Origin of the sequence: Psychrobacter sp. DAB_AL62B (genome assembly GCF_028895345.1) — a bacterium.
GTDB lineage: Bacteria > Pseudomonadota > Gammaproteobacteria > Pseudomonadales > Moraxellaceae > Psychrobacter.
In genome coordinates this window covers 288,358-346,028 of sequence record NZ_SAXC01000002.1, presented here as the reverse complement: position 1 = coordinate 346,028, position 57,671 = coordinate 288,358, and the positions used below count along the sequence as shown (strand labels likewise).

Genomic DNA, 57,671 nt, shown 5'->3' with positions numbered 1-57,671 from the left:
TTTATAGTTAATCGAACCTGCTTAACTGACTATGGATTTAATGCGCAGAAGAAGCATCTTTGTCTTTATTTCGTATTTTACCAACGACAGTGACAATAGCCACTACTATAACACCAATAATGAGACCAACCAGTCCGTTCAATAACATAGTCGTCAGACTTTCAAATACGCCAGTCAAATGCGCTATATCTTCAACTTCATGGTGCAAAAAACCAATACCATGAACTAAGATGCCACCACCTACTAAGAACATGGCTAATGTGCCAGCGATAGATAAAAACTTCATTAATTTTGGCGCAGCAGCTAATAGCAACTCACCTATTTTTTGCTTCACATTGCCTGATTGCTTCATCAAATAAAGCCCTAAATCATCAATCTTGACGATAGCAGCGACCAAGCCATAAACGCCAACCGTAATGGCGACAGCAATAATAGCGAGAACCAAGCTTTGCTCTAACAACGTCGCACCAGCAGCTGCACCAAGTGCAATCACAATAATCTCAGCCGATAGTACAAAATCTGTGCGTACCGCCCCTTTTATCTTTTCCTTTTCAAAAGCGACCAAATCGATTGTCTCATCGGCATTGGCACGTAGGCGCGCGTTTTGCTCTTCGTCGTGCGGCAAAAGATGCGGCCAAAACTTATGAATCACTTTCTCTGCGCCTTCGTAGGCCAAATATAAGCCGCCACACATCAACAGTAGTGTTACTAACGGGGGATAAATAGCGCTAATCAATAGTGCTGATGGCACTAAGATAAGTTTATTGACGAATGAGCCTTTAGCCACTGCCCACACGACTGCCAACTCACGATCTGCTTTGACACCAGTCACTTGCTCAGCGTTAAGTGCTAAGTCATCACCTAAGACGCCAGCCGTTTTTTTGGCAGCAACCTTGGTCATTAGTGAGACATCATCTAATATCAAGCTGATGTCATCAAGTAGGGTTAATAAACTGGCACCTGCCATGGACGTTCCTTAAAATTAAATACATTTAATGAAATAGAAATTTGAAACAATAATTATTAAATCTGATAGCTGTCTAACAGCTATAGACCATAGTATTTCTTGTAGCCTACCTAGACATAAGGTCATATGACATAGCACAAATGTATCTTGTCTTTTATTATATTTTTTATTATGAAGGCTTTCTAATAATTTATTTAGCCAGACAATAAGCTGGCTTTTGGTCGTGATTTATAAAAATATGTTAATATAGAGCACTTTATACTGATTGATTCTGCAATTTTTATTGGCGGAAATCATTGAAAAACAATCTATTAACAACAATCTCATTAATGATCTTATATCGCAGCCCTTATTTAGCAGCGCTTATTTAGCAAAACCATTACCACTTATCCCAATATCTTTTGTCATGAACACACGATTAGGCACACCTGCCTATAGGAAACACCATATGTCCTTATTCCATTCTAAAGCTACGCTCACTAACAAAAAACTCTCTCGCAACCACCTATCTCGTGCCACGGCTGCGGCATTGCTGGTTATTATTGCTGCTGGCTGTTCTAATAATGCCGCAGATGCGACCAGTAACACTAATGTTGTCAATAGTGCGCAAGCCAAAACTAGTACCACTTCGATATCTAAAGATAGCAATGCCGATGTGGTCAAATCATTACAAACCAATTTAAAAGCTTCAGGTATTGAAGAAAATATCCTCTCAGCCGTACCAACCGATATGGACGATATTTATTGGGTTACTGCTGATGGCTTACCTTCTTTCTTTACCGATAAGTCTGGTAAACATATTATTCAAGGGCAAATTATTGCTGTTGGTGATGACGTGCCTGTGGATATCAGCGGTGCTTTGGTTGCCCGAACTGCACAACAAGCTCTAAAAGCGGTCGATAAAAAAGATATGGTTATCTATCCAGCAAAAGGCGTGACTAAGTCAGTGGTTTATTCCTTTACTGACGCTGATTGCCCTTATTGCACCAAACTCCATGAGGAAATGGACGAGATTAATGCCTTAGGCATTGAAGTACGCTATTTAGCGTGGCCGCGTAGTGAAGGCAGTATTCCAAAGATGGAAGCTATCTGGTGTAGTGAAGACCGTAAAGCCGCTATGGACCAGGCGAAAATGGGCGCGAACGTACAAGCAGCTAGCTGTAACAGTCCTGTGCAATCGCAAATGGCACTTGGTAGAAGCCTTGGTGTCAACGGTACGCCGGCTATTTTTACTGAATCTGGACAACAAGTGGGTGGTTATTTACCTGCTGCACAATTGGCACAAGCGATAGATGCTAGCTAATCGGCTATCCTATGATATTGCTGACTTTGGCGACATTGAGATTGGGTAGACGCCATCAGCGCTTGTCGGTATGATACGATAAAGCGCTAGGCAAAATTAGCCGCATATTTTTTATCTAAGTCCTTCTTTATGCAAGTTCTTCATATAAGTTTTTCATTATCTAATTAATTTGATAATCTAAATACTTTCATAGAAGCATTTTTTATCCAACTCTTTAATCTCTTGAGGATACTGTGAGCAAATCCATCAAACTAGCGATACTTGGTTTAGGCACCGTCGGAACGGGTGTGATCAATCTAATCAATGACAATTTAGATGAGCTAAAACGTCGTAGCGGACGCGACATTATGATTACCGAAGTCGGTACTCGTCGTCAGCGTGATGATATCGATCCTAATATTATTCAAAACAGTGACTTGATGGCAATCGCTGCCAGTGACAATGTCGATATTGTCATCGAAGTGATTGGCGGTACTACTCTCGCGAAAGACGTCTTTATGCACGCCATTAAAAACGGCAAGCATGTGGTTACGGCGAATAAAGCATTATTGGCTGAGCATGGTAATGAGATTTTCGCTTTTGCTGAGCAGCATAATGTCCATGTCGCTTATGAAGCAGCGGTAGCTGGCGGTATTCCGATTATTAAAGTCATGCGTGAAGGATTAGCTGCCAATAAAATCGACTGGTTGGCTGGCATCATTAATGGTACTGGCAACTTTATCATGACTGAAATGCGTGATAAGGGTCGTCCATTTGCAGATGTGCTACTTGAGGCACAAGAGCTCGGTTATGCAGAAGCAGACCCTACCTTTGACGTTGAAGGGATTGATGCAGCGCACAAACTGGCACTACTTGCGTCTATCGCTTTTGGTATTCCACTACAGTTTGATAAAGTCTATTGTGAAGGCATTACGGGTATTACATTACAAGACGTTAACTATGCTGAAGAGCTTGGCTACCGTATCAAGCATTTAGGTTTTGCCGTGCGCCGTGATGGTGCAGGTAATGATGAAGCCGCTGGTATTGAGCTGCGTGTACACCCAACACTTATCCCGCAAAACGCCTTACTTGCCAACGTAAATGGCGTAAAAAATGCCGTGTTGGTAAACTCTCACCCACTTGGGCAAACGCTCTATTGTGGCGACGGCGCAGGTGCAGGCGCGACGGCTTCTGCGGTGATGGCAGATGTCATGGACTTGGTTCGTGTCTTAGGTAGCAAAGATGACAATGATGTAGGCAATAACGGTCATCATGTCCCACACTTAGCCTTTATCCCTGAGCAATTATCGGACACGCCGATATTGCGTGCTGAACAGATGATAACCGGTTATTACTTACGCGTTCATGCTTATGATAATCCTGGGGTATTGGCCGATATCACGCGTATTTTAAGTGATGCTGGTATCAATATCGATGCCATTTTACAAAAACCTGCCCATAAACTTGGTCAAGTGCCCGTGATTATTTTGACGCTGCCTGTGGTTGAGAGCCAAATGAATCTGGCGATTGAAAAAATTGAGAAGCTAGATACGGTTACTGATAAAGTGGTACGCATTCGCTTAGACGAGCTGGCGTAAATCCGTCCTTTAAGTAAGTCAAATATTTGTAATTAAAATACATAAAAAAGGAAATAACGATGTCAAATGATGCAGTTGTAATTTTAAACGGCGCACGTACTCCAATGGGTGGCTTCCAAGGCGCACTTACAGAGGTAAGCGCAACAGACTTGGGCGCTACTGCTATCAAAGCTGCTGTTGAGCGCTCAGGCGTTAACATCGATAGCATTGATGAAGTCATCATGGGTTGTATCTTGACCGCGGGCTTAGGTCAAGGCCCTGCTCGTCAAGCGATGCGTAAAGCAGGTTTGTCTGATGCAACTGGTGCAGTTACGATCAACAAACTATGTGGCTCAGGTCTAAAAGCAGTCATGCAAGCCCATGACGGTATCAAAGCTGGCAGCTTTAATGTCGCTGTTGCCGGTGGCATGGAATCGATGACCAATGCCCCTTACATCATGCCAGGTTCACGTGGCGGTTATCGCATGGGACATAAAGAAGTCAAAGATCATATGTTCTTAGACGGTCTAGAAGATGCCGAAACCGGTAAGCTGATGGGTCAGTTCGCTCAAGAAATGGCGAATGAAAAAGGCTATAGCCGTGAGCAAATGGATGATTTTGCTATTGAATCGCTTAACCGTGCATTAACAGCTATTAAAGAGGGTCATTTCGAAGATGAGATTGAGCCCGTTACCTTTAAAACTCGTAAGGGCGAGCAAACGGTTGATACTGACGAGCAGCCTGCCCTTGCCAACGCTGAGCGCATTCCTACCCTGCGTCCAGCCTTTGCAAAAGATGGTACCATCACGGCGGCAAATGCCAGCTCAATCTCAGACGGTGCTGCCGCAGTGGTATTAATGAAAGAGTCACAAGCCAAAGCTGAAGGTCTTGATTACCAAGCGCGTATCGTTGCGAGCGTTTCTAACTCTCGTCATCCAAGCGAATTTACCATTGCTCCGATTGGTGCAATTGAAAAGGTTTTAGCAAGCGCTGGCTGGTCAGTAGCTGATGTCGATCTATGGGAAATCAATGAAGCCTTTGCCATGGTTACGATGGCGGCTATGGATGAGCTAAACATCGAACATGCTAAAGTAAACATTGAAGGTGGTGCTTGTGCGCTCGGTCACCCAGTAGGTTGTTCAGGTGCTCGTATTTTAATTACCCTTATCAACTCTCTAAAGCGTACTGGCGGCAAAAAAGGCGTTGCGACTTTATGTATCGGTGGTGGTGAAGCGGTCGCCGTTGCGATTGAACTTGCTTAATATTTAATCGTTTTAATTATCGAGCTGCTAGAGTCGATAATATTATTTGATATTTTTACTTATTTCCAAGACCTACTAACCGCATTGCTTATGGCTTTGCGGTTTTTTTGTACTTATAAATTACAAATATGCAGGAGCTATTTATCATAGTAAGAAAACGTTAACTTAAATTTATATATGGCTTGTGCCATTTACAGCCTATTACACGCAATTACCTCAAGTGCACACTTTGCTACCTTGCTCATATATCGCCCTGAAAATTCAGCTGTTACGATGATTACAAGTTGATGCAAAGACGGCTTAACGTACTTTGCTACCATCCTTAGTTTAGTAGACCCACTTATTAGCAAAACGATTATTCGTTTTCTAGTAATGTAAATTTAAAATAATTATTAATTTACTCATATAAAAGGAAGATAATAATGAGCCAACTAATTCGTTTAAAAGATATTCAAGCTACTCACCACGACCTTATCGGTGATGACTATTATGATCCAACAGGCAAAACAGCCTATGGTGTTAATGAAGAAAAAATTGGTAAGATTGATGGCGCATTGGTAGAAGATACCACTGGTCGCATCCGTTATTTAATCGTTGATGTGGGCGGTTGGTTCAGCTCAAAAGAAGTGCTAGTACCAGCAGGTTTGGCACGTATCGTTGGTGATGATGTCTTCTTTGATAGCTTAACCCAAGCGCAAGTAGAAGCAATGGAAGTGTACGACCACGATTATCAATATAGTTACAAAGATCAGTATGAAAAAGACCGTCAATCGTTTGTTGCTGATACGGTTCCAGTTGCAGAGCGTATGGAAATTGCCGACCATAACTATGACGCGCCAAATACGCTAGAGCTATTAGAAGAGCGTTTGACCGTCAATAAAGATCGTATCGTCGCAGGCTTGGTAAAAGTTGGTAAGCATGTCGTCACTGAAGAGCGTAATATCGATGTTGACCTAGAAGAAGAACATGCCAATATCGAACGTACCAATGTAGATCGCCCAACAGATCGCCGTATCGGTGATATCGATGGTAATCAGACCATTGAAGTTGAGCTAGAAGCAGAACGTGCACGCGTGAATAAAGAGACGTATGTCACTGAAGAAGTAAATGTCGGTAAAACGTCAGAGCATCGCACTGAAACTCTCGTAGAAACTATTCAGCGTGAAGAGCTAGATGTCGATGGTGATGGTAATGTAATTGACCGTGATGGTAATCTCTTTACTCGTGATGACATTACTGCCGAAGACGTACGCCGCGCTCGTGGTATGTAACACGCTACTCTTTCGCATAGCTGCAAGATCTGATTAGTAGTTGAGATATCTGTTTATCTTAAACGTACTGTTCAAAGCACTGTTATTTAAAGTGTTGTTATTTAAAGAACTACTATTTAAAGAACCACTATGCGATAGAAATTAGTAGCTGAGCCTCTCGCTCAGTAGATAAGACCAGAGCTCCGTCTCTGGTCTTTTTTTATATCTAACCGTTTTTTATCCATATTAACTTTTGCATATAATATCTTTCATATATAAGAATAAGGAATATGACCATGAACGCCAATAATGAAAACAATTATCCTGACAATAACTATCCTGACTTTACCGATAATACTGCTAGCGGTACCAAAGATGATTTAATATCATCCGACTTATCGTTACCTGAAGATAATCAGGAGCAGGCGATATTAGCCAATCAAAAAGGCAGTCTTTCAAACAATCTAATAGGTACTGATAACGGTAACGGTGGTTATCTAGAGTTATTAGAAGAGCGTCCAGTCATCAACAAAGAACGCTTAGATGTTGGTAAAGTAACTGTTACTAAGCACTTTCGTACCAAAACAATTCAAGTACCTATTGAGCTGGTCGAAGAATATGTGACCATACGGACGGACTATCACGATACCGAGAGTCAAGATTTATTGTCAGGTAACTATGATGATAAAGATATCTTGCGTCACGTTGAGCCATCGTTAGATAGTAAGGCGGTCGTTACCATCAATGGTAAACAGGTTGAGATTGGTGATGAACCAATTGAGATAATCCTATCACGTCAAGTAGCGACTATCACTAAAGACACCTATGTCATCCAAGAAGTAGCTATTGAGAAAACCACACATACTCATACTGATAGCATCGAAGTCGAACTGAAACATGAAGAGCTAGACGTCAAAGAAGAAGGGTTTTTAGCGCATGAGCGTAATGCCGCTCATAAGAGATAAATTATTTTTAAAGAACTTATCTATCAAATGCAAAAAAGCAACGCGAACGTTGCTTTTTTTATAAGGCATTATAATCAACATAACATAAAATCAACATCTCGATCATCACATGCTACGTTGAAAACAAATTATCCATAAAAACCATTCTTACACGGCATTTTATACTGTTTTCTTACACTCATAAGTACTTATATTGGCTGCATCCGTACCGGCAGTACGCATCACGCCCGTTTCACGTTCTTTATGAGCCACGCGCCACTGTACAAATCCTTCGCCACCATCGATAGCAGTTGCTGCTTCAAATACCTCAGGGTTGCTGGCATCATTGGTTTTCGTCAAGGTTACCGTTCCTTTGGCAGTACCAATAACCACTTGATTGTCAGTATCTTTGTAAGTCGCTTCAACCGTCAACTCAGGTGAACATAAATATGTTATCTGATTCACGCCTGTATTGACCGAAGCAATCGTATCATCTTCCACTTCGCTAGCGGGCGCATCTACAACGACATCACTTGGTTCGGCTGGCTCAGCGGACATGGGCACTGACTGCTCTTCACTGATACTATCTTCCAAACTTGGCTCTGTTTCTTGCTTTGGTTGGCAGGCACTAACCGTCATGGCGCCAGCCAACAAACTTGTTATAACCACAGAGGTACGCAATTGTTTTAATAATTCTAAATTCACAACACTCTCCCAAATAAATATGTTAAACACTATAGCGTGTCCATAAATGCACGCCTATGTTGAATTTGTAAGCAATCGCTACAATGCAGCTGATAATTTTATTTAGCCCATAAAAAATCCCTGTTCAAACAGGGACTTTTTATCATAGCTTACCAATGTTTGCTTATCAATATTTAGATTTTACCATGACATTGTTTGTACTTAAGTGCTGAGCCACATGGACAAGGCGCATTACGACTGATGTTCATCCCAGCATATGGATTTGGCTCATTAGCATTGTTGCCACTGCCCACCATAGCACCTGCGGCTGCCGAGCCGGCAAGATTACGGTTTTGTGCTGCCGCTCTATCATTAGCGCCATCTAAGCCGCCATCCATGTTATCGATATCATTGTGCTCAAACTGCATTTGCATATGTGCAGCATTTTCACGCTGCTGAACTTCTAATGCCTCTAGCTCTTCTTTGGTTGGAATGTGCACACGTGATAAATCTTGTACCGTCTCAGATTTAATCGCCCCAAGCATCATCTGGAAGAGCTCAAACGACTCACGCTTGTATTCTTGCTCAGGGTTTTTCTGCGCATAACCACGTAGATGAATGCCTTTACGCAGCTGATCCATCTGCGTTAAATGCTCTTTCCAATGTTTATCTAGGCTTTGGAGCATGAAGTGACGCTCAAGCTGAGCAGCATCTTTTTCACCCATTTGCTCACGGCGACTATGATAGCGATCTAAGGCAGTTTGGATAATTTTGGCACGTAGCCCTTCTTCATCCAAGCGGCGATCTTCATCTAGCCAATCATTAATAGGCATTGTAATCTTAAATTCGTTCTCAAGCTCATCCTCTAGACCATCGACGTTCCATTGGTCATCGATAGAGCCTGGCAGAATAAACTGGTTAATCATGGCGTTGTAGACTTCTTGATGCATGATTTCAATGGCTTCGAGCAAATCCATCTCTGCCAATAAATCATCGCGCTGACCATAAATAACTTTACGCTGTTCATTGGCCACATCATCATATTTCAGCAAGTTTTTACGCGCATCAAAATCGCGACTCTCAACTTTACCTTGGGCGTTTTCAATCGATTTAGAAACCATTTTATGTTCAATAGCTTCGTCTTCTTTTAGACCCATCGCTCGCATCATATTGACCACGCGGTCACCAGCAAAGATACGCATCAAATCATCTTCTAATGATAAGAAGAAGCGCGACATACCAGGATCGCCCTGACGACCCGCACGACCACGCAGCTGGTTATCAATACGGCGCGATTCATGACGTTCAGAGCCAACAATATGTAAGCCACCAGCCGCCACGACTTGGTCATGTTGCACTTGCCATTGGGCTTTTAAGCGCTGCATTTCTTCTGGGCTGACAGATTCTGGATCTTCAATAAACGACTGCCAGTTACCGCCAAGGATAATATCCGTACCACGACCTGCCATGTTGGTTGCGATAGTAACCGATTTTGGGCTACCCGCCTGTGCGATGATTTCTGCTTCACGCTCGTGCTGCTTAGCATTCAAGACATTATGCTTCACGCCTTCTTGATCGAGCAGATAAGACAACTCTTCACTAGCTTCAATCGTCGCCGTACCAACCAATACTGGCGCACCTTTTGCTTGAATTTCTTTAATCTCGCGGATGATACCCTTATATTTGCCTAACTTGGTTAAGAAAATTTGGTCATCCATGTCGATACGAGCAATAGGCTCATGCGTTGGAATAACGATGACATCTAAGTCATACGTTGATTTAAATTCTGCCGCTTCGGTATCAGCAGTACCAGTCATACCAGATAACTTGTCGTATAGACGGAAAAAATTCTGGAATGTCGTCGTCGCAAGCGTTTGGTTTTCTGCTTGAATCTCGACGTTTTCTTTGGCTTCTACCGCTTGATGCAGACCTTCTGACCAACGGCGACCGGGCATGGTACGACCGGTATTTTCATCAACGATAACCACTTCGCCATCATCGACGATATAGTGAACGTTTTTGACAAAAACATGGTGAGCACGAATGGCTGCTTGTACGTGTGCGAGAAGCGGTAAACGAATTGGGCTATATAAACTTTCGTTTTCACCCAGCTCACCGACTTCGATTAAGAAGCGTTCGATTTTCTCATAGCCTTTTTCACTAATTTCAATTTGGCGATTCTTCTCATCAATCCAGAAATCTTCTTCTTCATTATTTTTATTGGCTTCTTCGTCTTTTGAACGTATCAGCACTGGAATAATAGTGTTAATCAGTGCATACATGCGCGATGAATCTTCGGCTTGACCGGAGATAATCAGTGGCGTACGTGCTTCATCAATTAAGATAGAGTCAATTTCATCAATAATACAAAAGTTCAGTGGACGCTGCTTTTTTTCGGCTAGGCTAAAGACCATGTTATCGCGTAGGTAATCAAAGCCGTATTCGTTATTGGTACCGTAGGTAATATCTGCTTGATAGGCATCGACTTTTTCTTGTGGCGGTTGCTGCGAATAAATCACGCCAACCGTCATGCCCAAAAAGCCAAATAATGGACGATTTAACTCAGCATCACGCGCGGCCAAATAATCGTTGACCGTCACCAAATGTACGCCTTTGCCACTGATAGCATTGAGATACATCGCCAAGGTACCCATCAAGGTTTTACCCTCACCGGTCTTCATCTCAGCGATTTTGCCTTCGTGCAAGGTAATACCACCGATCAGCTGCACATCATAGTGACGCATACCGGTAACGCGTAATGATGCTTCACGGCAGACAGCAAAAGCTTCTGGTAATAATGCATCTAAGCTTTCACCATTTTGGTGCCGTGCCTTAAATTCTTCGGTTTTTTGTTGTAATTGCTCATCAGACAGGGCTTGTACTTGAGCCTCTTGTGCGTTGATCTTGCTGACCACTTTGCGCATGCGCTTGAGTTCACGGTCATTTTTGGTGCCAACGACACTGCCTATAATCTTTGATAACATAATTTTTTGACCTATGGAAATATTCGATAATTAGTGCGCATTAGCCAACGCTTAGCTTGCCGCTTTGTCATCATCCGGCTAAGTACTATCCAATTCAAGTTACTATCCAATTTAAGATAGTTTAATAAAGGATCGCCTAATGAAGTATCGCCCAATTAAGTGTGACGTCATTATATATGGTTATGACGCCGATGGATACAAGGGCAGTTAGTAGATATTTGCCGACGTAAAAACACAGTAGGACGTGTTAAAATAGGGCTTATAAGCTTAGATTATTTAAGCAAATTATTTGAGAAAGATAAAAGCGATATAAGAGACCCTGCATGCCAGTCAAACCTTTTGCTCAAACCAATAAGACCATAAAATCGACTTCAAAAAACACTTCAAAATCTGTGCCAGCGTCATCTGACTCATTGGTCATAGGCGATGCCGTTTATCATTTGGCAGACCATACGCCGATGATGGTGCAATATCTGACCATGAAAGCCAACTATCCACAAGCATTATTGCTATACCGTATGGGCGATTTTTATGAGCTGTTTTTTGATGATGCCAAGCGCGCTTCGCAGATATTGGATATCACTCTCACTCGTCGTGGTACAGATAAAGCTGGTAATACCATTGCCATGGCAGGCGTACCCTTTCATGCGGCCGACAGCTATATGGCAAGGCTGATTGCGGCTGGGCAAACGGTGGTTGTCTGCGAGCAAATTGACGAATCAGCCACTGGCACTGACAATGCAAATAACTCGTCTAATGCTCCGACGATGGGCGATAAGCAAAAAAAAGATAAAAGTAAATCAGCGGCTGGCAGTATTATGCGCCGTGAAGTGGTCAAGACATTAACTGCTGGAACGATTACTGATGATGCACTCATTGCGCCCAATCACACCCCGACTGTGGTCGCTATTGATATCTTGATTCCTAAAGCAAACAGTAAACAACCCTTACAAGCAGCTATCAGCCAAATGGATTTAGCCGCTGGGACTTTAACCACGCAAACGCTTAGTGCTAGCTACAATAACAGCCATGATGATATTGAAGCCTTACAAACGCAAATGCTGACGGTATTGGCACGCTTTGCCCCTAGTGAATGTATCATTAGCGAAGCGCTCGGTGACAGTCGTGGTGATATTGGTGAAGGCTGGTTGCTATGGCTACGTCAAAGTTTGGACTGCCCTATTATCGAAGTGGCTGCCAACGACTTTCACCGTGACCATGCCAGCACGACTTTGTGCCAACAGTTTGAGGTGCAACGTCTCGATGGCTTAGGGATTAGCAATGCGCCACTGGCTCAATCTAGCTGTGCGGCGCTTATTCATTACGCACGGCAAACTCAGCAACGTCATGTGCCACAAGTCAATCAGCTTATCGTCGAATATAGCGACGACTATTTAATTATCGATGCTAATAGCCAGCAAAACCTTGAGCTATTTACCCCTGTTAGTAGTAACGGCACTTCATTAATATCTGTCCTCAATCATTGTCAAACGCCAATGGGGCGACGCTTACTCGTGCAACAAATGAAGCGCCCACTGCGTCAGCATGAGCGTATTAATTTGCGCTTAGATGCGATAGCCAGTCTTTTGCAGACCGACAAGCACTCAACGCCGACTGAACAAAATTTAGAAAGCGGCTCATTAGTGCAAAACCTACGCGAAACGCTCAATGCCATCGGTGATATCGAACGCATCAGTAGCCGTATCGGATTGATGAGTGCTAAGCCTCGCGACTTGCGCAAACTTGTCGACGGTATTTCTAGTAGCGCTCAGCTCACGACTTTACTGACGGACTCAGGTATTAGCCATGAGCATACTGGCTTATTACCAATGCTGATGCAGCAATTGCCAGCCCAGCTACCTGCTATACAATCCGTAGCCGAGCTAATCGAGCGCGCTATTATTATAGAACCACCTGCCCATATTCGTGATGGCGGCATGCTAGCAGCTGGTTACGATGATGAATTTGATCGTTTGACGCATCTCCATGACAATATCCAAACGACATTAGATGAGATGCTAGAGCGTGCGCGTCAAGATAACCAATTGCCTAGCCTCAAAGTTGGCTTTAATAAGGTCAGCGGCTTTTATTTTGAGCTGCCTAAAATGCAGGCAAAAAATGCTCCTGCGCACTTTATCAGACGACAAACGCTTAAAAGTAGCGAGCGCTTTATCACTGATGAGCTAAAAACGGTTGAAACTGAATATCTAAGCGCACAAAGTTTAGCTCTAACTCGTGAAAAGCAGCTATATAATGAACTGTTAACTATTTTAAACAGCCATTTAGCCGAATTACAACAGCTAAGCACAGCGATTGCACAAATAGACGTACTTAGTAATTGGGCACAGCTCGCTATAACTTATCACTGGCAACGACCATCGATGAGTAACGAGTCGAAGAATAAAGACAGCTCAATGACTGGCATTCAAACCAGTATTGATATCAAAGCAGGTCGTCATGTCGTTGTCGAAGCTGCACTAAATCCAGTCAATGCTGGTAATATCGTTAATCAAAACAGCACTGCCAAACATAGCAGTCATTTTGTTGCCAATGATTGTGCATTAGGCAGTGATGCAAATCTTGAGCGATTATTAATGATTACCGGTCCTAATATGGGTGGTAAATCGACCTATATGCGCCAAACGGCATTGATTGTCCTGCTTGCACATTGCGGTAGCTTTGTCCCAGCAGCTAGTGCTTATATTGGCGATATTGACCGCATCTTTACTCGTATTGGCTCGGCCGATGACTTGGCGGGCGGCAAATCAACCTTTATGGTTGAGATGATTGAAACCGCTAATATTCTCAATCAAGCGACCAATAAATCGCTGGTGCTAATGGATGAAGTCGGACGCGGCACGGCAACCACTGATGGATTGGCAATCGCCCATGCTTGCGTCAATCGACTGGTCGAGATTGGCTGCCTGACATTATTTGCCACCCATTATTTTGAACTGACAAAATTGGCAGAAAGTACCAATAATATTCACAGCAGCATTCGCAATGTCCATGTTGCCGCCAGTGAAATCGATGGTCAACTGCTGCTACTGCATCAAATCCGTGAGGGCGCAGCAAGCTCTAGCTTTGGATTACATGTGGCGAAAATGGCAGGGATTCCTACCCAAGTGATTAATGATGCCAAGCGTTATTTAGTAGATAACTTAAAGATAGATAGTCTTAAAGAGGATAACGACAAAGTTATAATTGATAAAGTTGATGACAAAAATGACTTAGCTAAGTCATTAAAGGATAAAAGCTCACCCGCTCAACCTAGCTGGACAGAGAAAGTAAATTCAATGAATGTTAAAGAAAATCAAAGTATAATTAACATTCCACAGCAAAATCAATTGTTTAGCTTACAAGATGAACTAAGTGCAATTGATCCTGACAGTCTAACACCCAAGCAAGCGCACGATTTACTGTATCATCTGAAGAAAATCATTAGTCATTAAAGGGATTTGTCAAATAGGCGTAAAAGCGTTAAAATACGCCTTATTTCAAACCATTCTATTTAGCCTTAAGCCAATAACAGGTAGACAGTACTATGACCTTTGTCGTTACAGAGAACTGCATTCTTTGCAAATATACCGACTGTGTGGAAGTCTGTCCTGTGGACTGCTTTTATGAAGGACCGAACTTCCTCGTCATTGACCCTGATGAGTGCATTGACTGCGCGCTATGCGAGCCTGAATGTCCTGCCAATGCTATCTTCTCAGAAGATGAAGTACCCAAAGGCCAAGAGCAATTTACCCAGCTGAATGAAGAGCTGGCGCAAAAATGGCCAAACATCACCGAGATGAAAGGGCAATTGCCAGAAGCTGAAAAGTGGGATGGGGTGGAAGGTAAGATCCAGTATTTAGAGAAGTAGCTGGCTCTTTATAACTGCTCAATATATTGAGGTAATAAAAAAACCACCTAATGGCCATTAAATATAAAGGGCTGATAGGTGGTTTTTTTATTGAACAGCAATAAATCTACAGACTAGCGTCATAACTACATGAATTAGGTAAATAAAGAGCCTCTATATTACTCCTACAACTCCATGAGCCAGCACTGGTATGTAGCCATTTTATTTTTTTGCCTGCCAATCTTGGGTTCACTTGTGTCGATACAGTACCGGTGATACTGGTGGTTAATACCAGCGGATTAGTAATTTGCGCTACGCCCATGTTATTGGGTAAAACCACCCCTACTTGTGAGCTACCTACTATCAAATTAGACCCTGATGCGCGTGGATCACACTCATCAGTACCTAGTCCAATCACTGTTCTACCTATTTGTATACATTCTTCTACCGTTAGCCTTAATTGCCCTAACTCATTAATTACTCTCGTCGCTTGGGTTTTACCGATATAAATTTGATACTGAGGAATAGCAATCGCCGCTAATATACCTATAATAGCGACAACGATCATTAGCTCAATCAGTGTAAAGCCAGTTTGGGTCAGCAAGTGACGATTTTGAGTCGTTTTAATAGTAGTCATAACGTTTATATCAAGTTATCAATGTTAACCTAATAGTGCACACGGTATGCCATTAGTAAATTTACATTAAAAAAGCCATACGTCATGTTTGGCTTTTTTTGGTAAAATAATAGCAGCGTTAACGATAAAGCTTAGCGATTCAAATACTCATATATCTTCGTTTTGACATTATGATCTACGCCCGTATCTGGCGTGCCGTTACTCAATAACGCCACCACACTACCACGCTCATCTATCGCAACTAAGGTTGATAACCCTAATAAACTACCATCTCGATAATAAACAGTGGCAGATTGCGAATTTGGTTGATAAGGGAGCATCGCATAACCATAACATTCCTCTGTTATATCGCGACCATTACAGACTACGTCATTATCCAGTGACATAATATTGGGATCAAGCTTGGCTGCCATGACATGTACTTGTTTGGCTAAGTCTATCGCATTACCCGAAAGTCCTGCTGCTGATGCTAATCCATCATAATCAAAAGCAGTATAGATATCGGCATAACCCGTCAGTCCCGTCTCGACATAGTTATAGGTTACCTCATCGCTCATAGCGCTGTTTGAGACAAACTGAATACGACTATCAGCAAAGTTATATTGCTTTTTAATCACATCTTTATAGGATTTGTCCTCATTTAGTCGACTAATCACCTCACCTAGTAGGCAATAGCCTAAATTGGAATAGCTGGTCTTGCTATCAGGATCAAAACCTAACTGTATATCATTCAGACCATTTAAATTATTAGGACAAATGTCTTTGCCAATACCAAACATATCCTGACCAAATACACTATAGCGGTTAAAGCCTGCACGGTGTGATAATAACTGACGGATGGTAATTTCGCTGATACGCGCATCTTTTGGCGTATCAATCTCAGGTAAGAGGCTCGACAGCGTGGTATCTAGCGTCAGTTTATCCGCTTTGATTAGGTTTAAAATGGCATCTGCTGTCCATAATTTAGTAACACTAGCATAGCGAAAACGTGTCTGCTCGGTGACGCTATCCGATAGCAGCGGATAGTCGCCCACATAGCCATTTTCACAATGATGCAGTGTGCCATTTGGGTCAATATAAGCAATTTGATTGGCGGGCGCGTTATTATTTTTGGTTTGGTGTTTGAGGATGTCGGCAAGCCATGATGGGCTATCGTTACTACAGCTGATATTAGTAAGCGACAACTGAGCGCGAATAGGATAACTTCTAACCCATAACTTATTACGTGCTAACGAGTTACCATAATAGTAACCAATAATAATAGCAATAAGTACAATAACAATAACAATAACAATATCTGTCAATTTAATTTTTTGAAACATTAGGTTATGTCATCTTAATAATTAGATTCTTAAAGTAAAATAGGATTTTTAGATTCATTGATAAGCTATTAAAAAAACCACAAAAAAAGCCAAGTATACACTTGGCTTTTTTATAGCGAATTTTTAAAAATAATTATTTATATTAGAATGCTGTTAGAGTACCACCTGTAGTACAACCATTAGGAGCATATTTAGCTTCAACATTCGTATCACATGACCAGCTACCAGATGTACTACGTGACCAAACTAATAACTTAGGAGTTTCACCTTTTAAGTTAGCAGAGGCATTATTACCAAATTTACCTTGGATTTTTGCGCTACCATCTGTATTAATATTAACTTTTGGAGTTGCTGCCTTAGCACCTTCAGCTGTTTCTCCACCAACTGCAGCACCCAATAAATTGGAAGCTGTTAATCCTAAATCGGCAGCCGTACAGTTACCAGCAGCTGAACCAGTTTCTTTACCAGAGTTTACACAGTCTTCTACTGCTGTTTTAATAGCACCAGTTTCGCCCATTACACGGCTAACTTGTGATTTAGTAATATAGTTCTGATACTGAGGAATAGCGATCGCAGCTAGAATACCGATAATAGCAACAACGATCATTAGTTCGATTAAGGTAAAACCTTTTTGAGCAGTGTTCATAAGAACTCCTTTTGGGGTATATAAAGATAAGTGGCTATTATTGATACAGCCGCATTTTATCTTTAGGGATATAATATATTTCTCTTATTATAATTGATGCATATAGCGTGCCAAAATTATAAGTATAACTATGATTATTGTTTATTAATTGATAGATCACACGATTTATAGAGCAATAAGCATTTGACTCAATTTTCTACAATAGCTAATGTTACGCTTAACTTACCAAAAATTGTCAATGTACCTATTATCGTTAGTAAATAGTTAACTACGCTGACAATAATTGTCAGAATTTAGGGGGAGTTTCTAATCATTCCACTTATTATCAGTACCACAAACACTACCACGGCATTTATTATTTTGATAATTTAGGCTTAGTGTTCCATCAGTTACCATTTGGGTATTAGCTTTTGGGGTAGCAGTAATTACCCACTCGGAGGTGAGTGGATTGGGAGTAAAGGTAATCGCATATAACGCATTACCTTGTTTAGGAAAGTCCCCGCCCAGACCTGTAGTTAGGGCATTACTATACGTACCTTGTGCCAATTTGCGGCTTTCAATTTGGGAAGCAATATTGTGCATCTCACTCATCATATCGGTACGTTTGGATTTGATGACGTATTGTTGATAACTTGGATAAGCGATAGCAGCCAATATACCGATGATAGCGACGACTATCATCAGCTCCATCAATGTAAAACCATGATGATTGGCAGACTTATGCTTAACTAACTCACATTTATTAAAATTTACTATCATCACCAAGTTTCCTCATTCGCACCGCAATTGGCATCAGCAATCGCTATCGTATTGGTTTTATGTTGACAGCGTGTACCACTGCTGCTTAGCATGATAGTGCTAGCATTTTTGGTAATGCCTGCAGGATTGGGTACGGCAAGCATCTTCCATGACCTGCCAGTGATGGTATCAACGGTTGCGGCAATGGCAGGGGTCAGCGAGTTACCCGTATCAATGCCATCGACTAGGGTAATCTGATAACGGTAATTGGTAGCATCGCTACCATCGGGGACATAGATAATTTTGTTAGCGGCGTCTGCATAGCCATAAGTTACCGTGCCATCACTGGCGATAGACTGTTGTGGCTGAAACCCTTGATAGGTCAATGCCGAGGCACGCCAGCGCTCCATCTGCAATTGCAGCTGCATCATCTTGGCTTGGGTTTCATGCTCAGCATTCATAACAGCATAGCGCCGATAGCTTGGCACAGCGATAGCGGCTAAGATGCTAATAATAGAAATCACCACCATCAGCTCTATTAAAGTAAAACCACAGATACCGCTACGCACGGGCGCACTTATCGTCTGTCTCATATACGGCATCCTCTACCAACGTCTTATAATATACTGATGAGTAGCACTCTTAAACCTATGCTGATAACGATGCACGGTTACTGTTTTTGCTGATACCATGCTTTTGGCTGCAATGTATAGCGTTCATTGAAGAGATACTCAGCAGCGCTACCATCACCACCTACCAAGGTAGGTCGTTTACCCACATCTTCACCCGGATATAAATCTTTAATATTGCTGTCGTTTTTAACGCTACCCGTGCCGTCTGAACCATAACCTGCGCGTTTGGCAGCTTCTATACGGTCAGTAATGCTGGTCGTTCCAATCAGCACTTTTATATCGGTACTGTCTTTATTATATGCACCAAGAGTCAGCTCTTGGATACCTTGGCCAGCGGGGATATACCCACCAGTACCTGTTACTGAAGTATCTTCCATGCAGATACCATAAGGTAGACAGTACATCTGACGCTCTGAGCCACCTGAAATCTTAGCCGCACAACTAGCGACTGTGCCATACTGCTTGTCAGGATTATAGACAGTGGTATATAACAAGTTATTGACGACCACACTATCACCAACACCTTTATTATATCGAACATTATTATAGCCATCGAAACGGGTCAGCGGATAGTACCAGCCGTGCTTGGTACCTGCAATCATCTCTGCCTTTGCACCTTTCTTCTTAGATTCGTTAGCAACACTACCAAGCGCAGTAGCTAAATTGGTCAGTTTACTTTCAGTCAAATCTTTGACAGTGGCATCAAAGTCACTTTTAAATACGTCCTCACCCGTAATATCGGTATCGATAATACCGTAGACACGATTAGCATAACTGTTATCGTTACGCAATACTGATAATGGCGCACTACGGTTGCCTGAGATGACGTTGACCATCCCAAATAGTTTGCCGTTATTAGCAATCGTCTGATCACTTATACCTTCATTACGATAAAAGCTAACTATAGGGCGTTCGTAGAAACGATAGGCAAGCTTACTGTCACTAGTAGGTGCAACATTAAGTATGCGTGTGATCTGTTTGTTTGAAAATTTAGCTACTGCATTAAAACCAAATTTAGCTGGGCGCGCATTTTGAAAATCCGCTCGGAATACCTGACCGCCTAAGTCAGCAGCGTACAGGTGATCCATCAAACCATCATTATCGCGGTCTAATACGGTAATCTCGCCAACGACACTATGAATCATATTAGGCGTCTTTTTATATCCGCTAATACTAGGCTGCGCACTACTACTGGTAGACCATATTAAAAAGCCTGTTTTAGCATCAACCATATAGATCGCATTACCACGAGCAGGCTCTTCAGTAGTCGCCGCATAGTCATCATTTTCATATTTCATGTCATAGCCACCACCAAATACCAATACATCAATCGGCTCATCGTCTTTATTTAAACGAACCTTTGCGGCGGTGGGCTTACTCCAAATACGACCCAAGCGCTCGAAGTTTATATTGTTTGTGGTGTTGTTGCGCCCTTCTGGGTTAAAAGTAAACAATACCTTCGGATTAGACTTATCAGTTATATCAAGGCCGTAGAATGCCTCGCCACCCATACGCAGACCGCCATAAGCGAACATACCTTTGCCAGTTGAGGTATCAACGGTAACTTTTTTAACAGTAGATTCTAAATCATAATCATAGTCAGTCATCACCAGCCACGGTGCATCAACCCCAAAGTAGGGTTCACCAGCTTTATCTTTAATTGAATCATCAACCAAGGCTTCTGGTTGCTCTTTAAACATAATTTTAGGAATAATAGCGACTTCTTCTTTACCATCATCAGCATCAACTATATGCAAAGCGCCATCCATAGAGCCAAACAACACATAGTCATCACGAGTGTCGGTAATACGGCCATTGTCATCTAGAGTTGAGCTATACGATATGGCTGCAGGCTTTGAGTGTACAACCCCGCCTAAGACTTTGGTCGCCCTAATTGGCTTAGTCAATATTAATTGTTCAACGGGTGTTTCGTCACCATAATTGGTTAGTACGACCTCAAATCCTAAAAAGCTAAGCAGCCGACGCTTATTAAGCTGCGTATAAGTGTCAGTATCCACCAATAGATTAAACCCTTGCGGCTTACCACTGCTATTTACGCTTAGTTTACGCAAGGTCGGCGAATGATTACTAATTGAGCTATAATCCTCGACATATAAGCTACGTACACTACCAAGACCTGAATTTGGCGCACGCAACTGAGCATAAACGCCACCCGCTGCAATATTATTGTTGGCGGCACTTCCTTCTACTGTAAAGTTGACCGTTTGCCATAAATCTTGAGTGTTTTCATTCAGATTACCAGCAACATCTTTATATAGCGGCTGATTACTACCTTTTCCGAACAATGTGCCTTTATCAAGATCATACTTTTTTAGGTTGCCTTTCCAAATAGTCGCCCCTGAATTGATATCGGGGTCTAACATTGGTAAATAGGCATATGGTAGCTGATTAGCAGCACGATAAGGATCGTCGGGAATGGTAATGGTACCTGAAGGCGCGGTATTTATTATCTGTACAAGGCCCGAGGCAAAGTCAACAATACTGGCTGCAATATCTGATGATTCCTCAGTATAATAGAAGCCACCATCACCAAAGGTCTTGACCTCATTATCACCTTTACGCTCACCAAGCTTACATAAGTTACGAGTATCTTGGTTTGCAGTACCACTATTACAGTCAACCACTGCTTTTGATTCACCATTGATGATGATTTCACGCGTGCCGGTCAGCCCAGCGAAGTCTTTACCAAAGCCTACTGTCGCGGTTTTGATCGGTAGGCTTTTTGGGTTATTAACAGGATTGCGTAGCAGAGCCGCATAATCAGCCATACAGCCCCATGCACCTTCAGAATTGCCCCCTGATAAACCATTACAGCTATTCACTGATAAAGCTGGGGAATACGATAATGATTTATTCATCAAAGCTTTTGCTCTAGCATTAGTACTTCTATTAGGCTCACCATCAGTCAACAGATAAATACCATTACCGCTACACTCCTTATCACTTAAAGGAGAGTCATAGGTTTGATTACCTATGGCCGGTGTAGCTGATTTTTTTGCAGCATTTACAGAATATTCCATGCCACTATATTTTTTATAACTTGATGAGACCCAAGTTGTCGTTCCCATCATATAAGCACCGGATTCCGCTAGTGCATGGGCTGTTGGTGTCCAACTAACTGGTTGTAAACCTGGAATACTATTAATCAAATCTACGCGCTGCTCAGGAATCAACGCTCTAGTTGGTACTAAAACCCTACCTAAGTCAACGCTTCCACTAGGACTAAAGTTACCTAAGCCTACTTCATAATCGTCTGATAAGGAACCAGTAGCTTTTAAGTTGTCATTGTTGTCATAGATGTCATCTGCCAATAACTCAATAAGGGCTATTTGTAGACGCACCATCCTAGAGTAACGTATCTGACTGTTAGACTCACACCCTATAGGTGTAAAGATAATATTCGCTTGGACATTATCTTTATCTTGAATGAGGACTTCTTTGCCATCCTCATCTTTATAAACCGCACCAGTGGCTGTAAGCTTTTTCTTACGCTTGTAAACAACAGCTTTTATTTTATCAACTTGTTTCTCTCTCTCCGTACAACTAGCGCTCCAACTGTTTCCATAGTCATCTCTAATACTTCTTTTGTCCATACTGCCTGAGGTATCAAGCATCATAAAAACAGTTGCTGTACCGGGCTTGGCCGCTGTATAAATCTCTAGATCTCCAATAGGCTTTCTACCGGTAGTACTATTAGCCTGAACCAACGTACCAGTCAGACTCACTATCACTGCGGCAGCTAAAGCTTTAATAGGCCATGACTGTCGGTTAAACCTCTTGTTTTTTACATGTTTCATGACCTATTCCTTATACTTATTAATGCGGTTGTTTAACCATACTATAATATTGCTACAAACCTAAACTAACAATAATTTATCAACTCGATGGCAACGTACAAAGTAGAACACTACCTTTACCAAAATCAACACATTTGGTACGCAGTGATAAGTTTTCGACGTTGGCTTGCTCATATAGTACTGTGCTAGGAACACCCGCTTTTGACATACAACCACCAATAGTATCAGTACTTTTACTCGTCGCCGCGGTCACTCTACTGGTTTGCTCAAAGCAGTTTTTGTTACCTACTTTTGCATCTGCATAGGCGGGTAGGATAGAGGTATTATTAATATCAAAAGTATAAGCTTGACTTGAAATCGTACCGCTGTCTTGTCCAATCGTATAGCTACCAAAAGCTTCATTATCTGCATCAGGCGGTGTCAGAGTAATATTAACCTGAGTCATACTTGTATTACGGTTACTGGCGTAGTCGTCTTTACTCGACGTATTACAATAACCGTTACCATCACCTAATATATTACTGCCATCAGGTAATAATATCGTGGTTCTATTGATATCAAAAAACCGATCTCGCGGACGAAAACAAAAGACATACTCATGGTTGGTGCTGTTGGTATCTAATACAAAGTGCCCAAATGGACCTGAGCGTGACATCATAGCTTGATAGATGTCAGAGTCACTACTACCGTTGATACTTTGTTCTATACTTTGATTGGCATTGTCCGCTGACTGTAGTAGCAAGGCATTAATCTGATCGCTAGTGGCGAGCTTTAGATCAGTGGTACTTTGTTTAACCGCGATAACACCCGCTAATATAATCAAAACCAAAAACAGCAATACCACTATCAACACAGCACCTTGTTGAGTTGATGGGTAAGTGGCTGGGTATTTATACTGTGGATGATTTGACATATAGCCCTCTTTTTATAGTGACGCACTATCTATTGATTAATACTATGGCGTAACTGGTGACACAGCAGTCACTGACATGACACGAGCGTTACGTAATAAGACAGTTGACTCATAACTACGGCGATAGTATTTGCCAGTAGTGGTATCTGTTTTTAAATTCTGCGCTACCCCGAGCACGTTAAATTCAGTTTTATCTGCATCTGCTATCAGGGGTGTAGTACTACGCACGATAACACCTAGCTTAACCGTAGTAATTGCAGGCTTGTCTGTCAGCTCTAAGTAGGTCTTGGCGGGTAAGTAGCTCAGCTGACTAATATCAGTCAGAGTCCCTAACAGCACTTGAAACTGATCGATAGCGCCTATTATTACTTCACCATTCCCATTAAAAGGGGTGGTGACGTTACCCTCGTCGTCGATACGACCGGCATCACAAGCCAGTACTAAGTCTTGTAATCCCGTGCCAGCCGTAGCACCAGTATCCAAACGTACAAAATAACGCTCAACGACCCAATCACTACTACCAGCAGCGATACCTTTGCCTTTACAGTCATATAAAGTATTGGGCGTGATATTCTTATATTGAATAGTTAATTGGTCACTATTGATACCTGTTATATTTGAGGGACCTGCCCATCCTGTAGTGCCATTACTTTTGGTGAAATATTTGCTATCTGTGGTATTACTAGCGCCCAAATTAGTGGTGGTTAATACGATGCCACCATGATTGGTTGTATCATTAATACTACTCTCAAGGTTACCCAAATTGGCAATACGAATATGATCATCAAGAGATTGCAAGGCAAAGATAGTACTGTCCTGCACTTCGGATGCACTCTGCTGCACAGTAACTGTACGCACATTTATCATATAAACTTGTATCACTGCTGCTGATATCAGCAAACCTAATACCAGTGAGATCATCAGCTCAATGAGGGTAAAGCCAGATGAGTGAACGCGATTGCTAGGAGTATAATAGCGATTCATCAATAAGCCTCCGATATGATACAGTGATTGCCTGTTTTATAAATGCCATTCGTATTCGCACAAGCTTGTTTATCTGTATCATCTAACAGTGCTTTAGTATCATTCCATGCGGTGATAATACACATCTGCTGCTGGATCGACTGTACTGTTGTACCAGGACAAGTCGTAATCGCAAGATTAATTTCTTCATCAGCTACCATTTTTTTGATCATCAATGCGTCTCGAGCAGCAAGCTGATGCATACTGCACGACTGTTCTGGTACTTTTTTGCCCTTAACCGTTTTAAATCCTGTCGATAAGCAATTATCGCCTGTAGCAAGAACGCTTATTACCTTAGTATCTGTAACAACAGTACCATCATCTTTGATTTTTTTACTAGAAACAGTAACTGTATCAGTCGCTGAGCTACTGATAACTGCTTGTATAGTTGGTACAGCTGTGGCATCGCTTGATGAGGCAGCAGTGAAAGCTGTGCCGCTACCTGTGACGTAGGCTTCAGGATAAGCACGCATCACTTCTGCTAAATTACGTATAATCGTCAGCGATTTGGTACGCACTAAGCTCTCATCAGTTGCACTGATGGCTTTAACCTGTAGGGCACTAAAGCCTAATACTGCGACGGATAATAATAAGACGGCAACCAGCACTTCAACTAGACCTACTCCCTGTTGATGCATTTCGTTTTTCATTAACACGCCCCTCCTGACTTAATGCTGATATTGGCAAGCTTACTAATACTCACCTGTCGTGGTGTTGCAGCAGCATTCTCATCACAAATGGTGTAGGTAGTTGACTCAACACGCTTACTCGGTTCGAAGGTAATAGGATTTTTAGACTCGGAGTCGGTGATAGTACTTTTAGCGCTATAGCTATGGCTTGAAATATTTGCGATACTAATACTTCCTGTATTTGTACCATTATTATTATATGTAAAAGTAAGATTTTGACGACGAATAATACTCTCAACTTTAGCCTCTTTTAAAGCATTGGCCAATGTAGCCGTAGTTGACTTCACTCTTTGATTAGCAAGCTGGTTACTGATGTTAGGCGCAGCGATACTTACAATAATGGCAAGCACGGCAATCGTTACCATCAGCTCAATCAGGGTAAACCCTGAGCTGGTCATTCGTAATTGTTGTGGTAGATTGTTCGCAGATGCGTTCACATCAAATCCCTATTTATAACTGCCAGCGTTTCTAACTAGAGCTAGATTCACATTAGCAATGAACACCTAATATTTAAGCAAGCTGTCACTGAATATTGTTGATATATTCAACAATAAATATGCAATTTTTGTTCCATAAAGTGTATTAGCTATCCAGCTTAAACCCTTATCTTTGACCTGTTTACAGAAAAAGCTACTTAACGATTGCAACATGCATAGATGTAAGACGTCTAATTATTGGATAATATAACGTTAAGGTAACATATTAGCAACATAATAGTAATTGAGTGTAAACAACATTAGGAGCTATGACTGGCTACCATGCGCCAAAGCATAGGCAGAAAGGTGATATTTATTATGGGTTTGAGGGTTGGTCGTCATTGCTGTTTCAGAAGAGAGCGATAGTGAACGCCCCAATGCTTGCAAACTAGCGCCTGTGGTTGCAACATCATCGAATAATAGCAAGCGTTTAACAGGAGGTTGCTCGATTAAAGCAAAGGCATTGTTTAAATTACTTAAGCGCTCTGCACGTGTGAGTCCTTGCTGACTGACAGTGTCGTCAATACGCTCGACACCTTGCCACAAAGGAATCTGCCAATGCTTAGATAGTTGCGCGGTCAAAATACTAACAGGATCAAAGCCGCGTTTGATAAGCCGCTGGTTAGTGGTCGGCATAGCAACAATTATACTATTATCATAATGGCAGCCATGAGGGCGTGGTAATTGTCGTATTGCATACAGCAACAACGGCAACTTGGTCATGTCCTCATGATGCTTAAAGGCTCTGATAGCTTGGCGTATCGGATAGTCATAATAGGTCGCTGCTTGAATCGTTAGCGTCGTACCGGCAGCGATATCGACTTCAAATGGCTTGGGCAACCACGCAATACTGTTATGGCAGCTGGGACATAGCAGTCCGCTACCAAAACGGCTACTTAGTTGCTGTCGTATTTTAGCAAAGAGCGAAAGGTGATTTAATAAAGTGTGCGATGGGGTTTGAGCTAATAGCTTATTAGCATTTGATAGAGAGAGACTTTGTAAGTGCTGCAATTGTGGCGTACTGCGATAAACACGGCATAACTGGCAGCGTATGTCTACATACTCTGCCAGCCATAGTCCGGCTTGGTAAGGCGCTAAGCCTACGCGGCGCATAACTTACTGTCGATATGCGCGCTGATATTAGAAACCTTTCCAGTCATTAAGTACGATACCAAAACCAATCGAGGTATTTTCATGGTTATAATCGACGATGGATTCGCCATAGCCTTGAAACAGCTGCACAAAACCATTGACGTTTTCCGTTAATGGATAAGTGTAGTCGATTTGCGCGGCGCCTTTATTGGTGCCTGGATTGTAGCGCAAAGTACCGCTCAGGCTTTGCTGCTTAGGTAAATCATATAAGAACTTGATATCGCCATAGCCCATGTAATCTTCGATATCTGGATTGTCATCACTGTCACTACTTTCGTTATTGACTCGCGCCCATAGTCGCGGTATGACTGATAACTTGCCCCACTCTGCCCCTGCCATTAGATAAGCACGGTTCCATGAGCGTGATAATGGATCATCTTGACCATTTGAGTGGTGAATAGCACCTGCTCCCAGCATGCGGAGTCGTCCACCAAAAGGCAAATTTGCCGTCACAGGCTGTGTCAAAAATATTTCAGGCTGATAATCGGTGGCGCGAAATGGTCGTGAGTTATCTTCATTATAGACCTGCCAATGCGACTCTTGGGTATAACCAAACCACAAGTCAGCATTGGTATCAAACAAGTCTTCTGCAACCTTGGTCTTTAAAGACAACTGAAACTTTAGATCCGTATTACGAGTTTCATTAGAAGTAAAAGGCTTGGGGTCCTGCGATGGCGTACTTGGATTTAAATTGGGATCAAAGGTATAAAACAATGGCATGACATAGGTCGGTCGATAAGGTCTGACTGTCCACTTTCCACGTTCACTGTTTTTATCAAGATCATAGGCTAAGCTTAGCGGCGTATATTTTTCAATATCCGCTTGAGTCACGCCGACATTTTCTAATACCTCTGCTTCTCTTTGCGTCAGTCCAACGGTATCTAAATTTTCAGTCGCAGCTGGCTGATTCGCCCCTACACTATTCACAGTGCTATTTGAAGTACCCTTGCCAGTAATTGTGCTCGTTTCTTCTGCCAGTACTACTTGTGGATTACCCGAAATAGTACTTTGAAAAGTCTTTGCCAAATCTACTGGCTGTTTGCTTGTGACATAACTTGGCGTCTTGCCTTGTTCTGCAACCTTATCGAAGCAGGCCAAACGGGCGGTACTAGTCTGTACTTGCGCACACTCAAAAAATAACGTTGCTTGTTGGGCAACAAACTCTTTACTTACTACTTTACGAGTTTGAACAGCGGTATTCGCATTTATGGACGGCTCATCAGCACCCTGTGACAGCTCATACTCTTCATATTCAAACGCCGCTTCTGGTAATGGCAACTCATTATAAGTCTGAGCCTTATTAGCAGCCTGTGCCTGTACCGTTAAGCAAGTGAGCGCTATCCCAACAGCGATATTTAGATACTGCTTAGTGGTTTGAGGTATGTTATATTTTTGCGCACTGAGAAGGCTTAAAGACTGGCGCTGCGGAGTAATATTGGAAAACATAAGTATCCTTTATTCAACTGATCATTATTGTCAGTAGAATATATGAGATGATTGATATAACCATTAGCGTCGGCGCTAAACTGGCATAAAAAATCAATATAACTTGGAGATAAAGGGTTGCTATTACGCTGAATAAGGTGCGTTTAGCAATGTTGCTTTATTGTAATGAAAATGTACACAGTATACTAGCATTATCGCTGAACAGTACAAAGGTAAATGGCACGAAGGCAAATGGGCATAAGTAACACAAAACCAAGAGCTTAGCCAAAGACCTATAAAGTATATTAGAGGAATAAAAGAAGCCAATATACTGTCATCACAGTATATTGGCTTCTTTGTATTAAGGATCTTAAAAGGATAAAGCTAAGCGTTATTCGATTTCAATCACTTATTCAACGCCGTCAACGTCTCCTCAAACTTTGGACGATCAGTTTCACCAACCTGTTGACCCACTAATTGACCCTCTACATAATATAGCAGTGCTGGCGGGCCAAATAACTTATAGCGCGCTAAGATGGCTTTAGAGTCTTCAGTGGTTTCGGTAATATCAAGTCTGACCAACTGCCAATCTTGCATTTGTGCTGGACGGCTATGGAATAAGTTTTTATCCATAATACGGCACTCAATACACCATTCAGCGGTAACATCAACGATGACTTTAGGGTTGGCAGCAATAATAGTATCTAACTCTGCTAGTGTCGTAATGTTTTCATCTGTCGCGCCGTTATTGCCTGCTGGCTGACCATTTATCGATTGATTACCTATAGATTGAATAGACATCGGTGCAGCGCTTAATGATGCTAGTGGATGTAAGCTATCATCATTACCTAATGCCGCACCAATAATCAAACAAGCCGCCCAGATACCAGCTAGCAAACCAATGGCTTGGGTCAGCATGCGACCTTTACCCAACCAGCTCCATGCCCATGTCGCCACGACCATAAACCATAATGCCCATACCAGCAGCATCACCGGTGAAATAAAGACACGTTCAATAAGCAATAACGCGACTGCAAATAATAGTAAAGCAAAACCTTGCTTGACCCAGTTCATCCACTCGCCAGCTTTTGGCATAATTTTTCCTTGAGTTGCCCCAATTAAAATAAGCGGCGCGGACAAACCAAAACCCAGCATAAATAAAGCAGCAAAGCCGAGCAGCGGACTACCAATCGTCGACACCGCAAGCAATGCACCAAATAATGGCGCGGACACACAAGGTGATACCACTAGTGCTGATAAAAATCCAGCCACTAAGCTACCACCAGTACTACCTAGTTTACTATCACCGGCTTGGCTCAAGCCTTGCATTTTACTACTGATCGCTCGTGGCAAACGGATACTAAAGACGCCCAGCATATACAGCGCTAATAGCACAAATACTATGGCAAAGCTGATTAGAATAATTGGATTTTGCAACCAACCAATGATACCTAGCGACTCACCAAATACCGCAATTAACGCACCCAAGATACCGTAGGCAGTTGCGACACCTATCGCATAACTGGTGGTTAAAATAACGCCACGTTTAACCGTTGGATTTTGCTCACGGGCGACGATATTGGCAACAATCGGCAGCATCGGTAGTACGCATGGCGTCAGTGCTAAGCCCAAACCGGCTAAAAACAATAAGCCCAATGCCAACCAAGGGTGAGAGGCCAAACCAAATGGATCGCTTTCTACTAAATCATTAGCGGCAGCAGCATCACTGTTAGTAATAGTAGCATCACCGCCTATTGTCCCTCCATCTGCCCCAGAAATTGTATTACCAGCAGTAAGCTCTCCATCTAACGAGCCGTCTTCTAGCAAGGCATAATCAATCACGTCGTCATCTGTCAGCGCTTGTTCTGCTTCAAGATTATTCACATCCGCTGCATTTATCGTTTCTGATGTCGCCGAGTTATTCGCTGCTGCATTAGTACTATCTATAACATTACTATTGTTTGCAGTACTTTGAGCGGCAGAATCTTTGGCAGCAGTACTGGCGCTACTTATCGTAGCCTGTTGCGGTACCACGGCGATATTGACGGTGGTTTTAATCTTTTCAGGTGGGTAACACAGCCCGGCTTTAGCACACCCTTGCCAACCAATCACAACCGCCGCATTGTCTACACTTTTGCCATTACTACTGGTCAAGGTAGTGGTTGCAACCATATTCGACTGATCAAATACTGGTACTTTGCCAAAGGTTGGGTCATCTATTAAGACGGGCGATTGACTAAAAGTAAAGGGTGCTGCGCTCACACCAGCAGGTAAAGTGAGTTTAAGCTGATTTTTATAAACATAGTGCTCTGGGGTAATATCAAAATTAATTGATAAGCGCGTCCCAGATTTGGTAGCTTTACTGCTACTAGTGACTTGAAAGGCTTTATCTACTGGCAGAAATTTCGACTGCGTGGCGCTTTGATCTTTACTAAACAGATCGCCCAATCCTGCCGCCTGCGTGGTCATGGTCGTTGCTGTCAGTCCTACAAACAACGAACTACTCGCAATAGCAAAGGCCAATAGATAAGAATTTTTTAAAGGAGTATCTACGGCTAGCGATGGCGTTTTTATTGAAGAGATGGTTTTTGGTGTCTTAATGGACATGAAGGGCTACCTATTTATTGCTAATATTTGAATCAACCTACTCAAAACCTATTTGCGTGTCACCGCAATATTCAGTGTGGTTTTGATCTTCTCTGGTGGATAGCACAGTCCTGCTTTCGAACAGCCTTGCCATCCAACAATAACCGGCACATTCTTCGCCGCTTTGCCATTATTTGTCGTAAGCATGGTGGTTGCTACGATACTTTTTTGCGTAAATACAGGTACTTTACCAAAGGTTGGATCATCAATGGAGACAGGCGACTGATTAAAAGTAAAAGGGGCAGCACTTATACCTTTAGGGAAGCTTAAAGTGAGTTTATCTTTATAAACGTAATGACCGGGCGTAATAGCAAAAGCGATCGATAAACGCGTGCCTTTAGACGTCGCTTTAGTAGTGCTGCTCACTTGAAACGCTTTATCGACTGGCAAAAATTTTGATTGCTCGGCACTATTATTACTAAATAGCTCGCCTAGACCTGCAGCTTGGGCAGTCATAGACATCATTGATAATCCCGTCATCAATGAGGTACTTGCAATGGCAAATGCAAGCGCATAAGACTTTTTAGCAGCGCGTTTGTTTATGGTGACTGCTTTCGATGTTGGCATTTTGATGGACATATGATTACCTCTGATGGCTACTTTCAACAATGACTACTTTTAATAACGGATATTTTTGATCATACAAACTGTCGATAACGAATACTTAAAACTCAAACGTGCTGATAGTAATAAGAGCATTGAACATACAAAATTATCTGATAAGACGATAGTTTTATATATTTATGTATTCGTGTATTCATAAAAAATATCAACCAATAACGGGTTATTGGTTGATATTTAGCAGTTATTAGACTTGTTGTTATCTGCTTCTAAATTACTCATGCTTATAAACTCGTTGTTACGACGTTATTTATAATTCATAGCACTTATATTTAACGACAATAAACACTATTACAGCTGAGCGTAAATATCAGCATCCTGACCTTCGCCACCTTGCTGAGCATCAGCGCCCAGAGAAAATAAATCATAAGGGCGACCTTCGCTACCTGGAGCGACATATTGCATCTCATTTTCCCAACCATCGGTCGGAAAGCCGCCTTTAATATAGCCACCGTCAGGATAATTTTTGGCATCAGCAGGCGGTGTTGTGAGCGCATCTAAACCTTGCGCTGTCGTCGGATAACGCGAGTTATCCACTTTATACATATCAAGCGCATTAGACACCGTCGCGAGTGCTGTTTCAGTGGTTTTTACCCGAGCTTTATCGCTCTGTCCTACTACTTTTGGCACTACGAGACCGGCAAGAATTGCCAAAATCACAATCACAACCATAATTTCAATCAGAGTAAAGCCTGATTGGCTACGTTTTATAGATAGTGTCAGATGGTCACTGCTAGGGCTTGAAGACAGTTGGGTATCATTTGCAGCAATCGGTGCTGCCGTATTTACTTGGGTTTTATCAATCATAGTCGTCGCTTTTATTATCACAGTTATACATAAGTATGGGATTAATAATGAAGTAATGGCAACTATAGACTATGACTTTATTTTTATCTACCACTGCAATAATATTATCACCAATTATTATAAGCACTTATTATCAATACTTATGGCATCAATAGTTAGATAGCATTAATAATTAGATAGTATCAATACTTATATTAGCAATTTATAGCGATGACTTTTAAGTACGACTCACTATAACGTAACGGCACATTTGACGAAAGCAAAAGCATTATCCAGTCAACAATATACAACAGTAAGCAAAACTTAAGAAACCTAATCAAAGGTTAAGTCAGATCTATAGAATATTGATAGGATACAAAAAAAATAACGTATCAGAGCGTTAAAGAATCAGACACAGTAAATAAGAAGTGAAAATCTGAAAGGTTAAAGAAATCGAGGAAGGGATTAAGAAGCGCAGCACTGGCATCGAAAATCAAACAACATACTTCTCAGAAATCTAGCCCGCCAAATCATTCATATTAACAATCGGTAGCATTACTGCCATCACAATAATCATAACGACTACGCCCATCAAGACTAACATCAAGGGCTCAAGTAACGATAATAGCGTACTAATAAAGTTGGTGGCTTCCGCTTCCTGCATATTGGCGGCACGGCTGAGCATATTTTCAAGCTCACCTGAGTTTTCCCCACTTTTAATCATTTGTACCATCATCGGCGGAAAATATGGCGATTTTTCTAATTGACTGGATAAGCTTGAGCCTTCTGTGACTCGATCAGCAGCGGTAATAATGGTTTTTTGAATATGCAAATTGGTGGTGACCGCAGCGCCAATATGCAACGCCTCAATCAGCGGTACACCGGAGCGTACCAAGATAGCAAGCGTGCTGGCGAAACGCGCGGCATTGAGCCCTTTTGATAACCGTGCCAATATCGGCAATCTTAGTATAATACTGTCTATCGCTAATTTACCTGCTTGCGTCTGAGCAAAGCGATAGCATAACAATGCTGTGCCTGCCAATACCAGTAGCATCAGCCACCACCATTGGGTAATGGCATTAGACAGGGCAAGAACGACTTGCGTAATCAGCGGTAGTGCTTGCTCGGACTGCTCAAACACTTTGACAATTTTGGGCACTACAAAGCTCATCAGCCCCATAATTACCCCAACTGCCATGACCATCAGTACGATGGGATAGACCATGGCGCCTTGTATCTTCTTCTGTAAGGCAAAGCGATTTTCGGTGTAATCGGCAAGCTGATTGAGAATTAAATCCAAATGACCAGATTTTTCGCCCGCAGCAATAGTAGCGATATAAAGTGGCGGAAAGCTCGCCGCTTGCTGCAAAGCGCGCGCCAAGCTTAAACCTTCTAGGACATGCGAGCGCACGGCAAGCATCAAGGATTTGATATGGGTTTTTGGCGATTGTTTGGCGACGGCAGCCAAGGTTTCCTCTAACGGAATACCAGCAGCTAAAAGCACAGAAAGTTGACGCGTTAATAATGCCAGCTCATAAGCAGAAGGTTTTTTATAGCGGCTTTTGTGTTGGCTTTGCCTATCATTGACAGCGCTGACTTCAACTGGCGTCCATTGCTTATCACGCAACTGCTGGCGTACTTGCCGCGCAGAATCGCCTTCGAGCAAGCCTTTTTGCATACCGCCGCGATCGTCGAGCGCTTTATAATGATAAGCGGGCATAGCAGCAGATATCCTAAGACGGTCAATAATAATGGGTTATAAATAAGTACGTAAACAATAAATCATCTAAATAAAAATAGTTTAAAAAAGCGGCGTAGAGTCGTTACTATCCGGCATTAAGCCTTGCAATAATAAAACATCTAAATGCTGCTGTTGCAATTTTTTATCAAAGTCATTAACTTCAGCAATCAGCATTCTCTCGATACGCTTATCGCTGGCAAAAACACTCAATCGAGCGCAGATAACGGCCAATTGATAAATGCGTTTTTTACAATAGCTATCTAAACCTTGTAGCAGCCTGACCATATGCGGGGTCTCAAGGCTGGCGTAATCATAATCGCTGACCACTTGCTGGCCAAGCGCTGTAACACCATAACTGATGGATAAATGAGCGCAGAAATAACAGCTGAATAAGTAGCCAACCACATGACCAATATAGTAACCGCGATCATAAGTAAAACTACTCACGCCAAAGTGTCCGAGCACATAGCTGTTGAGACTGCCTTGATCATGGATGGGTTTGTCATGTTTTAGCTTACCGATGGTAGCAAAGCATAATGGATTGTGTCCATCTTGCGTCGAAAGCTGCCAACCCGCCGGCTGCTGGGCGGGCATATGGCGCACGATATCTTCGATGATATCATCGACCACATGCAGCTGTTGCCATAAGCGCTCAAGTAAATCCGTATCCATCAAACCGCGCTTATCAAGCTGCTGCGCGAGTAGATATTGCTGGTATTCGGCAAACTGTGTTTTGAGGGTTTGTACCAGATAGGTAGGACGTGTAGCAGTAGAGGCCATATATAATTGGCGCGTACGCTCGTGCTGAGTATGATAAAGCGCCACACGCTGGGCGGCAATATTAGTGTCGCTAGCAGCAATATTCAGACTTTGCTTTGCAGGTATTTGACTGGCTGTACTTACGTTAGATGACTCTACAGATAATGTTTCACAGTCTGCTGTTTCAGAAACAGCGGCGGCAGAACTAGGCAGAGTGAATAATGCTAACAATGTCGCTTTATCAAGCGTTGCAGTAATGCTATCTTTTTGCTTATTTTTGGACTTATGCTGGTTGTTTTTAGCCTTGCCTTTATTATCGTTTTTATTGATATTGGCTTTATTTGTGGCAGACGCAGAAGCGCCTTGTGAGTTATTTGATTTTACGGTTGGCTTTGCGGTCGGTTCAGTCATAAAACACCATCAGCTGCAAAAATAAAAATCACTTAAGTCATACTATATTACTGACATAAAATATAGCAGGCTTAAGACTGTCGCACCTAGGCGACTCAGCATTCTATAGTACCTTAACCTAGGTACATTGTCAGCCGTGCATTATCGAAATACTATTAGTGAAGATAACCCATTAAGCTGGCTCATTAAAGCATAAAATTCATTAAAAAATTAGGTGTAATGGACATTATTCATGCCGTCAGTTGAAAACGAAAGTATAAAAGTCTTTGCTATAAAAAGACTTGCTATAAAAGTCTGTATTTTAAAAAGTCTCTATTTTAAATATCAACTAAGCGAGTAGCTGTTGTTGATATTGCTGGCGGTACGCTTTTGGCGATACGCCGTAAACGCGCTTAAATGCTTGACTAAAGGTCGAGTCTGACGCATAACCAACCAGTTCACCAATACGGCTGATGCTGTTTTGCTGCAAGCGTAAATAACGCGCAGCCAGACGTAAACGGTAGTCAATTAAATACGTCAACGGCGGTATACCAACCACATCTTTGAAGCGCTGCGCAAAACTCGATCGCGACATGCCCGCTACCTCAGCAAGCTTATGAATCGTCCAGTTTTTGCTCGGTGTTTCATGCATCGCTACCAGCGCTTTGGTTAAAAAAGGATCTTTCATAGCTTTTAGCCAATTGTCCGTGGCTTCAGGCAAGCTCTCAATATAAACTCGCAAGCACTCAATCATCATAATACTTGCCCAATGATTGATGATAGCGGTTTTGCCCATACGCTCGTGCTTAGCTTCCAAAGTCAGTAGCCGAATCTCTACATCGATAACTTCAAACCGACCTTCAGACTCTTCACTAATTTCAGGTAATATTGATGGTAGTACTGACAATAAGGGACGAATCATCTCTTTATCGTACTTGCATTCAATCAATATCAAAGACGAGCTGGGGTCACCATCACCATGAAGATCAAGCGTGTTCTCTTTACAATTATTGAGCAACTCATCTAATGGCTCGGCGTCTTCACCATGATGATTCAGCGCATAGCTGGTATGCTTATGCGCACTAGGAATCATAATCAGATCACCAGCATGTGCTTCTCGTCGCCCATTACCCACGTCAATACAAAAGCTACCGGACATTACCAAATAAAATAAAATCGTATCTTGTCTAGTGAGGGAATAAGACCAATTACCGGCACCATTTAAACGATAGTATTTCGTTTCAAATAAATGCACATTTTGTAACAACACGCTCAATGCGTCCATCAATCACTTCCTCAATAACAGATACTCGATGACAGATGCTCAATAACAATGGATTCTGCAAAATCTTTCTTATTTCTTAGACGCAAAATCCGACAAAGTCTGCAGAAAATTTATCCCAACATCTTATATTCTTTTTAAAAGGTATCGACTACCAATAATTTTTCTAATATTGATAGTACAGCAAACACATACGTTGGGTAGGCTTTCATCATAAAAGACCCCTCATAAAAAAATGAGAAAAAATAAGAGGAAAGGCTAGCAGACTGTTAGTTAATTAAATAGCTAAGAAGTTTATAATTATTTAGGAGAATAATATAAAGTAGTCAGACACAAAAAAATGCCAAAAGTGGCAGGTGCTGTTATTTTAAATAGAGTTTTAATAGGAAAGTAGTGATTTGAATTTATTGAAGATAAAGCAAGATAAAATATGGGGCGACTGATGGGACTCGAACCCACGACAACCGAGATCACAACCCGGGGCTCTACCAACTGAGCTACAACCGCCATAACTATTGCCAAGAAAAGGCAAGATTTGCAGGCTAAATGGTGCGCCTGGCAGGATTCGAACCTGCGGCCACCTCCTTAGAAGGGAGATGCTCTATCCAACTGAGCTACAGGCGCTCTTAGAGGACTTTTATATAATTTGGTCAGTTTATAATATCAGAAACCAAACCATTATACATAAAAAAAAGCCTGTAAGGCTCTTAAAAAATAGATGGTCGGAGTGATAGGATTCGAACCTACGACCCTCTGGTCCCAAACCAGATGCGCTACCAAACTGCGCCACACTCCGAAATTTCTATTATCACGATAGTTTGGTTGCTTAACTGGTTATCGGTAATACCGCTAACTCGTTAATGTTCCTTGCTATCGAGGTGCACATATTAAGGGGTAAAGCCGATTGTGTCAACACCTATTTTTAATTAATTTAAAAAAACTGCTAAATTATTTAAAAAACACTTATTTCTGATGAAATCAGCTCTGACAAAAATGCTTACCACAATAATCATCAATGATGCTTAACCATCGATAGCGCTGATTATACTACATCCGATGCTGGAAGCAAGCCACTGTTTATCGTACCAGTGAGGACATTAAACGGTATGAGCCATAGTTGTGCATAGTTTGGATTCTGATTGGCGTTTTTATTATTATGGATATCGACATTATTAACAGTGTCATTATTATAGGCTTGTTGCTTTAGCACTACCGGCTGTCTCTTATTATCTTGTACCGGATAAACCAGCCAGCATTGCCCTGCTTGGTAAGCCTGCGCATAACTGGTCAATTGATAAGCATCGCTGGCACTGATAGCGCTTGGATTGGCTAAAGGCTTCCATTTAATATCGATGACATGGCTATAACTACCTGACATTCTAGGTGTGAGCGCTTCTTTTTTATTATCCTGACCTTGAAGCCTATCAGCGTGAGTAGCTGATTCCTCACTAGCCGCCTTATATATGAGTAAATCAGGACGAATAGACAGACATGTCTGCCCTTCTGCATCATTTAGCCATACACTTTGCGCTTGAAACAACGGTTTATAATCTGAACTCACTTGCTGAAATATTGCCGCTATGCGCTGACTTGCCCATTGCTCAAAGGCTTGATTCATATCAATCAATAGACATAAGCGCTGTTGGGCTAGATTTGTGTTAAGTGAGTTTTTTGGGTCAATACCGTTACCGGTAGCAGCGTTTGACTGCTGCAATAGCCAATAAGCAAAGTCGACTAACTGCTGGGCGGCTTGACATTGCTGCGCTCCAAGCGGTTGAATAGCAAGCTCGTTCTTTGCTCGACTATATACTGATTCTAGGCGCTGCCTCTCATGATGAGTCAGCGTAGGTACCTGCTGCCATGATTGTAAGTATTGAGGTGAGTTCGATTTAGATAATAAAGGCGCTAGCAGCTGCAATGCACTTTTAATCAAGCGGTTACCCAGCATATCTTTACTCAGCACACTGCGCTCACAGACAAACTTATGCGGCTGCATGCTGTTATGGCGCAGTTGTTCTTTGATGAGCAGTCGGCCATGTAGCGCTGCTTGATTGTGGGTTTGCGTTTGATAATGCTTGGTCGGTTGATAATGAGCCAAGCGCTGCAAAAACTGCGCGATCAACCAGTCCGACAATGGCAATGCGGCTATCGGTAGTGATGCCAGTTGACTGCTAAATTGACCTAGATTTTTACTGTGCGGCAGTTTGCTAGGTAGACTATTGGTCAAATCTGACAGCATGTCCTGCACCCATTGACGGGTTTGTCCTATATCGCTGTTTTGTGTTGACTTATGAAGCTTTGGCAGTATCTCAAGCGTCATGCCACTAGGCAGTAGAATAACACCGATATAGTGCCCAACCTTTAACTGCCACTGTCCTTGCTTGCGTTTAATACTAAATACCGAAAACTCTTGCGCCATTAACCAATGAAAGTCAGATACGGGCAAAAAATCATGAGTCGTTAACCGCTGGTGCTCAAACACAGTCATGATATTAGTATCAACCGCTCTAATACTGGCGCTATTAACCTTATCGGCTGTAGTAGTATTGCTATCAGATTGAACAATTCTACTTATCATTACTTAACAACCTTATTGATATAGACGCTGGTATACAAATGGCTTCGCAAACTCGCCAGCCTTAGCGATAAGGTTAGTATTAATCCTATAGCTACCGGTACTCATAGACTGATTGAGAAATGAGTGATGCCCTGAGAACATTTGGTTTTGGGCAGTTATATTATGCTGACTATCCATCTGAAGACTTGAATGATTATTTATTAGCGTTTGGCTATCGTGAATAAATTGCGCGTGCATCGGCTGCTGCTCGTCTTTGAAAATATACTGCAAGACAGCAACTTGCCCGCCAGCCGCTTGGGCTAATTGCGGAATTATTTGTTCAATCAGTACCGTCTGTAGTTGCTCAAAACTATGCACTGACAATAAAAATGCGTGACCCAATTGCGCCTCACCTCCTAGCGTTTGGATAATACGATTATTCAAACCAGTCAACAATTTGGCTAAATCTATGGACTCGGCTTCATTTGGCGCTTCTGATTCTTTGCTAAGACTGACAATCGGTAAAAGCTCAGGCTGCGGTGGACAGTCAACAAAACGAAAACGTCGACGTAGCGCCATATCTAATGGTGCTAAAGAATGGTCTTGGGTATTCATGGTGGCATAAATATCAACATTGGCAGGAACGCTAAATGCCCGCCCAGAGTACGCCAAATTAACCGTCATAGCATTCGGCGTTCCAGTACGCTTATCGGGCTCAATCAAGCTGAGCAACTCGCCAAAGACGCGTGAGACGTTGGCGCGATTGATCTCATCAATCAACATCGCATAGCGCTGTGCAGGATCGCGTGCCGCACGCTGACATAGTTTTAAAAATGCCCCATCTTGAATGGCATAGCTCATTTGCGATGGGCTGTTATCTGTCTGACTATTACTTACAACCTTACTATTTGATGAGCTGGAGACTGCCATCACAGGGCGAATACCTTCGACAAATTCTTCATAGCCATAAGCTTGGTGAAAGCTGACCATACTAAAGCGCTGCTGGCTAAAGCGTTGGTCTTGGCTGGCACTATTATCACGCTGCGCCTGCTGAAACTCTGCTAATTGCTGCGCTAAATCGACTAATAAATCAATGCCTTCAGGCAGCAAATACCATGCACCGCTATTGTCCTTATCAAAATAAGCTTGGCTGGCTCTATTTTTATACGTAACCGTTTGTGAGCTGGTTGGACTATGCATTTGCAGCACAGACCATGCCGTATTACTTAAGTTTTTCTGCCGTGCATTTTGCATCGCTTTGGCGACAAAAAATTCATGATTGACAATTTCAGGTACTTTTACTAAGTCTTGTTTTTGCGATTGAAAATCTAAAAATATTAAACAGACAACGTCACGCCAGCTTAACTCGTTCAATAGCTGCTTGAGCAAATCCTCATCATTAGCTCTAGGTAAATAATCCGTATATTCTTTAGCGATTTGTAATAATCGGTAGGTTTTACCCGTACCAGCGACACCCGTATAAATAATATTGGTCGGCTTACAATGAGACATATCAGGCATAGCATTATCCAGCATTAAAAATCAGGTAAAAAGTATAAAAAAGTGCTAAAAGCTCACCATGATAGCGTGTCTATCTAAATAGCATCTAGCGCCGTTATTACTATCGACTAATATGCCGTTACGTCACTGTTATTTTGTAAGCGTGGTAGTTCATGCTAATAATAGTAGCGACTGAGCAGTTAATGTACCATAACTAAAATAGCTGCTAGGATAAAGTGTATTTGGTGACTCATTTATGACATGAGTATTTTAGCCCTAGTATTACTAGCATTGTAAATCCCACTCAAATGAGGAATGTTGTATGTCAGGATTATTAAAAAAACTCCCTATCAAACTGAGCAATAAACTACCCGCTAAAGTATCTGACAACGCAAGATCAAGCGTCGAAAAACCAAACAGCACCCTAAAGCCCATCAGCAATCAATTCACCAAACTGTTATCTATCACCAAATACTTACCTGCTGGTGCGCGCTCGAGCATTTTATCAAAAGCGTTTGGTAAAGTGGTACCTTATGTGGGCACGACGGGCATCTATTATGAGACGGTTGAGCCAAACCAAGTGGTGGTCAGTTTAAACAATACCAAAGCGGTGCAAAACCATATCGGCTCCATCCATGCAGTTGCTATTACCTTGCTTGCTGAGACAGCGACGGGCTTTATCTTAGGCTTAAATTTACCCGCTGATCGTGTATTATTGATTAAATCTTATTCGGTGAATTTTTATCGTCCGATTAAAAAAGGGCAAATGGCCGCCGTAGCGAGCTTATCTGATGAACAGCGCTTAGATATTTTAAATACACCAAAAGGCGAGATGGTCATTCCGTGCGTCATTCATGACCGTGAGTCTGATAGTGATAGTGATCGCGACCCGATCGTGGTCGAGATGACATGGGCTTGGATACCCAAATCTGAATTAGAAGCGCGCCGTCAAGGCAAAGCCAGCGAAGGTTCGGTAGAGTCTGATAGTGATACTGAGTCTAATACCAAAGCAGAAGTAGAAACCGAGCAAGGCAATCAATCAGCTGCTAATGATGAGGTTGCTACAAGCAAATAACTGATTGATTGATTGATTCATTAATTGATTATTGATGAAAGATACGTAAAAACAGTGTGCTATCTATGATGAAGCATTTTTATAGCGCACTGCGTATAGTAGTTATTTATACACTCATAATAAGGAGACAACGATGTCCAAAATGATTTCCAAAATAGCGCCTACTTTTTTATCCAAGGCATTGCTCATCGGAGCCTGTACATTAGGATTTGCCGTTAGCGCGACTGCGGCGCCAGTGACCAATACCGCTACTATCACTAAGTCTAGCCCTGTGTTTTTAGGTGACGGCGGCAATTATCCCTTCTCAGAAGCAGTACGTGTCGGCGATACTTTATACATGTCTGGTCAGATTGGCTTTAAAGATGGCAAGCTGGTCAAAGGTGGTGTCAAAGCCGAAGCCAAACAAGCACTAGATAATATCAATAGCACCTTATTAAAATACGGCTATCAAAAGTCAGATATCGTCAAATGTATGGCGATGCTCACCGACATGGACGATTTTGATGATTTTAATAAAGTCTATAAAGCTGAATTGGCTAAACCCTACCCTGTACGCTCTGCCTTTGGCGTCGCAGAATTAGCGGCAGGCGCGAGCGTTGAGGTTGAATGTATCGCTGCAAAATAAAGGTTTCTCTAAAAATATTACTTTAAAACTCTTATTTAAGCGATTAAAGCGTCCTCAAGTAGGGCGCTTTCTTTGGTCACTCGTAGCACTTCTTCTAGCGTTGTACGCCCCGCTATTACCTTGCGTAGACCATCAGCACGAATTGATGGTGTCTTCTGGCGTGCGTACTCTTCTAGCTCATACTCGGCAGTATTACTATGAATCATACGGCGCAAGGTATCATCAACCGGCACCACTTCATATATCGCTGTCCGCCCTTTAAAGCCGGACTGATTACATTTGTCACAGCCAACTGGTTTGGGGAGGTTGATGGATTCAACACCACTCTTGAGCGTATTTAACTCCAAACCAATTTCAGTAAACAGTTTGGCTTGTTCGCTATCAGCAACCTGCCAGCTATGACAGTGGGTGCATAAAGTACGCACCAAACGCTGTGCAACCACCCCAATCAGTGATGATGATAATAAAAACGGCTCAACGCCCATATCTTGCAAGCGCGTGACCGCCCCAATAGCCGTATTGGTATGCAGGGTTGATAGTACCAAATGTCCCGTCAAAGATGCTTGCACAGCAATTTCTGCCGTCTCTAAATCGCGAATTTCACCCACCATCACCACGTCTGGATCTTGACGCAACATCGCGCGCAAGCTCTTGGCAAAGGTCATATCGACTTTATTATTGACTTGCGTTTGCCCAATACCATCGAGCTGAAACTCAATCGGATCTTCAGCGGTCAAGATATTACGGGTCTGATCATTTAAATCGGTCAATGCCGAATAGAGTGTGGTGGTCTTGCCTGAACCTGTCGGTCCTGTCACTAGGATAATTCCGTGAGGACGATGAATTAAGCGTTTTAGTTCGCTATAATCATTATCAGACAGCCCCAAGTAGGTCATATTCAGACGACCCGCTTGCTTATCGAGTAAGCGCATAACCACGCGCTCACCGAAGCTCGATGGCAATGTCGATACCCGCACATCAACTTCTCGTCCTGCCAGTCGCAAGCTAATACGACCATCTTGTGGCACACGCTTTTCGGCGATATCCAATTTAGCCATGACCTTGATACGCGATACTAATAATGGTGCCAATTGACGCTTTGGCGTGATGATTTCTTTTAGCTCACCATCGACCCGAAAGCGTACAACCAAACGCTTCTCAAAAGTTTCGATATGAATATCTGAAGCATTTAGACGGATTGCTTCGGACAATAACGCATTAATCAGACGAATAATGGGCGCATCGTCTTGTTGATCCATCAAATCTTCAGTTTCAGGGACGCTGTCCGCCAAGCTATCAAGGTCAGGATGGTCTTCTAGTCCAGCGGCGATATGCTGTGATTCGCCTGTATTGCCAGCATAAGCGGCATTCATGCGTTTTTCAAAATCATCCGAGCTGACGCTTTCATAAGTCGGCACGCCGCGTACGCCCTGCTGCTGTAAAAACCGCACCGCTTCATTAATCGCTGGCAATGGCGTGGCTTTGGTCAGCACCAACGTCGGTGGTAGCTCAGGATCAATGGCAAGGATGGCCAAAATTTGATGGCGTTTCGCAAAACTGTACGGCAGTTGCATCATAAAGACGACCTAGTGAATGACAAATTTAAAAAACAGCTTAGCAAAAGGTTAGCATTATAAAGGATAAAAAATGTCGATTGCTTAAATCGTTAAACTGAGTAAAGATTGTCAGTAAGCGTGCATGAGTTTGTTATAATAACATTTTGTTTTACGCAAGTAGCAAGGCTTTCATCTGATTTGTTATTTTACCGATGAAGCGCTGCTATTATAAGCTTCCACCCAAAACTACTTCCTGCGTTTAATCATTTATATCACTGCTACCAGTGATTGGTTGTCATCTTTGCTCGCCCGCTATTAGGATTATCGTTATGTCACAAGCTGCAACTTCTACTACCAATGCGCTGCCACTTTCGCAAGATACGTTTACTGTGGGCAGTCGTACCTTTTCTTCTCGATTGCTGGTTGGTACGGGTAAGTATAAAGATATGACTGAAACTGGCGCCGCCATCAGCGCTTCAGCAGCAGAGATAGTGACAGTCGCTATTCGTCGAACCAACATTGGTCAAAATAGTGATGAGCCAAATTTACTTGATGTGATTTCACCTGATAAATACACTATTTTACCTAATACGGCGGGCTGTTTTGATGCAGAAACGGCGATTCGTACTTGCAAGCTTGCTCGCGAGCTATTAGGTGGGCATAATCTAGTTAAGCTTGAAGTATTAGGTGATGAAAAAACCTTGTATCCAAATGTGATGGAAACCTTAAAAGCAGCAAAAGTATTGATTGACGATGGTTTTGAAGTCATGGTGTATACCTCCGACGACCCTATCGTCGCCCAAGAGCTTGAAAGCATGGGCTGCGTGGCAATTATGCCACTTGGTAGTTTGATTGGCTCTGGCCTTGGTCTACTCAATCGCCACACGCTAAGTCTGATTATTGAAAATGCTAAAGTACCGGTACTGGTTGATGCAGGTGTCGGTACGGCCTCTGATGCTGCAATTGCCATGGAGCTTGGCTGTGATGGCGTACTGATGAATTCAGCGATTGCCAATGCACAAAATCCTGTCATGATGGCACAGGCGATGAAGCACGCGGTTTGGGCAGGACGTCAGGCTTTCTTAGCCGGTCGTATGCCAATGCGCAAAATGGCAACTGCCAGCTCACCGCAAACAGGATACTTTTTTCAGTAGCTTTTCAGCTTATATAGTCGATTTATGGTAAAAAGAGTACAGTATTGCTGGTATGAATTTTTCAAAGCCTGTATTAGAAGCTTTTATTCGCAGCTTTGATTAGAAGCCTCTGTTTGGCGAAGAACACAGCAAGCGAGAAAAATTTATACCAACAGAATGTTGTGACAATTGTACGTGTCTTATTTTTAACTTACGATACATCTAAGAAAAAACCAATTATAAAATAATAAATTTAGCTAGCGAAACTTTAGTCCTTATTCGCTTTGATACACTGTTTTTATATTTTTTATTGCTTATTTAACCTATCGTCATAAAAGGATTTATTATGCGACTTCTCACAGCAGTCGACCAGTTGTTCTTACTTCTTGAGTCGCGTAAACAACCCATGCATGTCGGGGGTCTATTTCTATTTGAATTACCAGAAAATGCCGATAGCAATTTTGTTTGTCAGTTAATAAAACAGATGCAAGACTCTGATGTACCGCCCACTTTTCCCTTTAACCAAGTGCTTGAGCATCTGATATTTTGGAAAAAAGACAAACATTTTGATGTTGAGCATCACTTGCATCATATTGCTCTGCCCCAGCCGGCACGCGTACGTGAACTGCTGATGTATGTCTCAAGAGAGCATGGTCGTCTGCTAGACCGCGCTATGCCATTGTGGGAATGTCATGTCATTGAAGGCATTCAACCAGAAAGCGAAGGTAGCCCTGAACGCTTTGCCCTGTACTTTAAGATTCATCACTCTTTGGTTGATGGCATTGCAGCCATGCGCCTCGTCAAAAAGTCCTTATCACAATCGCCCACCGAGCCAGTTACGTTGCCAATTTGGTCTTTAATGGCACGCTATCGCAATCAAATCGATGCTATTTTACCCAAAGAGCGCTCTGCGTTACGAATCCTCAAAGAGCAAGTATCTACGATTAAACCTGTATTTACAGAACTGCTGGATAATCTAAAAAATTACGGCGACGATAGTTATGTCAGCACCTTTGCTGCGCCGATGAGCGTTCTCAACAAGCGCATCTCAGCATCACGGCGAATAGCAGCACAGTCTTATGATATACAGCGCTTCAATGATATTGCCGAGCGATTAAATATTAGTAAAAATGATGTGGTTCTCGCTGTATGCTCTGGCGCAATTCGTCGTTATTTACTCTCTATTGATGCTTTACCTAGTAAACCACTTATCGCCTTTGTACCGATGTCTTTACGTACGGATGATAGCGTAGCGGGCAATCAGCTGTCGTTTGTATTGACCAATTTAGGCACGCACCTAGATGATCCATTAAGTAGAATTGAGCTCATTCATCGCAGTATGAATAATGGCAAACGCCGCTTTCGGCGGATGAATCAAGCGCAAGTCATCAACTACAGTGTGGTCTCTTATGCTTGGGAGGGGATTAATTTGGCGACCGGTCTATTCCCTAAAAAGCAAGCTTTTAACCTTATTATCTCGAATGTCCCTGGCTCTGAAAAGCCGCTATACTGGAATGGGGCACGTCTACAATCCTTATATCCCGCTTCGATTGTCTTTAATGGACAAGCGATGAATATTACGCTGGCAAGCTATTTAGATAAGATTGAATTTGGTATTACCGCTTGTAGTAAAGCATTACCGCGGATACAAGACATGCTGATTTTGATAGAAGAAGAATTGCAGCTATTGGAAAGTGTCAGTAAAGAGCTTGAGTTTCAGGGTATAACCGTTGAAGATAAAAGGGTTAAAAAAGTAAAAAAGCTGGCTCCATAACGGAACCAGCTTTTTCTATTTAATATTAAAACGAATGACTGTATTAAAACGTCTGACTATAAGCGACTATACCGCGTCGCCCCACGCTGGTACAACCACTTGCATCAAAGGTTTTAATAATTTGATATTACAAGCAAAGATAGAGCCTGATGTCATCGAGTTATGCGCGCCTGTATGATCGACCACCACACCGCGTGCTTCGGTGACAATAAGCTCACCGGCAGCAATATCCCAAGGCTTGATTGACATCTCAAAGTAGCCATCAAAACGACCAGCAGCTACATAGCACAAATCAAGCGCTGCTGAACCTAAACGGCGAATTTGACCACCGGCTTCAGAAATCTTTTGTAAGCTTTCGAAATGCTCTTTTGCATAAGAAATCACTTCACCATTGCGCTTGCGCTCAAGAGGATGACCTGTGGTGAATAATCCACCATCAATGGTTTTGCGTTCACTGACGTTGATACGGCGCTGGTTTAAACGTGCGCCCTTGCCACGGCTGGCAGAGAACATCTCATCACGGACGGGATCATAGATGACACCGTGCTGAGTGACGCCTTTATGTTGTACCGCGATAGAAACACAAAACTGTGGTACGCCATGAACGAAGTTTTTGGTACCATCTAGCGGATCAATAATCCAGCACCAATCAGCGTCTTCACCGCGACCTTCTTGCATGCCAAATTCTTCACCCAAAAACGAATGATTCGGATAGCTGGCTTTTAACGTCTCAATCGTCAGCTCTTCGCTAAAACGATCAATACGTGTGACCAGTCCATCAAGTCCTTTTGACTCAATATCCAGCTCGATTTTGTGACGATTTTGATGCGCGTATAAAATTTCTTTACCGACTTTTTCGGCAGCACGCGCTGCGATGACGACCATGGGTTCCATAAATAACCTGCTTGTTTGATGAATGAATATTGCTTGATAAATACTAATTGATAGAGAACACTTATAAAATTAACGAAAAATAAAGCCAGCTTGCAAAACCTGCACTCAAATTATGCCATTACCGCTCGAAACTATTATAGTTTATAACCATCACAGCTTAGAACCACAGTCGCTTAACAAACCATAATTAATGGTTGCTATCAGTCGCACCGCCCAAGTTGTCAAATAATTTACACCTACGGCAAGCAGGCGATATTTTGGTACAAAAGTACATGCTTTATTTTTTACTACGCTATTTTATCAATTTTTTACGAGCTATTGTTACTATTGTTACTTAAGTCACTTATTATTTTTATAATTCAGCGGTCGGTTACGTAAGATACTTCTTTAAAATGAAAACTTAAACCCAGTATTTAGCACAACAGCTTATGCAGCTGCTGGACTACGCCCTCTACATCTAAACCGCAATCAGCCATTTGTTCCGCTTGAGAGCCATGCGCAACAAAGCGATCAGGGATACCTATATTACAGATGGTTGGACGATTGACTTTAAAAGCAGCAGATTCGTTTAGTAAATACTCATTTACTGCACTGCCAGCGCCACCCATAATCATATGTTCTTCTAAAGTAACTATATGAGTGATACCTTGTGCTAATAGACTTTCTAATAGCTTAGTAGCTAAAGGCTTCACCCAACGCATATTGACCACATGCACCTGACAGCTTGATGCTGATGAAGGATAAGAAGTGATAACTTCTGCTGCTTGTTCAGCCGTTGCAACCATGGTGCCAAACGCTAATAACGCCAATTTATTGGGCGCATCATCTTGACCCAATACCGACTCTACAACCGCTTCACCAATATTATAAACTTGTGCTGGCTGAGTAATAGTCGCTCCAGTGCCTACACCGCGTGGGTAGCGTACTGCCGTACAGCCTTGATATTCATAACAAGTGTTTAGCAAATGATAGCATTCGTTTTCATCTTTTGGTGCTGCAATCAGCATATTAGGAACGCAACGTAAGAAGGCAAAATCGAATACACCAGCGTGAGTTGCGCCATCTTCACCGACCAAACCAGCACGATCAATCGCAAACATCACATCAAGGTTTTGCAGAGCAATATCGTGAATAAGCTGATCATAACCGCGCTGCAAAAAAGTCGAATAAATCGCGACAATTGGCTTGACGCCTTGGGTAGCCATGCCGCCAGCCAGCGTCACTGCGTGTTGCTCAGCAATGGCAACATCAAAAAAACGTTTTGGGAATTGACGAGCAAACTCAATCATCCCCGACCCTTCTTCCATGGCTGGGGTAATTGCGAGTAGCTGATCGTCATCTGCCGCTTTATCACATAAGAACTGTCCAAACACTTGCGAGTATTTTAAAAGGGCTTTACTTGGGTTTACACTGACTTCCACAGCTTTAGCATCATCCTCAATAGGCAATCTGCTGATGGCATGATAGCCTACTGGATCAAGTTCAGCTGGTCCAAAGCCCTTGCCTTTAGTGGTATAAATGTGCACTAAAACCGGACCCTTTAATTGCTTTGCAATCGATAATACGCGCAGCAGCTCAGGAATATTATGACCATCAAAAGGACCAAAATAAGCAAAGCCAATGGCTTTAAATAGATTGTCCTCTAGTTGCGGTACATCGCGCAGCTCTTTATGACGCTTACGTCGATCAAAGGCTTGCATATCAGGGCGCTGACATAATATCGGCTCGCCGGTATCAGAGATATCAACCTGATATCCTGACTCCCATAACACCGCTAAATGACGTGAGAACCCACCAATAGAGCACGATATCGACATATCATTGTCGTTTAAAATCACCATCAAATCAGCATCTTGTTGCACGGCATCATTCATGGCTTCAAAGGCCATGCCGCCTGTCATCGCCCCATCGCCAATAATACAAGCAACCGTTTGCGAAAGGCCTTGATAGCGTAACGCTAGGCTCATGCCTAGACCTGCTGAGATGGAAGTCGATGAATGCCCAACCCCAAATGTATCGTAGACAGATTCGGCACGTTCAGGAAAAGCCGTCAAACCATCTTTTGAACGAATAGTACCTAACTGCTCACGGCGACCCGTCAGTATTTTATGGGCATACGCTTGATGACCAACATCCCAAACAATCTGATCTTGCGGCGTATCCAATAAATAATGCAGCGCCACGGTCAACTCAATCACGCCTAAGTTGGCACCGAAATGACCGCCACTTTGACCCGCTGAATACAACAAAAAAAGCCGTAGCTCATCAGCCAATGTTATTAGCTGATCGGTGCTAAAAGCTTTAAGATCAGCGGGTAAATCTACAGTATCAAGCAGTGGCGTATGTGGGCGCTCACGTGGAATCACTGCATAAGTCTGTTGCAGGTTTGATAGCGGTACAGCAGAAGCAATGGCTGACGCAGATAATGACTGAGACTGTGGGGAATAAGGTGACTGCTGCATAAAACGTACGATACCTACCAATCTGCTGACAAAATGCTACCTTAGAATATAGCTATATTTATAACAATAACATGACTATATTCTAAGTGGCGTTAATAATAGCGACGCCATCATTGATCTCATTGATGTCATCGGCTATACAATTATTGATACCGCTTTTATCGCTGCGGATAACGAAAAACACGCTGTTTAATATAAGACAATAGTGCTAACGCTGTCGTGCTTAGCGCGGTTCTAAACACTATTATGCCTTATTTTTTTCAGTCATATCGGACGTTAGTGACGACATAGTAATGTAAGGGCGAAGACTTGTCACTGTATCCGTCAAAATAGTATGGCATAATAGCATTTATTTTTAATTGTCGCTTTAATCATCGTGCGTCGTCTGTGAACTTTGTGTGTTTTTATCATAAACACCATCAGCATGCTATTTTTATAAAAAATCCATACTAAAATACCGCCACGATGATCGGCTTATGCAGGACATTAATGTCATATCAATTTATCACTAGCGCCAAGCTGCCTACTCGTCACGGCGAGTTTGATATTCATATCTTTGAAAACGATGCTGGTCAAGAGCACGTGATGCTCACCGTTGGTCTCTCTGTGGTCAATGACACGAATATTATCGACACTTCACACCCACATGATGCAGTATTAAATCAAAAAAATGCGACATTATCAGAGCGACCTGTTCCACTGATACGTATTCATTCTGAGTGCTTGACCGGTGATGCTTTTAGCTCCTTGAAGTGTGATTGCGGTCCACAGCTGAATACTGCTATGCAGGCGATACAAGAGATGGGCTGCGGCGCTATCTTATATTTGCGCCAAGAAGGTCGAGGTATTGGTCTGACCAATAAAATTCGCGCTTATGCCCTGCAAGATCAGGGACACGATACGTTAGATGCCAATCTCATGTTAGGTTTACCGGCCGATGCGCGCATTTATGATATGTGCGGACCCATGCTTGCCCATGTCGGCGTTGATGCTGTACGCCTTATCACCAATAATCCTGATAAAGTTGCTTACTTAACGGAGCATGGAATTGATGTCGTTGAACGGGTGCCGTTAGTCGTTGGGGTTAACGATATGAATGCTGAATATCTAGCGACCAAGCGCGATCGAATGGGACATCTGTTTGATAAAGAATTCAATACCGCCTTACACCTTAATAAATAGTAAATAATTAGATATTTTATGAATACTCCAAATATGAACAATGATACAGAGCTTTCAATAATAGCCTCAGCAGTGACGCCGAGCAATAACGATATCATGCGCGTGCGTGAGTTTTTGGTGGATTTGCAAGCACGTATCTGTCAAGCGTTAGAGGCACAAGAGCGTGACGGCAGCACTGATAACAATCAACCAGCAACCTTTGTTCCTGACGATTGGGAGCGCCCTGAAGGCGGTGGTGGTCGCTCGTGTGTGTTAGCAGATGGCGAAGTTATTGAAAAAGCTGGTGTTATGTTTAGCCATATTCATGTCCATAACTTGCCTGCTTCAGCAACCGCGCGCCATCCTGATATTGCTGGTCGTAAAGCTCAAGCGATGGGTGTATCGCTGGTCGTTCACCCCAGAAACCCCAATGTCCCTACTAGCCATGCTAATGTGCGTTTGTTTATTGCCGAAGCAGAAGGCGAAGAGCCGATTTGGTGGTTTGGTGGCGGTTTTGATTTGACTCCGTTTTATCCAGTCCTTGCTGACTGCGTACATTGGCATCAAGTCTGTCACGATCTCTGCGCCCCATTTGGTGATAGCGTTTATCCTGATTTTAAGCAATGGTGTGATGAATATTTCCATCTACGTCACCGCGATGAGCAGCGCGGTATCGGCGGCTTGTTTTATGATGATGTCAACGTTGAGAGTCGTGGCTGGGATTTTGAGACTTGTTTTAAATTCATGCAAGCCGTCGGTAATGGCTACCTTGAGGGTATCTTACCCATCTTTCAGGCAAATAAAGAAACACCATATACCGAAGCACAGCGTGAATTTCAGCTATATCGTCGCGGACGCTATGTCGAATATAATCTCGTTTATGACCGCGGTACGCTGTTTGGTTTACAAAGCAACGGGCGTATCGAATCTATCTTAGTCAGTATGCCACCGCTTGCAAGCTGGCATTATCGCTTTGAGCCTGTCAAAGGATCGTCTGAGTTTGAATTGACTGATTTCTATCTAAAACCGCGCGATTGGTTGACTTTATAGTCGAAATTGGCATAATAACCAACAGACGGTGTACAAGTGCTTGCATAATAAACACTTATCAACTGCTTATTTATATCGGTTAAAAAAGCTTATAGATAGTCATTGCTTGTCATATTAGTTACTTATCACAGTAGTTATAAAGGTCAGCTATCCATGCTGACCTTTACTATTTAAGTAAGCTGTTATTCAAAACAAGTACTGGTCATTATTTAAAGCTAATTTATAAGACAATTTAATCTATTTTACAAAAAATCACGCTATCGCCCTATGCTACTTAAGCCTCTTGCTGTTTAATATAGGATAGTAAGTATTTCCAGCATCGTGAAAAACTGTATTTTAGGATATTAATAAAGAATATATTAATAAAGCAGATATTAAAAATATCATATAAAAAAATTTAATAGCAGCAAGCCAATTTAGGTGACGAGCATGTATATGCTACGCCACCTTTTTATTATCTACGTATAAAGGATCAATACACATGACTCAAGTAATTAATCATAAACTATTAAAATCAATCTTCGGTATCACACTGATGGCAGCAACTTTAGGTCTAACAGCGTGTAGTACACCAGTTGACCCTGACGTCAAAGCCCGTCAAGACATCATGAAAAACTTTGGCGATTCAATGAAAGTGATGGGTGGTATGGCAAAAGAGCCTGATACCTTTGATGCAGAAGTATTTAAAGAGCAAGCAACATTTTTAGCAGAAGAGTCTAAAAAACCTTGGAACCATTTTAATAATCCGGAAGCAGTGGGTGGTGCTAAAGATGCAGTATGGTCAAATGCTGATGGTTTTAAAGCAGAAGCAGAGAATTTTCAAAAAGTAACTGCTGAGCTGGCTACTGCTGCACAGTCAGCGACCAGCATTGATGAGGTGATGCCAGCTTTTAAACCTGTTGGTGACAGCTGTAAATCATGCCATACAGACTTTCAAGTCAAGAAAGACGACTAAGTAATGCGTCTGTAGCAGTACAAAAAAGCCACCTGAGCAAAAGATCAGGTGGCTTTTTTAATCGCTTAATTTACGAGTCATTTGATTTATGAATCATTTAACCCATCAAATCTGCTTGTACGATTTCAATCCAGTAGCCATCGACGTCTTTGATGAAAGCGATATGCTTCATGCTGCCTTCATCCGGACGTTTTTTGAATTCAACATTATTTTTATCAAACCAAGCTATCGCATCATCAAGGTTAGGCACACTAAAGCAGATATGACCAAAGCCTTGTGGCTCTTGGTTGCCATCATGATAGCTAAAGTCCGCTTGTGTCTCAGTGCCATAGTTATGGGTTAATTCCAAAATTCCACGCTGTCTGAACGCAAAAATCTCTAAATCATCACCTGATGGCAAATTTTCACGCTCGCTTTCGGTAAGCTTGGCTAAAAAGTACAAATCAAAACCCATCGCAGGGAATTTTTTTACCGCCAGCAATGTCATTCCTAAGACACCAGTATAAAACTCCAATGACTTAGCAGGGTCTTTAACGCGCAGCATCGTATGGTTAAACGTATAGCCTGACGTCTGTGCCGAGATAGGCTGAACGCCCTCGGCTTTTACGCTGCTCTCAGGCTGGGCTAGCGATAATTGGTCATTATTAAAAGTAGCAGAATTAGTCATAGTTACTCCAATGTTTAAATTATTTTAATCATTAACAGTCGATACGGTCTAGCTTTTGACGTGCATCAATCGTGATAAACATCTAAGCATAGATATTTATTATAAACGTCTATTACGCATCTAAAAACCTTACCTTTCCCGTTTCTAAGTTGTATTCAGCACCAACGACAAGCAACTGACCACTGCTAGTTAAGTCTTCTAAGGCACGCGAACCATGTTTCAGTTGGCTGACCGACATGCGCACATTGGCACGTATTGAGCGATCAACCAGCTCATCAGCATCCACATCTTGACCGTTGGCAGTCGCAAGCTCATGCAGGTTATAAACGCTTGGACGGATACGATCAACGATTGATTGTAAGTTGGGAGAATAATTTTGCTCAGGATTAATAAGCGCCTCTACGCAAGCGGTGACAGCGCCGCAATGCGAATGCCCAAGTACCACGACCAGCTTAGTACCGAACTTTTCGGCGGCAAACTCAACCGAACCAATTTGCGAGGGCGCAACCACATTGCCCGCCACACGGATAACAAACAAATCACCCAATCCTTGATCAAACACAATCTCAACGGGGACTCGTGCGTCTGAACAACCCAAAATAATGGCAATAGGGTCTTGATCACTGATGAGTTCTGGGCGCTTTTGCATGCAGGGATCAGTGCTTGTCAAACTATCAATGTAACGCACATTGCCTTGTTTGAGAAGCGCCAGTGCTTCTTGACCTGTTTTTGGGCGTGTATCGTTAGGCATAAGACATCCTTGATGATTAAAATAGTTAAAATTATAAATTGCTCTAGCGTTATCTTTTTCAAAATAGTGTAGCTAAGGTTTTGCTATCGCAAATAGCATTGTATTTATCATACACAAAATGATTGTATAGGAATAAGGCAAAAAACATGGTAAAAAAATTTATTTCAATATCACTATATTAAGACAGACCTATTTAGACTTGCAAAAACCAGCAGCAGACAACTTATAAAGACATAAGTAAAACGTAAAAATAAAGGCATCAAAGCCTATCAGAGTGCCTTTTACTGTGATGACGACATAACCCAACTAACCGATAACGAACTTGCATTAATTTATATCAAGGGTTTGTTATAATACACAGCAACCAGACTATATCGATACCCATCGCTTACTCACACCCACATCAAACCACCTTAACTACAGCGTCCTAGATAAATAGCAGTACTGACCTATTGGATGCTTAGGAAAAAACTTTATGACCGAATCAAGTTTATATACGCAGACCATTCCTGCGTCACCCAACGCTGACAAGGTTTTGCTGCAACTGACTGGTCTAAAAAAAACCTATGATCAAACGGAAGTCCTAAAAGATATCAATCTCGACATTAAGCATGGTGAGTTTATAACGCTGCTTGGTCCATCAGGCTGCGGAAAAACAACCTTGTTGCGATTGATTGCCGGTTTTGAGCAGCCAAATGCAGGGGCGATTTATTTAGATGGCTTACAGATGGCAGGCTTGCCAGCGGATAAGCGTCCGGTCAATACTGTGTTTCAACAATATGCACTATTTCCACATATGACAGTCGCGCAAAATGTGGCTTACGGTCTTAAGCTTAAAAAAGTCCCTAAAGATGAGATTCAAACGCGGGTGCGCGAAATGCTGGCCATGGTACAACTTGAGCACCTTGCCAATCGCAGACCGCAGGATTTGTCTGGTGGTCAGCAGCAGCGCGTTGCGATTGCGCGGGCAGTCATTAATCGTCCTAAATTATTATTGCTCGATGAGCCGTTATCGGCGCTCGATCATAAGCTGCGCCTGCAAATGCAGTCGGAGCTTAAACGCTTGCAACGTGAGCTGGGTATTACCTTTGTCTTTGTCACTCACGATCAAGAAGAAGCATTGTCGATGTCTGACCGTATCGCGGTAATGAAAGACGGAAAATTTCAGCAAATTGGCACCCCTATTGAGATATATGAAACTCCTGCCAATTTATTTACGGCCAAATTTATCGGTGAGACCAATTTATTTAAGGCCGAAGTTAAGGGCGTCTACCCTGAGCAGCCAGACCGTGATGGCCAAGTGACCAATGGCCGTATCGAAGTCGAAGTTTGCGAGGCGCAAATGCAAGAGGGTCCGACCACTTTGCGGAATTTGCGCCGTCCTAACTTTGCCAATGATGTCCAAGTCGGCGATATGGTGAATTTATTGCTACGACCTGAGGATTTACGGATTTATGATCCGAACGATAAAGAACATGGCGGATTACTGGGCCGCGTTATCGAAAGTAACTATAAAGGCAGTACCTTAGATTCGATTATTGAACTGGCCAATGGTCATATTATTAAAGCCTCTGAATTCTTCGATGAGGACGATCCAAGTTTTGACTATAAGCTCAATGAGGGCGTAAAAGTGTCCTGGGTTGATGGCTGGGAATGGGTTTTGCCAGAAGACGATACGCTTGATAACGAGGTAAATCATCAATCTGGCAATTTAGCTGCCAGAAAGGATATCAGCTAATGGCAGGTACTGGCATAAGCAATAAAAGTCCTTTTCGTACGGCAACGCTGTGGCTTATTTGGGGCTGGCTACTCATTTTTGCGCTCTTGCCCAATATACTGGTGATTGCGGTCAGCTTTTTAACGCGTGACAGTACGGCTTTTATTAGCCTGCCTGTCAGCATTGATAGCTATGTGCGCATGATTGATCCCCTCTATTTTGATGTCTTTGTACATTCATTATGGATGGCAGGAATTACCACGATCATTTGCTTATTATTGGGCTACCCCTTTGCCTGGCTTGTCTCTCGAGTCAGCAGGCGTTGGCAGCCCTTATTGATGCTACTGCTCATATTGCCATTTTGGACCAACTCTTTGGTGCGAACTTACGCGCTGAAGTTATTATTTGCTAATAATGGCTTGATCAATAAATCGTTACTCGCGATAGGTGTTATTGATACCCCTATTGATATTTTATATACACAAGCGGCGGTAGTTGCAGGTCTAACCTATTTACTCTTTCCGTTTATGGTACTGCCACTGTATGCAGTCTTTAGCGACTTACGCGATGATATGCTGCTCGCCTCACAGGATTTGGGTGCTTCAAAAAGACAAACCTTTTGGCATGTGGTACTGCCATTAACCACTCCTGGGGTTATATCAGGGGTGCTTTTGGTACTACTACCAGCGATGGGTATGTTTTACGTGGCAGATATTTTAGGCGGTTCACGCAACTTATTGGTTGGTAATATTATCAAAAACCAGTTTTTAGATGCGCGTGATTGGCCGTTTGGTGCTGCAGCTAGCGTGTTATTGACACTGGCGATGGCAGTATTACTACTCGCCTACCGCGCTAGTAGCCGCCGCATTGGCAAGACTGATTTTAATGAGGTGGCCTAATGTCTCATAACTCACTGAGTCGCTCACCGAATAATGCATCGACTAAAAAGAAACGCTCTATCAAACCACCCAGCATCGGCAGTATCGCCGCCAAAGGCTATCTTGGTTTGATTTATGCCATGTTATATCTACCCATCCTTGTTTTGGTGGTGATGTCCTTTAATAAATCAAAAGTTGGTTATAACTGGGGCGGCTTTAGTTTAAAGTGGTATGAATCCTTATTTAACAACCAAGCAATGCTTGATGCCTTTTGGCATTCTATTGTCTTAGGTTTGGTTGCAGCCACGGTATCAACGATCATCGGCACACTGACAGCGCTTGCTTTACATCGCTATAATTTTCGCGGTAAAGGTCTGTTAAATGGCTTATTATTTGTGCTGATGATGTCGCCTGAGATTGTCT

At 42.4% G+C, this 57,671-nt stretch carries 45 protein-coding genes and 3 tRNA genes (1 of these 48 running past the window's edge); 17 read left to right on the top strand and 31 right to left on the bottom strand.

Annotated features, from left to right (window positions below; all coding sequences use genetic code 11):
* Positions 1–37: 37 nt before the first annotated feature.
* The gene (locus EPB74_RS04435) at positions 38–967 is read right to left on the bottom strand and encodes a DUF808 domain-containing protein (RefSeq protein ID WP_274902992.1); all 930 of its coding nucleotides are present in this window, start codon (positions 965–967) and stop codon (positions 38–40) included.
* 448 nt (positions 968–1,415) lie between these two features.
* Between EPB74_RS04435 and EPB74_RS04430 the strand changes: the two genes are divergently transcribed.
* From EPB74_RS04430 to EPB74_RS04410, 5 genes are all read left to right on the top strand, one after another.
* On the top strand, positions 1,416–2,270 hold the full coding sequence (locus EPB74_RS04430) for a DsbC family protein (RefSeq protein WP_089554875.1): 855 nt from the start codon (positions 1,416–1,418) through the stop codon (positions 2,268–2,270).
* 233 nt (positions 2,271–2,503) lie between these two features.
* Entirely contained in the window at positions 2,504–3,847 is a 1,344-nt protein-coding gene (locus EPB74_RS04425; RefSeq protein ID WP_274902990.1) for a homoserine dehydrogenase, read from the top strand.
* A 59-nt stretch (positions 3,848–3,906) separates the two neighbouring features.
* A complete protein-coding gene (locus tag EPB74_RS04420) occupies positions 3,907–5,088 on the top strand; it encodes a thiolase family protein (protein WP_079690781.1) in 1,182 nt (393 codons plus the stop codon).
* A gap of 422 nt (positions 5,089–5,510) precedes the next feature.
* Positions 5,511–6,359: a DUF2382 domain-containing protein gene (locus EPB74_RS04415; RefSeq protein ID WP_079690780.1), complete on the top strand. Its 849-nt coding sequence runs from the start codon at positions 5,511–5,513 to the stop codon at positions 6,357–6,359.
* A gap of 275 nt (positions 6,360–6,634) precedes the next feature.
* Complete coding sequence (locus EPB74_RS04410; protein ID WP_274902988.1) at positions 6,635–7,303, top strand: YsnF/AvaK domain-containing protein; 669 nt, start codon at positions 6,635–6,637, stop codon at positions 7,301–7,303.
* Between the two features lie 159 nt (positions 7,304–7,462).
* On the opposite strand, the gene EPB74_RS04405 is transcribed toward EPB74_RS04410, so the two are convergent.
* Entirely contained in the window at positions 7,463–7,987 is a 525-nt protein-coding gene (locus tag EPB74_RS04405; RefSeq protein ID WP_274902986.1) for a hypothetical protein, read from the bottom strand.
* A gap of 173 nt (positions 7,988–8,160) precedes the next feature.
* Entirely contained in the window at positions 8,161–10,950 is a 2,790-nt protein-coding gene (secA, locus tag EPB74_RS04400) for a preprotein translocase subunit SecA (protein WP_274902985.1), read from the bottom strand.
* Between the two features lie 323 nt (positions 10,951–11,273).
* On the opposite strand from secA, the gene mutS reads away from it, so the two are divergent.
* Positions 11,274–14,402 carry a DNA mismatch repair protein MutS gene (mutS, locus tag EPB74_RS04395; protein WP_274902984.1) on the top strand — a complete coding sequence of 1,043 codons (3,129 nt, stop codon included), beginning with the start codon at positions 11,274–11,276 and terminating at the stop codon, positions 14,400–14,402.
* 92 nt (positions 14,403–14,494) lie between these two features.
* Positions 14,495–14,818 (top strand): ferredoxin FdxA, encoded by a 324-nt coding sequence (gene fdxA, locus EPB74_RS04390; protein ID WP_079690776.1) that lies wholly within the window; start codon positions 14,495–14,497, stop codon positions 14,816–14,818.
* Between the two features lie 106 nt (positions 14,819–14,924).
* Here the strand turns inward: fdxA and EPB74_RS04385 are convergent, their stop codons facing one another.
* From EPB74_RS04385 to EPB74_RS04275, 23 genes are all read right to left on the bottom strand, one after another.
* Positions 14,925–15,434 (bottom strand): pilin, encoded by a 510-nt coding sequence (locus EPB74_RS04385; RefSeq protein ID WP_274902982.1) that lies wholly within the window; start codon positions 15,432–15,434, stop codon positions 14,925–14,927.
* A 131-nt stretch (positions 15,435–15,565) separates the two neighbouring features.
* Complete coding sequence (locus tag EPB74_RS04380) at positions 15,566–16,756, bottom strand: serine hydrolase domain-containing protein (RefSeq protein ID WP_274902981.1); 1,191 nt, start codon at positions 16,754–16,756, stop codon at positions 15,566–15,568.
* 142 nt (positions 16,757–16,898) lie between these two features.
* On the bottom strand, positions 16,899–17,402 hold the full coding sequence (locus EPB74_RS04375) for a pilin (protein ID WP_274902980.1): 504 nt from the start codon (positions 17,400–17,402) through the stop codon (positions 16,899–16,901).
* Between the two features lie 306 nt (positions 17,403–17,708).
* Positions 17,709–18,161 (bottom strand): type IV pilin protein, encoded by a 453-nt coding sequence (locus EPB74_RS04370; protein ID WP_274902979.1) that lies wholly within the window; start codon positions 18,159–18,161, stop codon positions 17,709–17,711.
* On the bottom strand, positions 18,161–18,733 hold the full coding sequence (locus EPB74_RS04365) for a type IV pilin protein (RefSeq protein WP_274902978.1): 573 nt from the start codon (positions 18,731–18,733) through the stop codon (positions 18,161–18,163). Before EPB74_RS04365 ends, EPB74_RS04370 begins: the two co-directional genes overlap by 1 nt.
* Before the next feature lie 77 nt (positions 18,734–18,810).
* Positions 18,811–22,590 (bottom strand): PilC/PilY family type IV pilus protein, encoded by a 3,780-nt coding sequence (locus tag EPB74_RS04360; RefSeq protein ID WP_274902977.1) that lies wholly within the window; start codon positions 22,588–22,590, stop codon positions 18,811–18,813.
* 79 nt (positions 22,591–22,669) lie between these two features.
* Complete coding sequence (locus tag EPB74_RS04355; protein WP_274902976.1) at positions 22,670–23,503, bottom strand: pilus assembly protein PilX; 834 nt, start codon at positions 23,501–23,503, stop codon at positions 22,670–22,672.
* Positions 23,504–23,545: 42 nt separating this feature from the next.
* Complete coding sequence (locus EPB74_RS04350) at positions 23,546–24,487, bottom strand: PilW family protein (RefSeq protein ID WP_274902975.1); 942 nt, start codon at positions 24,485–24,487, stop codon at positions 23,546–23,548.
* Positions 24,487–25,176 carry a type IV pilus modification protein PilV gene (gene pilV / locus EPB74_RS04345; protein ID WP_274902974.1) on the bottom strand — a complete coding sequence of 230 codons (690 nt, stop codon included), beginning with the start codon at positions 25,174–25,176 and terminating at the stop codon, positions 24,487–24,489. Before pilV ends, EPB74_RS04350 begins: the two co-directional genes overlap by 1 nt.
* Entirely contained in the window at positions 25,176–25,652 is a 477-nt protein-coding gene (locus EPB74_RS04340) for a pilus assembly FimT family protein (protein WP_274902973.1), read from the bottom strand. The genes pilV and EPB74_RS04340 overlap by 1 nt, the downstream gene beginning before the upstream one ends.
* 306 nt (positions 25,653–25,958) lie before the next feature.
* Entirely contained in the window at positions 25,959–26,804 is an 846-nt protein-coding gene (locus EPB74_RS04335) for a ComF family protein (protein WP_274902971.1), read from the bottom strand.
* Between the two features lie 27 nt (positions 26,805–26,831).
* A complete protein-coding gene (locus EPB74_RS04330) occupies positions 26,832–28,289 on the bottom strand; it encodes a phospholipase A (protein WP_274902970.1) in 1,458 nt (485 codons plus the stop codon).
* Positions 28,290–28,673: 384 nt separating this feature from the next.
* Positions 28,674–30,875, bottom strand: coding sequence for a cytochrome c biogenesis protein CcdA (locus EPB74_RS04325; RefSeq protein WP_274902969.1), 2,202 nt, complete (start codon positions 30,873–30,875; stop codon positions 28,674–28,676).
* Between the two features lie 48 nt (positions 30,876–30,923).
* Positions 30,924–31,493, bottom strand: a complete 570-nt coding sequence (locus EPB74_RS04320) for a protein-disulfide reductase DsbD N-terminal domain-containing protein (protein WP_274902968.1) — start codon at positions 31,491–31,493, stop codon at positions 30,924–30,926.
* A 333-nt stretch (positions 31,494–31,826) separates the two neighbouring features.
* Positions 31,827–32,342: a type II secretion system major pseudopilin GspG gene (gene gspG / locus EPB74_RS04315; protein ID WP_446740016.1), complete on the bottom strand. Its 516-nt coding sequence runs from the start codon at positions 32,340–32,342 to the stop codon at positions 31,827–31,829.
* Positions 32,343–32,838: 496 nt separating this feature from the next.
* Entirely contained in the window at positions 32,839–34,041 is a 1,203-nt protein-coding gene (gspF, locus tag EPB74_RS04310; protein WP_079690762.1) for a type II secretion system inner membrane protein GspF, read from the bottom strand.
* A gap of 81 nt (positions 34,042–34,122) precedes the next feature.
* On the bottom strand, positions 34,123–35,232 hold the full coding sequence (locus EPB74_RS04305) for a hypothetical protein (RefSeq protein ID WP_274902967.1): 1,110 nt from the start codon (positions 35,230–35,232) through the stop codon (positions 34,123–34,125).
* Between the two features lie 328 nt (positions 35,233–35,560).
* On the bottom strand, positions 35,561–36,496 hold the full coding sequence (locus EPB74_RS04300; protein ID WP_274902965.1) for an AraC family transcriptional regulator: 936 nt from the start codon (positions 36,494–36,496) through the stop codon (positions 35,561–35,563).
* Positions 36,497–36,924: 428 nt separating this feature from the next.
* Positions 36,925–37,000, bottom strand: a tRNA-His gene (locus EPB74_RS04295).
* 40 nt (positions 37,001–37,040) lie between these two features.
* Positions 37,041–37,117: transfer RNA gene (locus tag EPB74_RS04290), tRNA-Arg, on the bottom strand.
* Positions 37,118–37,212: 95 nt separating this feature from the next.
* Positions 37,213–37,289: transfer RNA gene (locus EPB74_RS04285), tRNA-Pro, on the bottom strand.
* Positions 37,290–37,535: 246 nt separating this feature from the next.
* Complete coding sequence (locus tag EPB74_RS04280) at positions 37,536–39,071, bottom strand: McrC family protein (protein ID WP_274902963.1); 1,536 nt, start codon at positions 39,069–39,071, stop codon at positions 37,536–37,538.
* A gap of 12 nt (positions 39,072–39,083) precedes the next feature.
* Complete coding sequence (locus tag EPB74_RS04275) at positions 39,084–40,571, bottom strand: AAA family ATPase (RefSeq protein WP_274902962.1); 1,488 nt, start codon at positions 40,569–40,571, stop codon at positions 39,084–39,086.
* Between the two features lie 301 nt (positions 40,572–40,872).
* Here EPB74_RS04275 and EPB74_RS04270 point away from each other — a divergent pair, with 301 nt between their 5' ends.
* Positions 40,873–41,625: a DUF4442 domain-containing protein gene (locus tag EPB74_RS04270; RefSeq protein WP_274902961.1), complete on the top strand. Its 753-nt coding sequence runs from the start codon at positions 40,873–40,875 to the stop codon at positions 41,623–41,625.
* 133 nt (positions 41,626–41,758) lie between these two features.
* The gene (locus EPB74_RS04265; RefSeq protein WP_274902960.1) at positions 41,759–42,250 is read left to right on the top strand and encodes a RidA family protein; all 492 of its coding nucleotides are present in this window, start codon (positions 41,759–41,761) and stop codon (positions 42,248–42,250) included.
* 35 nt (positions 42,251–42,285) lie between these two features.
* Here EPB74_RS04265 and gspE read toward each other — a convergent pair whose 3' ends face one another.
* Positions 42,286–43,824, bottom strand: coding sequence for a type II secretion system ATPase GspE (gene gspE, locus EPB74_RS04260; protein ID WP_446740020.1), 1,539 nt, complete (start codon positions 43,822–43,824; stop codon positions 42,286–42,288).
* A 311-nt stretch (positions 43,825–44,135) separates the two neighbouring features.
* On the opposite strand from gspE, the gene EPB74_RS04255 reads away from it, so the two are divergent.
* Positions 44,136–44,960 (top strand): thiazole synthase, encoded by an 825-nt coding sequence (locus EPB74_RS04255; protein ID WP_274902958.1) that lies wholly within the window; start codon positions 44,136–44,138, stop codon positions 44,958–44,960.
* Between the two features lie 325 nt (positions 44,961–45,285).
* Complete coding sequence (locus tag EPB74_RS04250; protein WP_274902957.1) at positions 45,286–46,713, top strand: WS/DGAT/MGAT family O-acyltransferase; 1,428 nt, start codon at positions 45,286–45,288, stop codon at positions 46,711–46,713.
* A gap of 66 nt (positions 46,714–46,779) precedes the next feature.
* Here EPB74_RS04250 and EPB74_RS04245 read toward each other — a convergent pair whose 3' ends face one another.
* A complete protein-coding gene (locus tag EPB74_RS04245) occupies positions 46,780–47,607 on the bottom strand; it encodes an inositol monophosphatase family protein (protein WP_274902955.1) in 828 nt (275 codons plus the stop codon).
* 413 nt (positions 47,608–48,020) lie between these two features.
* Positions 48,021–50,069 carry a 1-deoxy-D-xylulose-5-phosphate synthase gene (gene dxs, locus EPB74_RS04240; RefSeq protein WP_274902953.1) on the bottom strand — a complete coding sequence of 683 codons (2,049 nt, stop codon included), beginning with the start codon at positions 50,067–50,069 and terminating at the stop codon, positions 48,021–48,023.
* Between the two features lie 489 nt (positions 50,070–50,558).
* On the opposite strand from dxs, the gene ribA reads away from it, so the two are divergent.
* From ribA to EPB74_RS04225, 3 genes are all read left to right on the top strand, one after another.
* On the top strand, positions 50,559–51,251 hold the full coding sequence (ribA, locus tag EPB74_RS04235; RefSeq protein ID WP_079690753.1) for a GTP cyclohydrolase II: 693 nt from the start codon (positions 50,559–50,561) through the stop codon (positions 51,249–51,251).
* Between the two features lie 18 nt (positions 51,252–51,269).
* Positions 51,270–52,280, top strand: coding sequence for an oxygen-dependent coproporphyrinogen oxidase (gene hemF / locus EPB74_RS04230; RefSeq protein ID WP_274902951.1), 1,011 nt, complete (start codon positions 51,270–51,272; stop codon positions 52,278–52,280).
* A gap of 481 nt (positions 52,281–52,761) precedes the next feature.
* Positions 52,762–53,235 carry a c-type cytochrome gene (locus tag EPB74_RS04225; RefSeq protein ID WP_089554841.1) on the top strand — a complete coding sequence of 158 codons (474 nt, stop codon included), beginning with the start codon at positions 52,762–52,764 and terminating at the stop codon, positions 53,233–53,235.
* Between the two features lie 97 nt (positions 53,236–53,332).
* Here the strand turns inward: EPB74_RS04225 and gloA are convergent, their stop codons facing one another.
* Positions 53,333–53,902 carry a lactoylglutathione lyase gene (gene gloA / locus EPB74_RS04220; protein ID WP_274902949.1) on the bottom strand — a complete coding sequence of 190 codons (570 nt, stop codon included), beginning with the start codon at positions 53,900–53,902 and terminating at the stop codon, positions 53,333–53,335.
* 112 nt (positions 53,903–54,014) lie between these two features.
* The gene (locus EPB74_RS04215) at positions 54,015–54,653 is read right to left on the bottom strand and encodes a carbonic anhydrase (protein WP_079690750.1); all 639 of its coding nucleotides are present in this window, start codon (positions 54,651–54,653) and stop codon (positions 54,015–54,017) included.
* 475 nt (positions 54,654–55,128) lie between these two features.
* Between EPB74_RS04215 and potA the strand changes: the two genes are divergently transcribed.
* The 3 genes in view from potA to potC are tightly spaced (each overlapping or abutting the next) and all read left to right on the top strand, a layout consistent with a single transcriptional unit that may run on beyond the window.
* Positions 55,129–56,391 carry a spermidine/putrescine ABC transporter ATP-binding protein PotA gene (potA, locus tag EPB74_RS04210; RefSeq protein WP_274902948.1) on the top strand — a complete coding sequence of 421 codons (1,263 nt, stop codon included), beginning with the start codon at positions 55,129–55,131 and terminating at the stop codon, positions 56,389–56,391.
* Entirely contained in the window at positions 56,391–57,269 is an 879-nt protein-coding gene (gene potB / locus EPB74_RS04205) for a spermidine/putrescine ABC transporter permease PotB (RefSeq protein ID WP_274902947.1), read from the top strand. The genes potA and potB overlap by 1 nt, the downstream gene beginning before the upstream one ends.
* A protein-coding gene (gene potC, locus EPB74_RS04200; RefSeq protein WP_274902945.1) for a spermidine/putrescine ABC transporter permease PotC crosses the window boundary here: on the top strand, positions 57,269–57,671 show its 5' portion. The gene runs 437 nt beyond the window's last position; 403 of the gene's 840 nt are visible here — the first part of the coding sequence; the start codon lies at positions 57,269–57,271; its stop codon lies beyond the right edge, outside the window. Before potB ends, potC begins: the two co-directional genes overlap by 1 nt.

Coding starts and splice junctions, on each gene's coding strand:
- EPB74_RS04370 (WP_274902979.1), bottom strand. CDS start 18,161: ATGATAGTAAATTTTAATAAATGTGAGTTAGTTAAGCATAAGTCTGCC.
- EPB74_RS04255 (WP_274902958.1), top strand. CDS start 44,136: ATGTCACAAGCTGCAACTTCTACTACCAATGCGCTGCCACTTTCGCAA.
- EPB74_RS04320 (WP_274902968.1), bottom strand. CDS start 31,493: ATGTCCATCAAAATGCCAACATCGAAAGCAGTCACCATAAACAAACGC.
- EPB74_RS04305 (WP_274902967.1), bottom strand. CDS start 35,232: ATGACTGAACCGACCGCAAAGCCAACCGTAAAATCAAATAACTCACAA.
- EPB74_RS04250 (WP_274902957.1), top strand. CDS start 45,286: ATGCGACTTCTCACAGCAGTCGACCAGTTGTTCTTACTTCTTGAGTCG.
- secA (WP_274902985.1), bottom strand. CDS start 10,950: ATGTTATCAAAGATTATAGGCAGTGTCGTTGGCACCAAAAATGACCGT.
- gspE (WP_446740020.1), bottom strand. CDS start 43,824: ATGCAACTGCCGTACAGTTTTGCGAAACGCCATCAAATTTTGGCCATC.
- potB (WP_274902947.1), top strand. CDS start 56,391: ATGGCAGGTACTGGCATAAGCAATAAAAGTCCTTTTCGTACGGCAACG.
- EPB74_RS04275 (WP_274902962.1), bottom strand. CDS start 40,571: ATGCCTGATATGTCTCATTGTAAGCCGACCAATATTATTTATACGGGT.
- EPB74_RS04435 (WP_274902992.1), bottom strand. CDS start 967: ATGGCAGGTGCCAGTTTATTAACCCTACTTGATGACATCAGCTTGATA.
- EPB74_RS04430 (WP_089554875.1), top strand. CDS start 1,416: ATGTCCTTATTCCATTCTAAAGCTACGCTCACTAACAAAAAACTCTCT.
- EPB74_RS04225 (WP_089554841.1), top strand. CDS start 52,762: ATGACTCAAGTAATTAATCATAAACTATTAAAATCAATCTTCGGTATC.
- EPB74_RS04330 (WP_274902970.1), bottom strand. CDS start 28,289: ATGTTTTCCAATATTACTCCGCAGCGCCAGTCTTTAAGCCTTCTCAGT.
- EPB74_RS04380 (WP_274902981.1), bottom strand. CDS start 16,756: ATGTTTCAAAAAATTAAATTGACAGATATTGTTATTGTTATTGTTATT.
- EPB74_RS04325 (WP_274902969.1), bottom strand. CDS start 30,875: ATGTCCATTAAGACACCAAAAACCATCTCTTCAATAAAAACGCCATCG.
- EPB74_RS04385 (WP_274902982.1), bottom strand. CDS start 15,434: ATGACTACTATTAAAACGACTCAAAATCGTCACTTGCTGACCCAAACT.
- gspG (WP_446740016.1), bottom strand. CDS start 32,342: ATGATTGATAAAACCCAAGTAAATACGGCAGCACCGATTGCTGCAAAT.
- gloA (WP_274902949.1), bottom strand. CDS start 53,902: ATGACTAATTCTGCTACTTTTAATAATGACCAATTATCGCTAGCCCAG.
- fdxA (WP_079690776.1), top strand. CDS start 14,495: ATGACCTTTGTCGTTACAGAGAACTGCATTCTTTGCAAATATACCGAC.
- EPB74_RS04265 (WP_274902960.1), top strand. CDS start 41,759: ATGTCCAAAATGATTTCCAAAATAGCGCCTACTTTTTTATCCAAGGCA.
- gspF (WP_079690762.1), bottom strand. CDS start 34,041: ATGCCCGCTTATCATTATAAAGCGCTCGACGATCGCGGCGGTATGCAA.
- EPB74_RS04375 (WP_274902980.1), bottom strand. CDS start 17,402: ATGAACACTGCTCAAAAAGGTTTTACCTTAATCGAACTAATGATCGTT.
- EPB74_RS04280 (WP_274902963.1), bottom strand. CDS start 39,071: ATGATAAGTAGAATTGTTCAATCTGATAGCAATACTACTACAGCCGAT.
- EPB74_RS04300 (WP_274902965.1), bottom strand. CDS start 36,496: ATGGACGCATTGAGCGTGTTGTTACAAAATGTGCATTTATTTGAAACG.
- EPB74_RS04335 (WP_274902971.1), bottom strand. CDS start 26,804: ATGCGCCGCGTAGGCTTAGCGCCTTACCAAGCCGGACTATGGCTGGCA.
- ribA (WP_079690753.1), top strand. CDS start 50,559: ATGTCATATCAATTTATCACTAGCGCCAAGCTGCCTACTCGTCACGGC.
- EPB74_RS04245 (WP_274902955.1), bottom strand. CDS start 47,607: ATGGAACCCATGGTCGTCATCGCAGCGCGTGCTGCCGAAAAAGTCGGT.
- EPB74_RS04420 (WP_079690781.1), top strand. CDS start 3,907: ATGTCAAATGATGCAGTTGTAATTTTAAACGGCGCACGTACTCCAATG.
- EPB74_RS04360 (WP_274902977.1), bottom strand. CDS start 22,590: ATGAAACATGTAAAAAACAAGAGGTTTAACCGACAGTCATGGCCTATT.
- EPB74_RS04350 (WP_274902975.1), bottom strand. CDS start 24,487: ATGAATCGCTATTATACTCCTAGCAATCGCGTTCACTCATCTGGCTTT.
- EPB74_RS04270 (WP_274902961.1), top strand. CDS start 40,873: ATGTCAGGATTATTAAAAAAACTCCCTATCAAACTGAGCAATAAACTA.
- mutS (WP_274902984.1), top strand. CDS start 11,274: ATGCCAGTCAAACCTTTTGCTCAAACCAATAAGACCATAAAATCGACT.
- EPB74_RS04415 (WP_079690780.1), top strand. CDS start 5,511: ATGAGCCAACTAATTCGTTTAAAAGATATTCAAGCTACTCACCACGAC.
- hemF (WP_274902951.1), top strand. CDS start 51,270: ATGAATACTCCAAATATGAACAATGATACAGAGCTTTCAATAATAGCC.
- potA (WP_274902948.1), top strand. CDS start 55,129: ATGACCGAATCAAGTTTATATACGCAGACCATTCCTGCGTCACCCAAC.
- dxs (WP_274902953.1), bottom strand. CDS start 50,069: ATGCAGCAGTCACCTTATTCCCCACAGTCTCAGTCATTATCTGCGTCA.
- pilV (WP_274902974.1), bottom strand. CDS start 25,176: ATGAAAAACGAAATGCATCAACAGGGAGTAGGTCTAGTTGAAGTGCTG.
- EPB74_RS04365 (WP_274902978.1), bottom strand. CDS start 18,733: ATGAGACAGACGATAAGTGCGCCCGTGCGTAGCGGTATCTGTGGTTTT.
- EPB74_RS04215 (WP_079690750.1), bottom strand. CDS start 54,653: ATGCCTAACGATACACGCCCAAAAACAGGTCAAGAAGCACTGGCGCTT.
- EPB74_RS04355 (WP_274902976.1), bottom strand. CDS start 23,503: ATGTCAAATCATCCACAGTATAAATACCCAGCCACTTACCCATCAACT.
- EPB74_RS04410 (WP_274902988.1), top strand. CDS start 6,635: ATGAACGCCAATAATGAAAACAATTATCCTGACAATAACTATCCTGAC.